Raw genomic sequence first — 56321 nt, 5'->3', positions numbered from 1 at the left:
GCGAGCCCGCCGCGGGCCTGCGCACGGCCGGCCGAGCGCTCGAGCTCAGCCGCGACGGTCTCGTCGGGCCCTACGGTCGCATGGGCGCGATGCCAGGCACGCCGGTCAGGATCGCTCGCCGGATCGGTGGCTTCGGCCAGCGCCTGGTGTGCCGCCCGTCGATCCACCGCGGACGCCGCCTGATAAACCGCGGATCGGACCAAAGGATGCCCGAACCGGATCACGGCTCCACACTCCACAAGTCCCGCGGACTCGGCCGGCGCGGACGCCTCGGGGTCGACACCCATCAGCGCGCCGGCCTGCGACAGAAGCGCCGCATCGCCGGTCGGTTCCGCCGCAGCCAGCAGCAGTACCGTCTGAGTTTCGGGCGGAAGTCGCCGGAACTGCTGGACAAAGCTGTTCTCGATCCGGGTCGTCAGTTGCCCAGCACCGGGGAGCCAGAAGCCACCCGCCAGCTCGGCCGGTCCGACGTCACGCGGCAGTTGCAGCAGAGCGAGCGGGTTGCCTCCCGTCTCGGCAATGATCCGATCCCGTACCTGCGGGTCGAGCGGACCGTGGACGGCCGAGGCCAGGAGTGCGCGTGCGTCGCGATCTGCCAGCCCTCGCAGCGTCAGGTCCGGCAATCCTGCCAACTCGTGCGCCTCCTCAGGTGCGCGCGAGCCGAACAGCATCGCGATCCGCTCGGCCACCAACCGGCGGGCCACGAACGACAGAACCTGAAGGGAAGACTGGTCCAGCCACTGAGCGTCGTCGGCCATGCACAGCAACGGCTGCTCATCTGCCTCCTCGGCCAGCAGGGTCAGCACTGCCAGACCCACCATGAATCGATCCGGGGCAGGTCCTTCCTGCAGGCCGAAGGCAATCCGCAGGGCGTCCCGCTGCGGCGACGGAATACTGTCGATCCGGCCGAGGATGGGGGCGCACACCTGATGCACACCGGCGAACGGAAGCTCCATCTCGGACTCGACGCCTGCGGCTCGGACAACTCGGAAGCCCGCTGCCTGACTCGCCGCGTACCCGAGCAGAGCCGTCTTACCGATCCCCGGCTCGCCGCGAAGGATCAGCACGGAGCTGCTTCCCGCCCGCGCACGATCCAGCACGCGGTCCACCGCGTCGCGCTCGTGTCGGCGCCCTCGCAACCGGTTCTCGGTGTTGTCGGTTGGCACACCCCTAGTGGATGACCAGCACACCTGAACGGCAAGTGCCTGGCGGATTGCACCGGCCGCGCACCCCCGGGGCAGGATCCCGGGGTTGATCCCCGTGGCTGTCCCGGGGCCGCCGGCTGCGTGAGAGCGTGAGACTTGACCGTGCCAGCACAGTCTCTGATGAGGAAGTCAGCGGTATGGAACTGACCAGGTCTATCGATCGGCGTTACTCCTTGCGGAGTGTCCCAGCGGTCGCCGTCACCACGGCGCAGCGCCCGTGCGCCACCGCTGAGCGTCTCGCGGAGCACGCGGCCCGGCTTGCTCGCAAGACCGAAGCGCTCGAGGATCATGCGGCCCTGCTTGCGCACGAGGTCAAGTCGTCGCTCCTCTGCGCCCTCCACAGCGACGACCTGCGCCAGGGTGTGATCCATGCGGTCGAGCTGGTCGACACCATTCTGGACGTGGTGCATGCCGACCTGGACGCGGTGAACGCCGAATCCGATACCGGCCATGGGTCCGCACTGACGGTGGACTGCGTACGGCAAGCGGTCGCCGACAGCAAGCTCCGCATGGAGGTCATCACCGGGCCGATCGAGGATCTGCCGATCCCAGCAGCCGTCCTCCGTCTCGTTCTCAGGAACCTCGTGGCCAACGCCGCGGCAGCCGGTGCACGCCGTATCCACGTCTGGTCCCGAACGCAGAGCGACCGCAGCATCCTCATCGTCGAGGACGACGGGGTAGGGCCGACCTCGAGCAGGGGCTACGCGGCCGGCACGCGGATCGGTCTCACCTTGTGCCGCCGGTTGGTCGCTCGATTCGACGGCGTCATCGAGCTCGAACCCCGATCCGTCGGAGGCGCCCGCGCCATGGTCATCGTCGGACGCCGCGGATGATCCGCATCCTGGTCGTCGATGATCACGGACTGATCCGTTCGTCGCTGCGGTCCCGACTCGACCGCGAGCCCGACCTGACGACTGTCGGCGAGGCGGGAACTGTCCCGCAGGCGATCCAAAGGGCACGCGCACTCCAACCCGATGTCATCCTGCTGGACCTGGTCCTGCCGCGGCGGAGCGGGACCGACGCCATTCCGGATCTCCTCAAGGAAGCTCCGTCGACAAGGATCCTCGTCGTCTCGTCGCTGGCGCAGCCGACGTCGGTACGGCGGGCGCTGGCTGCCGGCGCCCACGGCTACGTGCCCAAACGAGCGTCCGACACCCAGTTGATCGAGGCGATTCACCGCATCGCGGCCGGCGAGCGGTACGTCGATCCCGATCTCGGCGCCCAGTTGGTGGTCGCCGACGGCGTACCGGCACTCGAGCCGATCTCCGACCGCGAGCGCGACGTCCTCGACCTGCTCGCCCTCGGGTACACGAATCAGGAGATCGGCAGGAAGCTCTACATCTCGGTCCGCACGGTGGACACCCACCGAGCCCACATCATGCGCAAGCTCGACCTGGCGACCAGAGCCGAACTCGTTCTGTTCGCACTCGCAAACGGCCTGATCGGGGCGAGCTGAAGCGGGGTCGCTACTTGCCTTCCGCCTGGTCCGTTCACGCGGGTGAGTAGGAGTGGGGCTCAAATCTTGACAGAGTTAAGTAAAGGCTCCAATATCCTATCGGATCCGTGTTCCTGGGAAACGTGTGTCGAAGACCGCGAGCACCAGGGGTCTCGGCTGGCAGATCATCAGAGAGGTCACCGCTCATGACCAGATCCCTTCGAAAGAGGGCGATGCAAGGCATAGTCGCGCTTGTCGCCGTCGGCGCGCTGCTCCCGGCGGGCGCGGCTGCGACGCCATCCGCCGTACCTGGCGCGAGTGGACCGCCGCGGGGGCCGCACGAGGTCACCACGACGGCGAGCGCTCCCAGCGCGGCGAGCATCAGCAGCCCGGCGAGCGTCACCGCGGCGGCGAGCCCTTCGCTCGGCCCGGCGGGGGAGGCGGCGCAGAAGCCCTATCTGGGCTGGAGCAGTTACAGCATGCAGGTGTACGAATCGAAGCCTGGCGCCCCCAGCTGGATCACGGCGGACCAGATCATCGCGCAATCGGATGCGATGCATCGCAAGCTCCAGCCGTTCGGGTTCAAGAACATCAACATCGACGCCGGGTGGAACGACGGCGTAGACGAGTACGGCCGGCCCGTGCCGAGCAGGAAGCTGTATCCGGACGGTCTGCAGGCGGTGATCAAGCACATCCACGCGAACGGCCAGAAGGTCGGGCTCTACAGCATTCCGGGAATCTCGAAGGCGATGATGGACGCCAACTATCCCGTTTACGGCCACCCTGGCTGTACGACGGGTGACCTGGCCAAGCAGCCCTTGCAGCCTGGGGACTACTGGGGCTTCGGGTACCGCATCGACATGACGAAGCCGTGCGCCCAGGCGTACATCGACTCGATCGCCGATCAGTTCGCCGCCTGGGGCGTCGACTTCCTGAAGTTCGACAGCGTGACGCCGGGCTCCGGCAAGAACGATCTCTCCCTCGACGCACGCGACGAGGTCAAGGGATGGTCGCAGGCGCTCGCTCGTCACAAGATCTGGTTCGAGCTCTCCTGGGCTCTCGACATCAACTACGCGGACTACTGGAAGCAGTGGGCGAACGGATGGCGACTCGACTGGGACGTCGAGTGCTACTGCCCGGGTGAGGCGCTGACGGCCTGGCCGAACATCTCGCGGCTCTTCCCCAAGGTGGCGGACTGGTGGCGCCATGGTGGGCCGGGTGGCTGGAACGATCTCGACTCGCTGAATGTCGGCAACGGCACGATGGACGGCCTGACCAAGGACGAGCGTCGCACCGCGGCAACGCTGTGGGCAGTCTCCGCCGCTCCGTTCTACATCGGTAACGACATGACCAAGCTCGACTCGTACGGGCTGGAGCTGCTCACGAACCCCGAGGTGATCGCGGTCAACCAGGCCGGGCGTCCCGCGCAGCCGGTGTCGACCAAGACCAACCGGCAGGTGTGGTACTCGCTCAACGCCGACAGCTCGTACACCGTCGCGATGTTCAACCTCGGGACCACCGAGGCCGACATGACGGCGAACTTCGCGGACCTCGGTCTGGACGGCTCCGCGAAGGTGCGCGACCTGTGGGCGAAGAAGGACCTGGGACAGTTCGCGTCCAGCTACACCGCGGCGACCGTGCCCCCGCACGGTGTCCGTCTGTTCAAGGTCACGCCGCAGAAGAACTCGGCGATCCGCGTCAACGACGATGACCTGCGCGTCTCCTACGAGGGCGCCTGGAAGCGCAACGGCAACAACGAGGTTCCGGCGGTCTCGGAGCCGCTGACGGTCACAGTGGCGGACTCGGGGACTCCCGCGGCCGCCAACGCGACCACGTCCGGCGTACGGACGGTCGAGCTGAACAACGACGACCCGGGCATCGTCTACACGGGCTCATGGAGCCGGAGTACGGGCCGTGGGCTCGGTGACTATCAGGACGACGTGCAGTACACGGAGACCAACGGCGACGCCTTCTCGCACAGCTTCGTCGGCAACGGTGTCGACTACGTGACGGAGAAGGACCCCTCGCAGGGTGAGGTCGAGATCTACGTCGACGGGGCCTTGAAGGCGACCGTGGACACCCATGCCGACGGGCGCTCGGCGCAGCAGGTGGTGTACAGCATCTCGGACCTGCCGAACGGAAGCCACACGATCCGCGGTGTGAAGAAGTCGGGACAGTTCATGCTGGTCGACAAGCTGGTCGTGCGGCAGGAGAGCCTGCTCAACCCGGGTGCCGCGGCCTTCGACAAGTCCGCACAGGCCGATGTCAGCACCGAGATCGGGCGCGACCCCGGCGAGTTGGTCTCGATCGCGAACGCCGGCAAGGCCCTTGTCAAGGACACCGACTACACCGTCGAGGGCAAGGTCGTGACCATCAAGAAGCAGTACCTCGCGGCGCAGCCGGTCGGCAGCACGGTGCTGGACTTCAGCTTCCGTGGTGACTACCGCGACGACGTGCACTCCGCTACGGCGAACGGCGCAGCGATCACCTTCGCCTTCCGGGGTACCGGCGTCGACTGGATCACGGCGCTGGCTCCGGATCAGGGCGACGCCGACGTCTACCTCGACGGCAAGCTCGTACGCCGGGTGAACCTCTCCAACGAGGCGCGTGTCACGACGCGGCAGGTGTTCAGCCAAACCGGCCTGACGGATGGGCAGCACACTCTGCGCATCGTGAAGGTCTCAGGCGAGGTGCTGCGAAGCGACATCATCCGCTACACGATCGCGAATTAGCCCCTGACACCGCGTTGGGAGATCCGGGATCTGTCGAAGGTTCTGGATCTCCCAGCGCGGTGTCGCACTCCTGCTCTTGGTGGGCGGCGGTAGACCTCCTCGCCGGTCTTGCGGCTGAGGATGCCCGGAGGCCAGCAGCGGGAGGTACACCTCGGGTGACGTAAGGTCGGGCTTACTCATGGTCTGACCGACCGAAGGTGATCTGATGCCTGTGGGGGTGGGTGGAATCGTCATGACCGGTGGCGGCAACAGGAGAGAGGTCCGGATCCGGGCGATCGAGGTGGCCCGGTCATGACCGGCGCGGGTACTTCGCCCAGGCGTGCCGGACGGAGGCGTCGAAGGCCGTTCTCGGTCGAGGCGCGCTTGGCCGAGCATGTCGATCGGCTGGCCGATGAACATCCGCCGATCCCGGTGGACAGCGCCGACTACTCGATGGCGCGCCCGGAGTTGCTCGCCGAGAGGTTCGGCCCGGTGCTCACCTACATGTCGAGGGTCGAGCTGGAAGTCGAGCGGAACGTGCTCGAGCTCAACATTCTGCTGCCGGATCCGCCGGCCGTGGACCGGCACTTCTACGCCGACGTGTGGCTTCCGCAGGAGACGCACCACGGGCTACTGCTGGATCGGTTGCAGTCGCTGGCCGGTTTGCCGCCGGCGGATCCAGACCTCACCAAGGTGGACTTCAGTTATCGGCTACTCGGTTCGCTCGGGCGGTGGAGCGCCGTACAAGACGTGAGCCGGATGCTGTATTACCTCACCGGTGTGGCCACGGAGCAGTCGGCCATTCTCGCGTACAACAAGCTGCACCAGGGGTTGCTGGAGCTCGGTGAGCGAGCCGTCGCCGCGACCATCGTCGCGCCGATCCGTCGCCAGGAGCCGGGCCACTTCGCCTACTACAAGATCGCCGCCCAGGGCCTGTGGACCGAGCTGGCCTCGTGGCAGAAGTGGCTGGTCAGGACGCTGCGGCGCCATACCTTCGAACCGGTCGGGGCGTACACCAAGAAGCAATGGGCCGAGTTCGGTGCCGTGATGCACCATCTCGGCATCACGGCAGAGGGTGGGGGCGGGTTGACTCGCTACGCCCAGCAGATCGGGCGAGTCGAACTCGAACTGCTCTGGGCGCAGAAGCAGGGTTTGCGCGTACCTGCCTACGTCGTGAACTCCCTCAAGTCCGCCGCCCGGCTCGCCGCAGCCGAGCGCTCTGTGTCGCCTTCGAAATGAGTGTGGTCAGAAGCATTGAGGTGCCGAATGAGGGGCGCCGGTGAGCAAGGGCTGGTGGTGGATCGCGGTCGGCGCCGTTGTCGTGGCGGCGTGGGCTGCGCGCGGGGGAGACTCGCCGGAGACTGCAGTCCCGCCACCCCGGGCCACCGCGTCGGACACGCCCAGACCTCCGGCGCCGAAGCCGAGCGCCAAGATCACGCCGAGTCCCTCGGACTGGTCCACGAACTACGATCCGGCGTCCTTCGCCGTACAGGTGCGCAGGTCTGCCGGTCGGGCAGGGATCAAACCCCAGTTGCTGATGGCAATCCTGTACAACGAGTCCTACAAGCCGCACGACCCCGAGCTGGAACGCTCCTGGCAGCGCATCAAGCCCGACGCGGCGTTCGGCATCGCCAACATGCACCGCGCCGCCTTCAACGAAACCAAACGCGGCCGCCCTTTCGCGGGCAGGAGCTGGGAAGAGCTGCCCGACCACCCCGAGCTCGCCGTGGAAGCGGCCGCCTGGCATCTGCATGACCTGGCCGCGCGATTGCCCAGTCGTACGCGCGGGACGTTCAGCAAGGACGAGTTGCTTGCTCTGGGCTACAACACCGGGTCAGGCAACATGCGGGCCTTCGCCACGGGCGCGAAGCCTGGCGCTCAAGCGCAGTCCTACCTCGACCGCCTGCACCAGAACTGGGCCAAGGCCGCGAACGCCGTCCGGGTGCCGTAGCGCCTCCGCACCAACGACGCTATGCAAACACGTCGCATCACTGTCCGTGCAGTAGGACGATGGAGCGGGGGTTGACCGGGACGTGGTCGCCCGCGGCGATCTGGTCCGGCGGTGCGGCGCCATTGGGGTCGTAGGTGTCGATCTCGCGGGACCAGGTCCGGCCGGTCTCGGTCGCGGGTACGACGAAGTCCAGCGGCTCCCACCAGGCGTTGACCAGGAGCAGGAAGTCGTCATCGACCAGCAGTGTTCCGTCCGCGGCCCGATCGGGATTGTCGTCCCCGTCGAGGTAGAGGGCAACGCTCCGCGCACCCGGGTCGGTCCAGTCCGCCTGAGTCATCTCCGCGCCACCCGGGGTGTACCACCGCAGCTCGTCGGCCCTCACGCCGGTGAGGAACCGGCGCCGCCGGAACACCGGGTGGGCCCGGCGCAGCGCGATGAGCTTCTTGACGAAGACGATCAACTGCTCGTCCTGGGTGGACCAGTCGAACCAGCTGATCGCGTTGTCCTGGCAGTACGCGTTGTTGTTCCCCTGCTGGGTGCGGCCGAGCTCGTCGCCTCCCAGGAGCGTCGGTACTCCGAACGACAGCATCAGCGTGGTGAGCATGGCCCGGCTCTGCCTGGCTCGTAGGTCGAGGACAGTCTGATCGGTGCTGGGACCCTCGACTCCGCAGTTCCAGGAGCGGTTGTCGTTGGTGCCGTCGGTGTTCGCCTCGCCGTTGGCCTCGTTGTGCTTGGCGTCGTACGAGACGAGATCGGCCATCGTGAAGCCGTCGTGAACCGTGATCAGGTTGACCGAAGCGGTGGGACGCCGGCCGGCCGCGGAGTACAGGTCGGACGATCCGCTGAGGCGGGAGGCGAACTCGCCGATCAGGCCGTCGTGGCTGCGCCAGAAGTCGCGCATCACGTCGCGGTACCGGCCGTTCCACTCGCTCCAGAGCGGCGGGAACCGGCCGAGGTCGTAACTGTCGGCCTGGCCGACGTCCCACGGCTCGGCGATGAGCTTGGCGCGGGAGACCACCGGGTCCTGCGCGGTCAGGTCGAAGAACGCCGCCATCTTGTCGAAGCTGCCGTCCTCACGCGCCAGCGTCGGCGCCAGGTCGAAGCGGAAGCCGTCGACCCGCATCTCGGTCAGCCAGTAGCGCAAGGAGTCCATGATCAGCTGCAGGCTGATCGGACTGTCGGCGTTCAGAGAGTTGCCGGTGCCCGTCGTGTCCACGTACAACCGCCGGTCGCCGGGGTCCAGCCGGTAGTACGCCGGGTTGTGCAGTCCGCGATGGCACAGCGTCGGGCCGAGGTGGTTGCCTTCGGCGGTGTGGTTGAAGACCACATCGAGGATGACCTCGAGGCCGGCGCCGTGGAGGGTGTCGACCATCGCCTGGAACTCGGCGACCTGCTTGTCGGGCCGACCGGCCCGGACCGCGGCGGAGTAGCCGGCGTGCGGCGCGAAGTACCCGATGGTGTTGTAGCCCCAGTAGTTGGTCAGGCCGCGCTCGACCAGGAAACGCTCGGGCACGCTCTGGTGCACCGGGAGCAGCTCCACGGCGGTCACCCCGAGATCGACGAGATGGTCTACCGCGGCCTCGTGCGCCAGTCCGGCGTAGGTGCCGCGGATCTGCTCCGGTACGGCGGGGTGCGCAGCCGTGAAGCCTTTGACGTGGAGCTCGTAGATGATCGTGTCGGCGTAGGAGTAAGCCGGCCGGGGATGGTCGCTCCAGTCGAAGGAGCTGTCGACCACCAGGCTGCGCGGGACGTGGCCGGCCGAGTCCAGTGCGCTCGGGGCCTCGACATCGTCGACTGTGTAGCCGAGCAGCTCCGGCCCGAACCGTACCTCGCCGTCGATCGCCCTCGCGTAGGGATCGAGCAGCAGCTTCGCCGGATTGCACCGCAGACCTCGCTGCGCGTCGTACGGTCCGGTGGCGCGGTAGCCGTAGGCCTGGCCGGGCCGTACGCCGGGCAGGAACCCGTGCCAGATGTCGCCATCGCGCTCCAGCAGCGGGACCTGGGTCTCGGTGCCGGCGGAGTCGAAGAGGCACAAGAGCATGCCATCGGCGGCCGAGGCGACGGCGAAGTTCGTGCCGTCAGGCCCCGGGGTCGCGCCGAGCGGGGCGGCCGCACCGGGCAGGGCCGGCGCGAGCGAGACCTGCTCGGTCATGACTATTCGCCCATCACGCGGAGGACATCCCCGATGGACCGCACCGACCCGTGTCTGCGCCGGATCAGATCGGCCACGATCCCGGTCCAGCCGGTCTGGTGCGCGGCGCCCAGACCGGCCCCGTTGTCGCCATGGAAGTACTCGTTGAACATGAGGTTGTCCTTCCAGTTCGGGTCGTGCTGCAGCCGGTCGACCCCGCCGAAGCAGGGCCGCCGGCCGTCCGGGCCGACGAGGAAGATCGACACCAGCCGGGCGAAAAGATCGTCGGCGACGGCGTCGAGAGCGAGCAGCTCGCCCGATCCGGTGGGGTACTCGATCTTCAGGTCGTCGCCGAAGAAGCGGTGGTAGCGCTGCACGGCGGTGGTCGCGAGGAAGTTCAGCGGGAACCAGATGGGCCCGCGCCAGTTCGAGTTGCCGCCGAACATGTCCGTGGTCGACTCGGCCGGTTCGTAGTCCACCGTGGCGCGCATCCCCTCCACCTCGAGGGTGTAGGGGTGGTCGCGGTGGAAGGCGGAGATCGAGCGCAGTCCGTACGGCGACAAGAACTCATCGGGGTCGAACAGCTTGCTGAACATGCGCAGTACCTGGTCGACCCCGACGGCACCCATCAGCAGCCGCTGCCGGCCGGCATCGCCGCGCAGTACGCCGGCATCCGCCAGGCTCTCGCGGTCGCGCAGCCCCTGGCGATCGAGGAACTCTGCGAACTGCTTGCCCGGGGCAACGGCCCGCTCGAGCAGCTGATCGTCGATCACACCGACCGCCAGCATCGGGATGATGCCGACCATCGAGTGCACCTTCACCGGCACGACGCCGCCGCCAGGGGTAGTGATCCGGTCGTAGAACAGGCCGTCGGTCTCGTCCCACATCCCCTGCTGCGCCATCGCGGTGCGGATCGCGGCGAAGTGCTCGAGGAACTTGTGGACCAGGTCGCGCGCGGGCCGGTGTCCGGTCCGGTTCAGGATCGCCGCGATCGTCGTCATCGCCAGCGCGTACGCCGCCATCCAGCCGGTGGCGTCGGACTGTTCGAGCACCCCGCCGACCGGCAGGTGCGAGCGGTCGAGCGGGCCGATGTTGTCCAGGCCGAGGAACCCGCCCTCGAACAGGTTCGACCCGTCGGCGTCCTCCCGGTTGACCCACCAGGTGAAGTTGACCAGCAGCTTGTCGAAGATCCGGCTGAGGAAGTCGAGATCGCGTCCACCGTCGATGGCGAACACCTCGAGCGCCGCGAACGCCTGCACCGGCGGGTTCACGTCACCGAAGTCCCACTCGTACGCCGGCAGGGCGCCGTTCGGGTGCTGGAACCACTCGCGACACACCAGCAGCAGCTGATCCTTGGCGAACTCCGGATCGACGTGGGCGAGCGCGATGCAGTGGAAGGCGAGGTCCCAGGAGGCGAACCAGGGGTACTCCCACTTGTCCGGCATGGACATCACGTCGAAGGAGTTGAAGGTGCGCCACCGGCTGTTGCGCCCGGTGTGCCGCGAGGCCGGCGGCACCGGCTGTCCCGGGTCGCCGTCCAGCCAGCGGGCGACGTCGTAGTAGTAGAGCTGCTTGCTCCACAACATCCCGGCGAAGGCCTGCCGCATCACCATCGCCTCGTCGGGCGACGCGGCCGCCGGGGTGAGCTCGGCGTAGAACTCGTCCGCCTCCGCCCGCCGGGTCCTGAAGACCTGCTCGTACTCCGGTCCGAGCGCGGCGGCGGAGTCAGCGCCTGATCCTGCCGGACGCAGCCGAAGCCGAATCTCGGCGGTGGCACCCGGCGCGACCTCGACGCGGTACCAGGCCGCGCACTTGGTACCGCGCTGTGCGGGGTCGACGGTGGACGCGCCGGTCACGACGTGATCGTTGATCCCGTCTTTGGGGTACGGCGTTGACCCGGCAACGCCGTACAGGCCCTGGAGGTTGGTCTCGTTCTCACAGAACAGGAGTTCCGGCGCGGACCCGTCCGGACCCGGTGCGGCCAGTAGTTCCAGCTCGCCCAGGGATGGGTGCGAGACGCGCACGCTCGTCTCACCGGTCGCGGCGAGCTCGGGTCGTGGAGCACCCGGGCTCCACGACCAGGTGTTGCGGAACCAGGCCGACGGCAGGACGTGGAGCGTCTCCGGATCGGGACCGGCGTTCGTGACCTGGATCGTCATCAGCAGGTCGGTCGGGTTCGCCTTGGCGTAGTGCACCTCGACGATCCAGTACCGATCCTCGTCGAACGCGCCGGTGTCGAGGAGTTCGTACTCCGGATCGTGCTTGCCGCGTCTCCCGTTCTCGGCTCGCAGGTCTTCGTACGGGAACGCACCCTGCGGGTAGTGGTAGCGCCAGCGGTTCCAGGCATGGCTGGGCACGGCGTCGAGGTACCACCAGTAGTCCTTCACGTCCTCGCCGTGGTTCGCCTCCGCGCCGGTCAACCCGAACGGCCGCTCCTTGAGGATCGGGTCACGCCCGTTCCACAACGCCAGCCCGAGGCACAGCCGTTGCTCGATGTCGCTGAACCCGGCCAGTCCGTCCTCGCCCCACCTGTACGCCGTGGCGCGGGCGCGGTCGTGCGAGAGGTAGCCCCACGCCTCGCCGTCGGCGCTGTAGTCCTCCCGCACCGTGCCCCACTGACGCTCGCTGAGGTACGGACCCCAGAGATTCCAGTCGCTCCGCTGCGACCTGGGCTGGTCGCCAGCCATCCGCTCGCGCTCGACTCCGGACGTGTGAGGCTGTGTCGTCACGCGGTCCTCCCAGCGGTGGTGGTCGTGCACGGCAGCTCTCGCGGAGCCACAGCCCATTGTTCGAGGACTGGCCGAGTCCCGCGTCGTCTGCAGATGATGATTCAGAGCTGTCCGCGGGGGAGGGGCTGTCAGCTCAGGCCGGTCGCATCGGCGATCAGTTCGATCTGCTGGAGGTCGGGGTTGGCAGGGAACAGGATCAACTCGTCGCATCCGGCTGCGGTGAAGCCGGCTACGGCGTCGGCGACTCTCTGTTGTGTGGTGAGGGCGCCGGCCACGATCCGGTCGACGTACTCACCCACGAAGCTGTAGTAGTCGCCGAGATAGCGCCGTGCGTGCTCCTCAGCCTCGTCGCCGAGACTCACGTACCCGATGGCGACCAGGCGCGGCTCACCCTCACGTCCCGCGTCGCGCCAGGATGCCCGGGCCGTGTCCGCTGCCGCGGCGAATGCGTCCGGCCCCCCGGCGCCGAGGATCCAGCCTGCGCCGTACTCCGTCATTCGGCGGAAGGCGGCGGCAGACCCACCGCCGATGAGCAGCGGGGGACCACCGGGTCGCACCGGGGCCGGGCCGATCGGACCGGCGTACCCCCTCGGCTCACCGGCCCACACCGCACGCATCTCGGCCAGCTGGGCGTCGAACGCCTTTCCGCGCTCGGCGTACGGCGACGCCGTTGCCTCGAAGTCGTCCGGGCGCGATCCCACGGCGATGCCGACCGTCAGCCGGCCGTCGGAGATGCGATCCACGGTGGCCAGTTGCTTGCTCAGCAGCGCTCCGTTGCCCCGGTACGGGCCGATCATGATGCCCGTCGTCAGGCCGATCCGCTCGGTCACCGCCGCCGCGGCCGCGAGGGTCGGAATTGTCTCGAGATTGCCGTACACGAGGCGGTCGAGCGTCCCCAGGGTCGAGAACCCGGCCTGCTCGGCGGCCCGGGCCCAGTCCAGGATCAGCCGGCCGCGGATGCCGGGAATCGTGGACGGCAGACCGATACCGATGTCCATAGGAACCTCTCCTTGATCCAGTTGGTATTTCCAACTATCGGCGCCGGCCACCGGTTCTCGACAGGTCGATGGGCGTCTGTCACGGTGCTGTGAGGGCGTCGGTGAGTGGGTGGATCGCGGCTAATCCGGCGGCGGTTTCGGGGTCGAGTCGGTGTCGTTCGGCGATGCTCTCGGGGGAGTAGTAGGCAATCCGCGTTGTCCCCGCGTCGTCCCAGATGAGCAGCTTCAGGGGTAGGTCCAGTGCGGCCAGCGGAGCGGCTGCCATGACTGGCGTTCCGGCGGCCGGGTTGCCGAAGATCACCAGAACGGTGTCGCGCAGGTCGAGACCGGCCGTGCGCGCCGCGCCCGCCTGGTCGATCACGGCGAACACCGTGACCGCCTTGGCCTCGAGCAGCCGGCGGAATCGCGCAGTCACCTCCGCCACAGTTCCAGCAGCCACCTTGCTGACCACCCCGTCCGGCAACGGTCCGCTCCCAGAGCTGGCAGAATCAGCCATCATCGTGGTCCTCCTTTGACGTCATACCTACGGAACCCGGTCTCGGGAAGTGTATTTATGGGCACTCGTGTCGGCTCTTCTCACTGGCCGGGGGCCTGCGGTGGGCGTCACGGGTGCAGGAGGGTTCGATGGGATCTGTGGTGAGAACTGCGGTTGTGGTCGGCGGTGGCATCGTCGGTCTGTCCGTGGCGAGGGCTTTGCAGCGGCTCGACCCCGGTACGCCGGTCGTCGTACTGGAGAAGGAACGGTCGGTCGCGGCGCACCAGACCGGGCACAACTCGGGGGTTGTGCACTCCGGGCTGTACTACAAGCCCGGATCCCTGAAGGCGCGATTGGCTGTCGCCGGGGGAGCGGCGCTGAGGGAGTACTGCGAGGAGAAGGGCATCCCGGTGGAGGTCCCCGGGAAGCTGGTCGTCGCGACGACAGAGGCCGAGCTGCCTCAGCTCGACCGCCTGTTCGGCCTCGGCGGTGAGAACGGTGTCCCGGTCCGTCGGCTGTCCCTCGGCGAGGTCGCGGAGCGCGAACCGCACCTGCGCGTGAAAGGTGCCCTGGCGGTCGATTCCACCGGTCGGGTGGACTTCAAGCTGGTGGCCGACGCCCTGGCCGATGACGTCCGCGCGGCCGGCGGCGAGATCCGCACCGGGGTGACGGTGACCTCGATCGAGAACGCGGGCTCCGTCGTTCGGGTCCGTACGACGGACGACGTGATCGAGGCGGAGCGCGTCGCCGTCTGCGCGGGCTTGCACAGCGACCGGCTCGCGCGGGCCTCCGAGCTCGAGCCCGGGGTGCGCATCCTCCCGTTCCGCGGCGAGTTCAGCGAGATCGTCCCGGAGCGCGACTATCTGGTGAACGGTCTGGTCTATCCGGTACCCGACCCCGAGCTGCCGTTCCTTGGCGTCCACCTCACCCGTGGCATCGAGGGAACCGTCCACATCGGGCCGAACGCCGTACCGGCCCTGGCCCGGGAGGGCTATTCCTGGTCCAAGATCGTGCCTCGCGACCTATGGGAGTCCATGACCTACCGGGGCACCTGGCGGCTCGCCCGGCGCTACGCCAAGACAGGCGCCAAGGAGGTGATGCGCTCACTCACCGGCCGAGCGCTCGTACGGGAGGCCCAGCGGATGCTGCCTGAGCTGCGAGTCGCGGACGTACGGCGCTCTGGCGCCGGGGTGCGTGCGCAGGCCGTGACCCGCGACGGCAAGCTCGTCGACGACTTCCTGTTCCTCCGCGACGGCCGCACGCTGCACGTCCTCAACGCCCCATCCCCAGCCGCCACCGCCTGCCTCGTCATCGGCGAACGCATCGCCGAGGAGCTGTGCGCCGACCGGGCCTGAAGTCCTCGCGGTCAAGCGCAGATCCGGTGCGGTACACCGAGGTACGGTCGTCTACCGGTTCGTTCGCTGCAGACTCTGACCTGCGAATGGGATCGCCGGCCTGACGCCAGGCGTACACCTGTTGGTCACGCACTGCGCTGTCGCGGAGCCGGAACTCGCTGCGCTGACCGCGCCTGGCACCGAGACCTATCGATGGGCCGAGGAATACAGGCTCGGGGACCAGGACATCGTGACCGACCCCGAGATCCGCAAGGCGATCGAGGAACGAGACATCGAGCTGGTGTCGATGCGCAACGCGTTCACCGACTGACGTGGTAGAAGGGGAGCATGACTGCGAACAACCCTCAGCTGACCCGAACGCTCTCGAATGGTGCGGAGATCCCGCTGCTGGGCCTGGGGGTCTGGCAGGTGGAGGACGGCCCGGAAACCGAGCGGGCGGTCGCCTGGGCGCTCGAGAAGGGCTACCGGCTGATCGACACGGCGCAGGCGTACGGGAATGAATCGAGTGTGGGAAGGGCGATCCGGAGCAGCGGGATCCCCAGGGAGGAAATCTTCCTCACCACGAAGTTCTACCCGGGGAGCCGGGATCCACGGGTCGAGGCGGAGAAGAGCTTGGGGCGGCTCGGCACCGACTTCCTCGACCTCTACCTGATCCACTGGCCGAAGGGCGGGCCGACCTGGGCCTGGCCCGGGATGGAGGCGGCTAGCGAAGCCGGCCTGACCAAAGGCATCGGGATCTCGAACTTCGGAGCCTCGGAGATCCAAGAGCTCTTGAAGGTGAGCGAGATCCAGCCGGCGGTCAATCAGATCCAGTTCAGCCCGTTCGAGTATCGCCGGGCCCTGGTCGATGCGTGTGAGGATGCGGGCGTGGTCGCACAGGCGTACAGCCCGCTGGGAACCGGGCGGCACCTCGGGGATCCGGTCGTCGAGCGGATCGCGTCCGCCACCGGACGCACGCCGGCTCAGGTCCTGATCAGGTGGGCGATCCAGAAGGGACTCTCGGTCATCCCCAAGTCATCCCACCGCGAACGCATCGACGAGAACTTCAACGTCCTCGACTTCGACCTCGACGAAGAGTCCGTCTCCGCCCTGGACGCCCTCGACACCACCGGCCAGACCCCCGACGCGCTGTCGCGGAGCGGTAAGTGGTGGTGATGATTGCCGGGTCCGCCTTGCCGGGGATCCGCACGAGGAGTCAGCTTTGAAGGTGTTCTTGTCAACTGACATGGAGGGAACCGCCGGGGTCGTCGACTGGAGTCAATGCCGCGGTCCGGGTCAGGAGTACGAGTACTACCGAGGGCAGCTGCAGGCGGAGGTCAACGCCGCGATCGACGGCGCACTTGCGGCCGGCGCGACCGAGTTCCTGGTCAACGACTCACACTCGACGATGCAGAATCTCCGCCCGGACGAGCTCCACGGCCGCGCGAGCTACCTGTCCGGCCGGCACAAGCCGCTGTACATGATGGAAGGCCTCGACGATTCCTTCGACGCGGCCTTCTTCGTCTCGTACCACGGGTCGGCGAGTTCCACGTCGTCGGTGCTTCACCACACCTACAACCCCCGGGCCATCGCCGAGGTCCGCCTCAACGACGCGATCGCCGGCGAGGCCGGAGTCAACGCGCTGGTGGCGCTCGCCCACGGGGTTCCGGTGGTACTCATTTCGGGCGACCGGGTGACGATCGAGGAGGCGCAGCCGTTCTGCCCGGATGTCGAGGCGGTCGTCGTCAAGGAGTCGGTCTCGCACAATGCCGCCCTGTCCCTGCATCCGGACATGGCACGCGAGCTGATCCGGAAAGGTGCGCAACGCGCGCTGGCCCGGCTGACAGACTTCCAGCTGCCGAGCGTCACGCTGCCCGCTGAGCTGACCGTCCGTTTCCACAACCGCGCGCTGGCGGAACTGACGTGCGCCCTCCGGGGCGTCGAGCAACGAGGAGAGAAGGTCGTTGCCATCCGCAACGACGACCCACTCCAACTGTTCCGCACGTTCATCGCTGCCGTCATCCTGAGCAGAGGGGTCAGCGAGTAATCGAGATCGCCGGCGACGGTGCGGGATGGAGTTCGCGCTGACAACTCCCTCATGACCGGGCTCCGGTCCGGGATACACAGGTCAGCGGGTTTGCGCGGTTCGGGTTCCGCCGCCGACACTCGCCAGGTAAGGCTGTACTAGTTCGGTGAACAGCTCGCTAGGTGGCAGCCCGAGCTCACGGTCCAGCATCGCGCGGAACTTCTCGTAGTGGTTGACGGCTTCGACGATGTCGCCGTTGTCCAGGTGGGTTCGGACGATCGTGCGGTGCGCACTCTCGTGAAGTGGCTCGATGCTGGTCGCGGCGCGCGCGGCCTGGAGTGCCTCGTGACCGCGCCGTTCGAGCCGCCGGCGACTGGCGAGGGCGTCCAGAGCACTGAGCCGCAGGTACTGCAACCGCTCGCGCGCGGCGAGGACCCAGTCGTCGTACCAGCCGGGCAGTAGCTCCGAGGAGTGCAGGACGGCGGCTGCGGCGTCCTCGCCGCCTTCGTCCCTGCCGTCCGGGTCGTGGATCAGCAGTTCGGCACTCGCCCGGAATCGGTGAACGTCCACGGCGACCCCGCTCGCCAGTGCGAGGGATATGTCGCCGATCTCCAGCAACGGTGGTACGCCGGCGTGACGGTGGCGCAGTCTCCAGAGAATCGCGCGGAGGCGAGCGGCCGCCACCTCGTCGCGGCAGTCCGGCCAGAGCGTCGCGGCCGCTTGAGTCCGTGCGCAGCGCCCCTGCAGGGCCAGGAGGGCGATGAGGTGCTGCGGCCCGGACGGCAGCTCGATCGGTTCGGGAGTGGCGGTGTGGCCGCCGCCGACCGTCAGGAACCAGTCGCCGAGAAGGTGAAGTCGGAGGTCGCAACCCCCTAGTGCGCGCACTGCCCGGCCTCCCCCCAGTCGAGGTGGCGGCGTGCGTCAGGAACGAGCCTGCCCCCCCGGCTATGCTGCCCCCGCAGATCTGCTCTCCGCATATGTGACGGCAGGCACCGAACGCCACCGTCTATTGCACGATTGGTCACGAAGCGCCGGATGTCAACCTGTCAGGCCGATCCCTCGTGGCTTGATCGGTCGATGAAACGCTCGAGCCAGGCTCTGACCTCGCTGTAGACGGCCTCTGGCGAGGTCACCACCGTGGTGGTCTCCGCGTCGGCGGCGAGATCCGGCCGACGGGTGATCCGCGCTTTGAAGCCGGCCGCGTCCGGGGGGTCCCGCCAGACCCGGATCACCAGCGCGGCGCCAGTGCCGGGTGCGGACTCAGAATGCGCCTGATCGCTCATGATCCACTCTCCAATGAGCCGTCGGACCCGCTGCCTCGCGTGGTGCAGGTACAGACGGCTGGACCCACGATGAGTCAACGATCTACGATTGGCATCGGTTACGTCGACCAACGGCTTCCTGACAACGCTGAGACAACAGCGTGACAACGCGGTGAGCACGCGCCGAGGACTCCACTTGCTGTGAGCACTTAACAGGGCAAGGGGGTGACTCATGAACAAGAAGCTGACGAAGGTCGCGCTCGAGCTGGAAGAGGTCCAGGTCCTCCCGGAGCGAGAGGCGCTGGGTTCGTTCAACTTTGCGAGCATCGCCGCATCCAACACGGCAGTGGCGCTGAACGCGGCGTCCCACTTCTCCGTGGCGAACGCTGTGGCGCTGCAGGGTATCAACGTCCACCAGCACTAGCGGACCCGACACAGGCCGGTGCGTGGGCGGTGGCGCAGAGCGCCCCGTCCACGCACTCGAGGAGAGGATGGGATCTCGATGACGAATCTCGGCAGGATCTCTCGGACGGAAGTCGCGAACCAGTCGGTCGACCTGTTGCCCGCGAGAGAGGCGTTGGCGCTGGTGAACATTACCAATATCACCGCGATCAACCTGGCTATCGCGGTGAACGCGGCCACTATCGGCTCGACCGCGAGCGCAGTGGCGCTGCAGCATGTGGCTGCGTTCCAGCGCTAGCAGCATCCGCGCACGGGAAAGGCGGGGGGCTCGCGCCCCCCGCTCTGGCCGAAGGCCACCACGATGACGACGAACGAGTTGGTCGATCGCACGACTGCGGGACCGGTTCACGGCGGGCCCAGGCCGAGCCGCGCGGTCGGCCTGCGGCTGCTCGGACCCTACGAGGGCTCCGGGTTTCGGGAGGAGCGCTACCTGGTCGAGCGGGCCGACCGGCAGATGGTGCTGCTCACCAAGCTGCTCTACCTCATCGTGGACTACGCCGACGGGCGCACCTCCGCCGATCTGCTGGCCGACCGGGTGAGCCGGGCGTACGGTCAGCGTCTCGATCCCACCGACCTGGTCCAGCTCATCCACGAGAAGCTCGGGCCGTCCGGCCTGGTCGCGCTCTGGAACGGCGCACCTGTCGGACAGCGACGCGCCGATCCGCTGCTGGCGTTGAGTGTCCGGGGGGTGCTGCTGCCCACGGCCGCAGTACGAGTCGTCGCCCGGGTCTTCGCGCCGTTGTTCCACCGACCGGTCATCCTCGGCGTGCTGACGGCAGTAGTCGCCTTCGACGTGTGGATGGTCAGCAATCTGGCGGCTTCGGAGGTATTTGCCGCTCTCATCGAGCCGGCCGGCGTCCTTGCCGTCCTGGCTCTGTTGCTCGCTGCAACGATTTTCCACGAGTTCGGCCACGCCGCTGGATGCAGCTACGGAGGTGCCAAGCCGGGGCGGATCGGCGTGGGGATCTATTTGTGGATCCCGGCCTTCTACACCAACGTGACGAACGCGTACCGGCTGAACCGTGCAGGCCGGCTGCGGACCGACCTGGGCGGCGTGTACTTCAACGCGGTGTTCATCGTCGCGGCCGCCGCGACGTATCTGTGGACCGGGTGGGCTCCGCTGCTCGCGGTCGTCGCCCTCTCGCACCTTGAGATAGTCCAGCAATTGCTGCCGGTGGTCCGGTTCGACGGGTACTACATCCTCGGGGACCTTGCCGGTGTGCCGAATCTCTTCGGGCACGTCCGGCCGATCATGCGGAGTCTGCTTCCAGGCCATCGTGGCGACCGGGGCGTGGTGCAGCTACAGCTCCGGACCCGGGTGATCGTTACGTCATGGGTGTTGGTCACCGTGCCCGCGTTGATCATCGGCTTTGGACTTGCCGCGTGGAACGCCCCACGCTACCTGGCCGACTTCTGGGACCGGTCGGGCGAGCTGTTGGCCGGTGCGCGAGCGCTCTTTTCCGCAGGGCAGCCGGGCGCGGCGACGCTCGCCATCCTGTCCCTGCTGGCGATCACCCTGCCCGTCATCGGGCTCAGCCTGATACTCGGCAGATCGGTGCTCCACGTCAGCCGGTTGCTGCGGGCCCGGCACGCTGCAGGCGGGGCCGCACGGGCCACTCCCGTCCCGCCATCGGCAGAGGATCAGCATCGGACGGCGTCGGGAGAGGAACCCATGAGCTCTGTGGACAGCTCGAGTGATCACCAGACCAGGATCAACGGCGCCGAGTCGCAGCTCGTTGCGGCGGCCCCGCCCGGCGCAGCCGCCTTCACCGAGGAGACCATGCTCCGCCGGCGCGTACCGCCGCCCCAGCACGGTTGGCGTCACGGCCTGTACTTCGTGACGAACGGTCGCGTCAACGTCGGGCCCAGCGTCGCCGAACAACGCGAGCGGGAGCGGATCTCTCGGGTCCGAGCGCCGCTGCGTGGGCCGCGCCGAGTGGTTACGCTGAGCCGGAAGGGCGGCGCCGGGAAGACCACTACGACGCTGATGCTCGGCCACACCCTCGCTGTCCACCGCGGCGACCGGGTGGTTGCGCTGGACGCCAACCCTGACGCGGGCTCCCTCATCTACCGCGTCCGGCGAGAGTCACCGGCCACGGTTACCAGCCTGCTGGGCGAGCGCGAGCTCATCACCAAGTACGCCGATCTGCGGGCCTACACCTCGCAGGCGCCGAGTCGGCTCGAGGTGATCGCGTCCGACGACGATCCTCGCATCACCCAGGCTCTGGGCGACCTCGACTATCGCGCCGCGATCGGGCTCCTCACGCACCACTACAACCTGATCCTCGTCGACACCGGAACCGGCATCCTGGACAGCGCCGTCCAGGGCATCCTCCGGGAGGCTGACCAGGTCGTCGTCGTCATGCCGCCCGCGCTGGATGGCGCTCGGGTCGCCGCGGGAACTCTGGACTGGCTCGACCAGCACGGCCACGAGGACCTGGTCGACTCCGCCGTCGCGGTCATCAACACGACCAGAGGAAGGCCGCGCTGGCTCCAGCTCGACGAGATCGAGAAGCACTTCTCCGCCCGCTGCGCCGGCACGGTCCGCATCCCGTGGGACCCCGCGTTGGAGACCGGCGCGGCGACCGATCTCGATGACCTGCGCCCCGCTACCCGCGACGCCTATCTTGAATTGGCCGAATTGGTTGCCGACGGCTTCTCCGTGGACCGCTGGAGCGCCCAATGAGCTGTCATTCGTCCGTGTCACGTCCCACCCGAAGAGGAGCCAGAACACGATGACAATCCGCCAGCGACTCCAAGCGACAGTGCTGATTGCATCCCTGGTCGTGGGTGCGGCCGGCGGCTCCAGCATGCTCAGGTTCCGCAAGGGCCAGGACTTCGACCTGGTCGCGTCCGCCAATCCGGCGACTCCAGACAGTTCCGACGCGGATCGCACGGCCATGTACGAACGTGCAGGTGGGAAGCGGACCCAGGCCGATGCCGTGGCAAGCGCCTCAGCAACCTGCGACTCGTGCAGGGGTACGGCGACCGCAGTACAGGTCATCTACTTCGGCAAAGCGCGAAAGGGCACAGCCGACAACACGGCGACTGCATGGTCGAGCTGTCGCAACTGCGGCGCCATCAGCGTGTCCGTGCAAGTGGTGGTGGTACGGCCTGGGACCGATCTGACCGCCCGGAACCGCGCACTGGCGGTCAATGCGTCCTGTGCGGGCTGTTCCACCGCGGCTGTCGCGGTCCAGTTCGTTGTCGTCACGAAGAAGCACAAGGCGTTCTCACGCAACGGCCGCGCACAGCTCGAGGCGCTGGCGAACCAGTTGGAAGCGGAGCTGCGAGGGGCGTCTCACACCAAGGCGGCCCGCACAGCCGCGGCCAAGGAGAAGATCGGGCTGCTGGGCTTCGAAGCCCTTGTCAGGAACGAGCTCAAGCCGACGACCATGCGACCGAGCTTCGCCGTCGAGACCGGATGACGGGAGGCCACGCAGATGCCTGTCCACCGACTGACCACCATCGCGATAGCCGCTGTTGTTTCGCTCGCGCTTGTTGGCTGTGAACCCATCGAGACCACGTCACGAAGCACGAAGGGCAGTAGCAGTAAGAGCAGCAGCAGCAAGACCAGTGGCAACAGCGGAAAGAGCAGCACGAAATCGCGCGCCAGTGTCAAGATCACCGCGTCCGACAAGGTCTGCTGGGCCGGGAAGGTGGGTGGGCAGACCAAGAAGGGCTGCGGCAATGCCACCATCCAGGTCCGGGACTCCAAGGGCACCTATCGGATCCAACTGCGAAAGACCAAGGGGAGTGGCACCCTCAAGGTCGTACTGATCGTCAACGGCGACAGAGTCGACAGTGGCAGCATCACCTCCAGCTCGAGCGCCGTCTCCATCAGCTACGCCAACCGGTAGACACCCAGCGACCAGAACCGGCAGCGGCCAGGCGGCACACCATCCTCCGCCTAAATGAGGTGAACAGTTGTTTTCAGTGCCGAGGAGGGACACGTACCTAACCACACAGATGAGACTCGTTACTTGAAGCCTCGACTGGTTCGGCAACGTCAGCGGTGCTTTCCGGGCCGTTCGGAGCGACAATGGGGGTGGCGGCCCGAGGTCTCGGAATCCACCATCAGGGGACGATGACCGGATCTCCGCAAGCCTCAGCCGACCGAGGAGGTCGTGATGAGCATGCATCCGGAGTCGCGAGTACAGAGGAAGGTGCGCCGGTTCGGGTTCGGCCGGCATCCCTTGCGCCGGACCGTGGATCGAGTGGAGTCCGCGATCCTCCTGGTTGCGGGGCTGATCGCCGTACTGGTGATACCGGCCGCCATGGCTGTCGGTACTGCGGCGTCCGACGCGAGCAAGGACGCCGCGGCTCAGCGGCGCGCGGTTCTGACCGAGTCGCCGGCGCAAACCCTGTCGGACGCAGGGAGCTGGGCTGGGGCGATGCCAGGGCAGACGATGGCCCCGGTCCTGGTTGCTTGGACTGACACCGCCGGCAAGTCTCTGCAGGGATGGACCTACGCGATGTTGGGGACCAGGAGCGGCAGCGAGGTGACGATCTGGCTCGATCGTTCGGGTGCGATCGTCACGCCGCCGCGTCAACCGGCCGACAGTGAGGCGATCGGGACCTTGGCTGGGTTGGCAGCGGCGATGGCCGCTTGGCTGACGCTCATCGGCCTGACCCGACTGGCCGTTGCCGGGCTCGATCGGCGGCGCGCCCGGGACCTGGACCGCGAATGGGAACGGATCGCGCCCCGCTGGAGACACCACGAGAGTTGACCGGCTCGGCCGGCTGATTGCCGAAGTGGGCCGCCGGACGGCTCGCCTGCGTACGGCGAGCCGGGCTGTGGCGTCGCGGTTCATGATGGCGAAGGGGTTGCGCGCCCTGCCCGAGCCCGCGGCCGCGTGGTTCGCGAGAACTGTTTACGGTCGCCACTTCCTGCACGGGATCGTCTCGAACATGCGCGGCCCGACGAGCTCTCCCTGTGGGGCACTCAGTGGTGGATTGTGCCGGGGGTGACGAGGCCGGACTCGTAGGCGGCTATGACTGCTTGGGTGCGGTCGCGTAGGCGGAGTTTGGCGAGGAGGCGGCTGACGTGGGTCTTGACGGTTTCGTCGCTGACCGTCAGGCGAGCGGCGATCTCCGGGTTGGACAGACCCTCGGCGATCAGGGCGAGTACTTCGACTTCCCTGGGCGTGAGGTTGCTGAGGGCAATGGTCTTGGCGGGCGAGCGGGGCCGCTGCCGGGCGAACTCCGCGATCAGGCGGCGGGTGACGCTCGGTGCCAGCAGGCCGCCGCCGGCCGCGATCACGCGGACGGCGTCGAACAGGCGTTCCGCGGTCACGTCCTTGAGCAGGAAGCCGCTCGCGCCTGCGGCCAAGGCGTCGTACACGTGTTCGTCGAGGTCGAAGGTGGTGAGCATCAGGATCCGCGGGCCCTGGTCGGGACCGGCGTCCGCGAGGATCTGCCGGGTCGCCTCGATGCCGTCGAGGACCGGCATGCGTACGTCCATCAGGACAACGTCCGGGCGCTGCCCGGAGCGGCACAGTGCGACCGCGGCGGCGCCGTCGGCCGCGGTACCGTCGACGACGAAGTCGGGCTGGGTGTGCAGGAGCGCGCCGAACCCGGCCCGGACCACCTCTTGGTCGTCCACCACGACTATCCGGATCATGGTTCCTCCGCCGGGATCGGCAGCACGGCCTCGACCAGGCAGCCGCCACCTGGCGATCGGCCGACCACCACGGTGCCACCGACCATCCCGGCCCGCTCGCGCATACCCAGCAGGCCATGGCCACTGCCGTCGCCTGGGACGTCAGGCCCCGGTCCGTTGTCGCGAACCCGGACGAGCAAGGCCGCTGCCGTGTAGTCGAGTTCGACGTCTACAGCCGCACCGGGTGCATGCCGGCGGGCGTTGGTGAGCGCCTCCTGAACGATTCGGTACGCCGTGAGCTGTACGCCCGGGTCGAGCGGCATCACCGTGCCTCGCACGATAAGCCGCGCGCCGGCACCGCCGGACGCGCGTGCCTCGTCGACGAGCGCGTTGAGTTGCTCCAACCCGGGCTGCGGCGCGCGGACGGGACCGCTCTCCGGCAGGCCGACGTCCTCGCGTAGTACTCCCAGTAGCCGCCGCATCTCGGTCAGCGCAGTCCGGGCGGTGTCGCCGATCGCCAGCAACCGTCTGGCGCCGTCCGGCGGCAGGCCGGGGGTGGTCAGCCGGGCAGTCTCGGCCTGGACCGCGATCATGGAGATGTGGTGTGCGACCACGTCGTGCAGCTCGCGGGCGATCCGGGCCCGCTCACCTCGGGCTGCGTGTTCCAGCAAGGTGTCGGCCGTAGCCCGGCTGGCTGCGGCGTTCGCGACCGCCTCGCCGCGGTCCCGGACGGCTGCACCCAGGAGGACGGCGGCGGTCACCAAGACCAGCAACAGCGTGGTGCCCGCGTCTGGTCGGCCGAAGGCGAACAGCACGAATGGCAGCAAGAACGGCAGCGAGACCTTGCGTGAGCGGTTCCGCCCCAGCCAGTACAGCGCGAGCAACTCGGCCAGGACGCCCGCGACGAACAGCGGCTCCTCGCCGCCGAGCATGATCGTGTTGGCGAGCGTCACGGCCAGCGTCACGGCGACCGGCTGCGGCGCCAGCAAGGCCAGCGGCGCGGTCGCCACCAGGCCGAGGAGCAGCAACGTACCGAGGTCCATGCCTGTTTGGTCGCCACGGTTCCCGGCCTCGACGACGGCGAGCACGGCAAGGACCGCGGCAACGACGAGCATCGCGTCGCGGGTGCCGCCGATCCGGCGGGTGCCCAGCAGCACCCGGTCGGCCAGTTCGCGGGCCTGACTCACGTCAGCATTGTCCGCCTGGCACCACCCTGCCCGCATCACCCCGCGGCAGTACCTCTCGTGGGGGACGGAACACGGCCCCGCTAGGTGACGACACTCCGCTCGGACAGCCGTAGCGTCCCAGGACATGAACAGCGTCGAGGTGCAGGAATTGCGCAAGAAGTACGGCGCCACCGTCGCGGTGGACGGTCTGTCCTTCACAGTTCAGCCCGGCCAGGTGACCGGATTCGTCGGACCGAACGGTGCCGGCAAGTCGACGACGATGCGGGTGGTCCTCGGGCTGGACGCGCCGGACGGTGGCAGCGCGCTGGTCGGTGGGCGCCGCTACCGGGACCTCGGCGATCCGTTGCGCGAGGTCGGTGCGCTCCTCGACGCGGGAGCGGTCCATCCTGCCCGGAAGGCCCGGGACCACCTCCTGTGGATGGCGCAGTACAACGGCTTGCCCGCCCGGCGGGTGGACGAGGTTCTGGACCTGGTGGGACTCGCGGAGGTGGCGCGGCGCCGGGCAGGTGGGTTCTCGCTCGGGATGCGGCAGCGGCTCGGGATTGCCGGCGCGTTGCTCGGGGACCCTCCGGTCCTTTTGTTCGACGAGCCGGTGAACGGGCTCGACCCGGAGGGCATCGTGTGGATCCGTGGGCTGCTGCGGTCGCTGGCGGCCGAGGGCCGGGCGGTGCTGGTGTCCAGCCACCTGATGGGGGAGCTGGAGGGCAGTGCGGACCACCTCATCGTGATCGGGCGTGGCCGGTTGATCGCGGATACGACGGTGCGTGAGTTGCTGGCTGCCGCGTCGGCGGACCGGGTCGGGTTGCGTACGACGGAGCGCACGGCGGCGATGACCGTCCTCGCGAACGCCGGTGCCGTGGTGGCCGCGACCGACCACGACCGGGTGACCGTGACCGGGCTGACCCCCGAGCGCGTCATCAAGCTGCTGAACGAGAACGGACTGCCGTTCTCCGAGATCGCGGCCTACCGAGCCTCGCTGGAGGAGGCGTACATGGACCTGACCAGGGACGCGGTCGAGTTCGCCGCTCACACGAGGTCGCGGGAGGCGTGATGAGCAGTTTCCTGCAGGTCCTGCGCGGCGAGTGGACAAAGTTCAGGTCGGTCCGAAGCAGCGCGCTGTGCCTGTTCGCCGCGGTCGCCGTGACGGTGCTGCTCGAGCTGCTCGGATCGACCGCTGGATCCACGGACGCCAACAAGCAGCCGAGCTACTCGGACCAGGCGTACTTCGTGCACAAGCCGCTCAGCGGTGACGGCACAGTCGTCGCCCGCGTCGTCAGCCAGCTGGACAGCCAGGAGTGGGCGAAAGCCGGCCTGCTCGTCAAGGCCGGGCTTGCGCCCGGATCGCCGTACGCCGCGGTCATGCTGACTCCTGAGCATGGGGTCCGGATGCAGGCAACGTTCGACACCGACCTCGCCGGCGCGGCGACCGCAGCGCCACGGTGGCTCAAGCTGACCCGGACCGGCAACACGGTCACGGGATACGAGTCGGCGGACGGCCAGAGCTGGCAGCAGGTCGGGACTGTGACTGTGGCGCTGCCGCGAGACGCCGAGGTCGGCCTGTTCGTCGCGTCGCCGCCGAACTACCGGACCACGCGGACCGGTAGCGGTTCTGCGATCAGCCTCGAAGGGACAGTCGGTACGGCGGTCTTCGACAGCGTGACCGTCACCGGTGCGCGAACGACGCCGGACTGGGCCGGCCAGAGCATCACCAGTGGGCCGTCCAAGGTGAATCCGATGCTCAGCGCGGGCGACGGGCTCTCCCGGTCGGGCGGGACGTTCACCGTGAGCGGATCGGGTGACATCGCCGGGTACGGCATCGCCAGTTGGCGCTCGCCGGGTGACGACGACGTGGTGATGCTCAGCCTGTTCGGAGTACGGCTCGGGATGATCGCGATCATCGCTCTCGGCGTCCTGTTCATGACCGCCGAGTACCGGACCGGGCTGATCCGGACCACGCTGGCCGCCTCCCCCCGGCGTGGGCACGTGCTGGCCGGCAAGGCCGTCGTACTCGCTGGAGTGGTGTTCGTTGCCGGGTTGATCGCGAGTGTCGCCGCGTTCCTGCTCGCGCAGCCCGGGATGCATGACGGTGGCTACAACCCACCGGCGTACCCGCACATCTCGCTGACGGACGGCAGCGCGGTGCGCGCGGTGGCCGGCACGGCCATCTACCTGGCGCTCGTCGCGCTGTTCAGCCTCGGAATCGCGGTGGTCTGGCGGCGTACCGCTGGAGCAATCGTGTTCGTCATCGCGCTGGTGGTGTTGCCCCAGATTGTCGCGCCGGTGATCTCGCCCGGGGCCGACATCTGGGTCAGCCGGCTCACGCCGGTGGCCGGGCTGGCAGTTCAGCAGTCCATCGAGTCCGGCCAGGTCATCGGCCCGTGGGCCGGGCTGGGCGTGATGTTCGCGTACGCCGTCGCCGCACTCGGTCTCGCGTACTGGCAGCTCACCCGCCGGGACGCCTGATGCAGCGCGCCGGAAGAGCCCTGTGGGCCGAGTGGACGAAGCTGCGCACTGTACCGAGCACCGGCTGGACGCTGCTTTCGGCCGTGGTCATGACCGCTGCGGTCGGCGCCCTGGTCAGCTGGGACCTCACGCCGCCGAACTGCGAGCGCTCCGACCCGTCCTGCGACTTCGACCTGACCAAGCTCAGCCTGTCCGGGGTGTACATCGGTCAGGCTGCCGTGGTCGTGCTGGCGGTGCTCGCCGTGACCACGGAGTACGAAGCCGGCATGATCCGCACCACTCTGGCGGCCTGCCCGCGCCGTCTGACCGTCCTTGCGACAAAGGTCGCGGTGCTTGCTTCGGTCGTGCTGCTGGTCGCGGTCGTCAGCGTCCTCGGCTCGCTGGTGGTGGGCCGGGAACTCCTTGCGCGCGGCGGTTTTACGACAGCAGGAGGCTACCGGCCACTGTCTCTCGGCGACGACCCGACGCTGCGCGCCTATGGCGGTACCGTGCTGTACCTGGGCCTGGTGGCAATCATTGCTCTCGGCATCGGTTTTGTCGTCCGGCACACGGGTGGCGCGGTGACGCTCGTCCTCGGGCTTCTCTACCTGGCGCCTATCATCACGATCGCCGTCTCCGACCCGCGCTGGCGCGAATGGATCGAACAGGTGTCGCCGATGACCGCCGGGTTGTCCATCCAGGCGACCCTGCGACTCGACGCACTGCCGATCTCACCATGGCGCGGTCTGGGCGTCGTAGCGCTCTACGCCGCTGCCTCCACCGCCGCCGCCGCAGTCGCCCTACGTTTCCGCGACGCCTGACGGGCACCTGTTGCCTGGGGCGACTTTCTGTCGGCGGGGCGTCACCGGAACTTGGACCGGTGGTCCGGCGATGAAGGGTCCGTTCTGCGGGATCAGTTCGACGTACACCGCGAAGCGACCCGGGTTGACTGCCTGGAGCTCACAATCCAGATGCGTGTCCGAGCGAGGCTTGACGAGGCACTAGTCGGGCAAGCCGAACGTCGCGACCGTCGCGGGATCGGGAAAGCCCGTGATGGTCGCGATGCGGCTGCCCTCGATGGTGAAGGCCATCAGCCCATAGGGGGCAGAGGCGCCGGTGTCATCGGGCAGGTAGGCGGCGACGGCGTGGACACCGTTCGCTCGCGTGCGCTGGAGCCGGATGCGGTCGAGGTGCCCGTCGGCGGGCACGGAGGAAAAGAAGTCGATGATCGTGGCGCGGCCGCGGAACTCGGCCAGCTCCGGCGGCATCCGCAGGATCGCGTCCTCGCGGAGGAGAGCGGCCAAGGTCTGGAAGTCGCAACGGTGCCACGCATCCATGAAGCGATCCACGACCTCGCGGTCGCGTTCCTCGAGGGAAGGGCTCGCAGTCTGGGGCGGGACAGCGTCGCGCATCGTGGCGCGGGCGCGTTGCAGCGAGCTGTTGACCGCTGCCACGCTGGTATCGAGCAGGTCGGCGATCTCCGCGGCTTGCCAGCCGACGACATCGCGCAAGATGAGCGTGGCGCGCTGGGTGGCGGGCAGACACTGGAGAGCGGCGACGAAAGCCAGCGCGACCGATTCCCGACGTTCGGCGACAGCAGCCGGGTCGGCGTCGGTGACGGCAAGCTGGTCGAGCAGCCGGTCGGGGTACGGCGTCAGGTAGGGCACATCGGCCAGGCCCGCCGGTACGCGCGTCCGCGCCGTGCGCACGTTCAGGCAGGTGGTGGTGGCGATGCGATACAGCCAGTGCCGCAACGGCGCGCGCCCTTGGAACTGGTCGAGACTCCGCCAAGCCCGCAGCAGCGTCTCCTGGGTGGCTTCCTCTGCGTCGTGGTACGAACCGAGCATCCGGTAGCAGTGCAGGTGCAGCGCCCGGTGATGGTCGGCCAGCAGCGCGTCGAAGGCGCCGCGGTCACCGGCTCTCGCGGCGTCCAGCAGGGTCGCCTCGCCCCGGTCTGCGGGCACTGTCGGTCTCACGATCGCCATGGTAAGCCGCACTTCGGACAGTATTCGCCGGCACCGATGAGTTCGCCGGCTGTCCATTGTCATACGGGGTGCAGGGCCGATGGACGGCCCGCGTCGAGGAGGCTCCGATGGATGCCCGTGAGATCGTCAACACGTATTACGCCGCCTGGCAGGAGCGTGCCGGCGACATGTCCGACGTACCGCTGGCGGCCGGCTTCACCTTCACCGGGCCGGTCGCGAGCTTCTCCGACGCGGCGGGGTTCCGGGCTATGGCCGCCGAGGCCGGCGCCGCGCTGCGGAGCTTCCGGGTACGCCGGCAGTTCACCGACGGCAGCCTGGTCTGCTCGATCGTGGACTGGGAGCTCGATCCGCTGCCGGGCTTGCTGACCGCCGCGGAGATCCTGGAGGTCCAGGACGGTCAGATCGTCAGCGGTGAACTCATCTACGACGCGGAGGATCTGCGTCGCGCGATGGCCGCAGCCGACGAGTGACAGGGGAGACCCATGCCGAACCTGATCGACACCATCGACATCAAGGCCTCGCCGGAGGCTGTCTGGGCAGTCCTGGGGGATCTCGCCGCTACTACGGACTGGCTGCCTGGCACCGTCAATGCCCGAGTCGATTCCGGCACCCGGATCTGTGTGATGGCCGACGGCTCGGAGGTCCATGAGCAGATCGACAACTACTCCACGACTGCCCGCAGTTACGACTGGCAGCACCTGCGGGTAGCCCTGCCGGTGCGGGATTCCCATGGCAGGTTCAGCGTCCTCACCAACGATTCGGGAGGCGCGACCGTGGTCCTCGAGATGCAGTTCGTGCCAATCGACGAGTCGGTCGTCGGCGAGGTCACCACGATGATCCACGGCGCCTTCCACCAGTCCTTGGAGTCCCTCCGCCAGTTCGTCGAACATGGGATCCGCTGGAACGCCGCGCTGTCGCCTGATGGCCCACAGTCGGGATGAGGAGGGCGAGCTGGTCCCGCTCGAACGGCTGGGAGGCTTCCCTCGGTCAGTCAGCGGGGGAGTGCCTTGTCCACGATGTCGAGGCCTTGCCCGAGCAGGTGCTCGGGCATGACGAGCGGCGGCAGGAACCGCAGCACGTTGCCGAAAGTTCCCGCGGTGAGAACCACGAGCCCCTCGGCGTGACAGGCCTTGGCCGCGGCCTGCGTGGCGACCGGGTTCGGCTGCTTGGTGCCGCGGTGCACCAGTTCAATCGCGACCATCGCACCGCGCCCGCGCACATCGCCGATCACGGGATGGCGATCGGCCATCTCCCGTAGCCGGTTGAGCAGCAACTCACCGATCCGCCGGGCGCGGGCGCACAGGTCGAGCTCCTGCATGGTCGCGATCGCGCCGAGGGCAGCGGCGCAGGCGACCGGGTTGCCGCCGTACGTGCCTCCGAGACCTCCGACGTGCGGCGCGTCCATGATCTCCGCCCGCCCGGTGACAGCGGACAGCGGCAGCCCGCCGGCGATCCCCTTCGCGGTGGTCACCAGATCGGGCACCACGCCTTCGTCCTCGCAGGCGAACCAGTCACCGGTCCGGCAGAACCCGGTCTGGATCTCGTCGGCGACGAACACGATCCCGTTGTCCCGGCAATACGCCGCGAGGCGGGGCAGGAACCCGGGAGCCGGGACGACGAACCCGCCCTCGCCCTGGATCGGCTCGATCACCAGGCAGGCGGTGTTCTCCGCGCCGACCTGCGTGTCGATCACGGCGATCGCGCGCTCGGCCGCCTCCTCACCGCCGATCGGCACCGGCTCTCGGAACGGGTACGACGTGGGGGCGCGGTAGACCTCGGGCGCGAACGGGCCGAAGGAGTGCTTGTACGGCATGTTCTTCGCGGTCAGGGCCATCGTCAGGTTGGTGCGGCCGTGGTAGCCGTGGTCGAACGCCACCACGGCCTGCCGCTGCGTGTGGGCGCGGGCGATCTTGACCGCGTTCTCCACGGCCTCGGCGCCGGAGTTGAACAGCACAGACCGCTTCTCATGGTCGCCGGGAGTCCGCGCGTTCAGCTCCTCGCAGACGGCCAGGTAGGCCTCGTACGGCGTCACCATCATGCAGGTGTGGGTGAACCGCGTGACCTGCTCGGCGACGGCGGCGGCGACCTGCTCGGCGCTGTTGCCCACGCCGGTGACGGCGATCCCTGAGCCGAAGTCGATGAGCGAGTTGCCGTCCGCGTCGATGAGCACACCCCCACTGGCCTGCTCGACGAATACCGGAAGCAGGATGCTCAGCCCGCGCGCCACCGCGGCTTCGCGCCGCGCCAGCAGTTCCCGCGACCGGGGACCGGGGATCTCCGTGACGACACGGCGTTCCTGGGGCAGCACGGTCACGCCTCGATGTTGGTCATCACGTGCTTGATCCGGGTGTAGTCCTCCAGGCCGTACGTCGACAGGTCCTTGCCGTAGCCCGAGTGCTTGAAGCCGCCGTGCGGCATCTCCGCGACCAGCGGAATGTGGCAGTTGATCCAGACACAGCCGTAGTCCAGTCGTTTCGCCATCCGCATGGCCCGGCCGTGGTCACGGGTCCAGACCGAGGACGCAAGGCCGTACTGCACGCCGTTGGCCCACCGCACCGCTTCGTCGTCGTCGCTGAACTGCTGCACCGTGATGACCGGGCCGAAGATCTCCTCACGGCTGGCCTCGTCGTCCTGCCGCAGGCCCGACACGACCGTGGGTGCGTAGAAGAATCCACGCTCGCCTGCCTGCGCGCCACCGGTGTTCAGCTGGGCATGATCGGGCAGCCGCTGTACGAAACCGCTCACCCGGTCCAGCTGGATCCGGTTGTTCAGCGGGCCGTACAGCACGTCCTCGTCGTCGGGCATGCCTGTCTTGGTGTTCTTTGCCTGTTCGGTGAGCGCTGCGACGAAGTCGTCGTACAGTCGCGGCCCGGCTAGTACGCGCGTGGCCGCCGTACAGTCCTGTCCGGCGTTGAAGTAGCCCGCGACCGCGATCGCTTCCGCGGCCTTCGCCACGTCGGCGTCGTCGAACACCACCACCGGCGCTTTGCCGCCGAGCTCCAGGTGGACCTGTTTGAGGTCGCGCGCCGCGGTCTGTGCTACCTCCATGCCGGCTCGCACCGAGCCGGTGATGGAGACCAGCTGCGGCACCTCGTGCTCAACCAGCGCCCGCCCGGTGTCGCGGTCGCCGCACACCACGTTGAACACGCCGGGCGGAAGGAACTCCGCAGCCATCTCGGCCAGCATCGCTGTGGTCACAGGCGTGGTGTCACTCGGCTTGAGTACGACGGTGTTGCCCGCGGCCAGCGCCGGCGCGAACTTCCAGACCGCCATCATCATCGGGTAGTTCCACGGCGTCACCTGCGCGCAGACCCCGATCGGTTCCCGCCGGACGTACGACGTGTGTCCGGCCAGGTACTCGCCCGCGGCCTTGCCCTCGAGCACCCGCGCGGCGCCGGCGAAGAACCGGAGTTGGTCGACCATCGGGGCGATCTCCTCGGACATGGTCAGCCCGAGCGGCTTGCCGGTGTTCTCGGACTCGGCCGCGACCAGGTCGCCGGCGCGAGCCTCCATCTCGTCGGCGAGCTTGGAGAGCGCTCGCTGGCGCTCGCTCGGTGTCGTCTCCCGCCAGCTGTCGAAGGCTCTCGCGGCAGCGCGCAGCGCGGTGTCGACGTCGGCCGGTCCGGACAGCGGCGCCGTACCGAAGGTCTCCCCGGTCGTAGGGTCGACCAGGTCGGTCGTCCGGCCGTCGGCGGCGTCGCGGAACTCACCGTCGACGAAATTGCGGACCGTTCGCTTCGCGTTCATGAGGTCCCTCCGATGCCTCGCTCACACCGCCAGAGTTGGCGAAAAGTCGCGGAAAGTCCATGGGGCCGCTGAGTTCGAGGCAGAGACAAACTCGCGATCGGCTGCGTACAGTAAAAAGATTCGGAGATGGGGTCCGAGCCATGCAGTCTGCCGCCCGTTACTCACTGCCGCCCCGTGTGCTCGGTGTGAAGAGGGAGGAGCAGGCGATGGTGCGGTTCAGTTACGTCCAGTTGCCCGATTACCCGCTCGCGGACTGTATCGACATGATCAAGACCGCGGACGAGTTGGGCTTCTACGCCGCGTACAGCGTCGACGAGACGTGGCACAAGGACATGTGGCTGCTGTTCGCGGCAGCGGCCGACAAGACCAAGAACATCCGTCTCGGCCCCAACGTCACGCACGTGATCCTGCGCGAGCCGACGCACATCTGCCAGATGCTGGCCACGCTCGACGAACTGTCCGGCGGGCGGGCGGAGGCGGTGGTCAGCTTCGGCAACCTCGGCCTGCTCGAGCAGTACCACGTCGACTGGAAGTCGATGAAGCCGTTGTCGCGGGTGCGGGAGGCGATGGAGGTGATGCGCCGCTTCCTCGATGACGGCGCGATCACCTTCGACGGCGAATTCTTCAAGTACACCGGGTTGTTCACCTTCGCCCGCCCGGTCCAGGAGAAGATCCCGCTGAAGATGGGTGCGATGGGCGGACCGCGGTCGTTCGAGGTCGCGGGCGAGATCGCCGACGGCATGCACCACGCGCTCGGCTACTCCCGGGAGAATTACGAGTACGTCGCCGAGCACGTGAAACTGGGCCTGGACAAGTCCGGGCGCAGCCTGGACGACTTCGACCTGGGCGCGTGGGTGGTCTTCGCGGTCGCCGAGGATTCGGAGGCGGCCAAGCGAGCGGCGCGGATCATGGTCGGCTTCTACATCTCGTCGATGCCGGCCAACCAGCTCGCCCGGCACGGTCTCAACCGGGACGACCTGCAGCCGATCATCGACGCCCTCGGTGCGGGCGAGATCGACCGGGCCATCGAGCTGACGTCGCCGGAGCTCGCGGCGACCCTCTCCGTGGCCGGTACGCCGGAGGAGTGTGTCGCCAAGCTGAAGACCGACATCCTGCCCACCGGCGTCAACCACATCATTGCCGCTGTCACCGACCCGATGATGGTGAAAGCCTTTAGTGGCAAGGAGATCGAAGGCGTCCCGCACGTCCAGGGACAGCTGCGTCTGATCCACGACAAGGTGATGCCCGAACTCTGATGAGGACGCCATGACCACCGAAGCCGAGGACCAGCAGCGGGACTTCGTCAAGCAGTGGCGTGACCCGGCGTACGGCTGTTTCAGCTCGGGTCACAAGTTCTGCCGGAACGTGTGCCCGGTCATGCAGGTCACCCAGAACGAGAACCACTCGCCGACCGCGTTCCACGCCAACATCGTCGCGATGGAGCAGGGCGCGTTGACGGTCGCGGATGTTGCCGAGGACTACGTTCACTGCACGCAGTGCGGCGCCTGCGAGTTGCGCTGCCCGAACACGCTGATGGCCGGCGAGTTCTACCGGGCCCGGACGCGGACGGTGGACGTCGTCAAGGCGATGCGCGCACTGGCCGTCGACTCCGGCATCGAGCAGCCCAACTGGAAGCGCTGGGTCGAGGCGACCGTCGACCGCAAGAACGAGCCGGTTCTCGACGTACCGGTCGCGCAGGAGAACGTCGCCAACTGGGCCGATGGACTGGGACTCGGCGTCGGTGGCGAGACCGTGCTGTTCGTCGACTGCGAGGCGGCGTTCTACCGTACGGCGCTGCCTCGTGCGGTCGCCCAGATCCTGCAGATGGGTGGAGTCGAGTTCGGCCTGATGCGAGAACAGTGGTGTTGCGGCGGGCCCGCAGCCGAGATGGGGTACGTCGAGCGGTCGCGCGAGTTCGCCGTACACAATGTGGCCGACTGGCGCAGCGTCGGTGCCGGCCGGATCATCACGCTCGACCCACACGACTACATCACGTTCACCGAGGACTACCCCAGACTCTTCGGTGACGACTACGAGTTCGAGATCGTGCACATCACCGAACTCGTGGCCGAGTTGATTCGCGACGGGAAGCTGACGTTGACGGTGCCGATCGAGCGCGTGGCGACGTACCACGACCCCTGTCGGCTCAACAAGCGCAAGGGCATCCACAAGTCGCCGCGGGAGATCCTGCGGGCGATTCCCGGTCTGGATTTCCGCGACGTCGATCACGTGACGCAGTGGTCGTACTGCTCGGGTGCGGGTGGCGGGTTGAGCATCGAGCGACCGGAGATCACCGCCGCGATCAGCCAGCAGCGGCTCGACCGCGCGGCCGCGTTGGACGTCGACCTGTTGGTCAGCGCCTGCGTGTGGTCGGAACGTCCTCTCGCCGCTGCTGGGGAGGCCCTCGACATCGAAGTCCGCGACCTGATGGAGCTGGTGGCCGAGTCCGCCGGCCTCGAGGTGACGGCGGTGACGACATGACGACGATGGCGATCTCCGACGCGCTCTACGACGAACTGGTCGGCATCCTCGGCGAGGACGGCGTACTGACGGGCAAGCCGGCGCGGTGGAACCGGACCCGGACGCCGGCGCCGTTCCCGGTGCACCGGTGGAAGGAGTACGTCCCCGACGTGGTCGTGCTGCCTCGCACGACCGAGCAGGTCGCCGAGATCGTCCGTCTCGCCAACCGCACCGGTACGGCGGTGGTCCCGCGAGCGGCCGGGACCGGGCTGACTGATGGAGCCACCCCGCTGAGAGGCGGGATCCTGCTCGATGTGAAGCGGATGAACGAGATCCGCGAGATCGACCTGGTGGACCGCACGGTCACGGTGCAGCCGGGCATCAACATGCTCAAGCTCAACGAAGTACTGCAGCCGCACGGCGTGATGTTCCCGGACGACCCGGCGAGCTACCCGTGCTCGATGGTCGGCGGCCGGATCGGCACCAGCGGATGGTCGTTGATCGGGGCCCGCTACGGCCACACCCGCGACCTGGTCTGCTCGATGGAAGTGGTGCTCCCGACCGGCGACATCATCCGGGTCGGCGAGGGCGGTGGACGCAAGTTGCGCAAGGCATCCACCGGGTACACGATCAAGCCGCTGTTCTTCGGTCACGAGGGCACGCTCGGCGTGGTCACCGAGGCGACGCTCGAGCTGGTGCCGCGGCCGCAGGTGGAGTTCGCGGCGTTCTTCGGATATCGCGACTACGAAACCGCGTGGCAGAGTACCGGCGCGCTGGCCAAGTCGGGATTCGCGACGCTGGCTGGGGTCGTGCTGTTCGACGAGTGGAAGCTCGCGTACCTGCGCCGTGACGACGAGGCCTACATCGAGCAGCCCGACTGGCTCAAGAGCGTCGTCGCGGTGGCGATGTACGGCAACGAGGCCGAGGTCGTCCCGGCCGCGCGGGAGATCATGCGGATCGGGCGCGAGTCCGGCGGCAGCTACCTCGGCGATGAGATCAGCCAAGGCGACTGGGCCGCTCGCCACGATCGGTACGCGATCCCGCTGCACGGCCGGCTGCGCACCGGCGACGTCGTGCCCATGTCCTGGCACTGTGAGGACGCGGCGCTGAACTACAGCGTGCTGCCGCGGGTCCGCGAGGAGTGGCACGCGATCGCCGACCACTACATCCGGCGGTACGGCATCTTCGACGACTGGGGCATCTTCGCCTACACCAACGGGGCGTACAAGCCGTGGGGCGACTACCTCGTCGAGATCGACATCGGCATCTGGGAGCAGAAGCTCGACGACGAGATGTGGGAGGCCTGGCTGAACTGCAAGCGTGAGATCACCGAGGTGACACTGAAGCACGGCGGTTCGATCAGCGCCTGCCACGGGGCGAGCCGCGCGGGTGACGTCGAGTTCGTGCCCCAGGAGCTCGGCGGCGCCTTCGACGTGATGAAGAAGATCAAGCGCGCGCTCGATCCCAACAACGTGATGAATCCCGGCAAGTATCTGCTCGACCAGGCCTACGAGGACTGAGGGATCATGTTCGGCTTCCGGCTCTCCGCGCAGAAACCGCCCGACGCACGGCGGGTCACCGACGGCGTGGTGATGCGGTTCGACCATATTTACGAGGTCGATCCGGACAAGATGGCGGTCTTCGGACAACAGGACATCCCGGCATGGGATACCCACCGGATAGTCGACAGCAGGTGGGACCACCTGGCATGGATGCACCAGCACTTCGCCGACAAGGTCCTCGGCATGCCGGACCTCGGCCTCAACGAGGACGGCACGGTGCCCGAGGCGGAACATGCACCTTAACCACACGCATGAGCCTGAACGTCTGAAGGTCGATGGTTGACGGGACCCGCTTGTCCCAGAATCAGGCAGCGTCACGATTCAGTGGATTTGAGGTGGGGAACTCCGCTGGCTTGTCGAATCGGACGGATGTACGCGAAGCGTGGCTTCACGTCCCCGTCCTGCGGCTCTCGACTCGTCGTCATTAGCTCGATGTCGCTGAAGGTCGCCATGTAGATCCGGAAGCAGGGCGATGACGAGACGTTAGCCCGACTCCGTCCCCCGCTCATCACTGAAAGCGTCACCTGCAGTTTCTGCGAAATTTCTTCGACGGATGTTGCTGAAAAGGACGGCAACTTTCGATGGCGACGCCATCAAGAGAATTGATGCGGCCATCGATCGCCGACGGCCGCATCAAGCAATCGTTGGAAGCAGCCAAGAACTTGCGGCTCGCTGCCGAAAGGCGTAATCCCCTGACTGCCAGAATTCGCTTGACATTCGGGACGCTGCACTCACGCTGGGGAAGAGGGGGAATGGGGGAGTTGTGAGAATGATCGTCGCTGGCCGGTGGTCGGCAGTGCTTGTGACAAGCCTCGCGCTGACCTGTTGCGGAAAGAGTGATCCTGCACAAAGCGACGCTGTGGGCTCGTCGCCCGTCCGATCGGCTCCAACGAGTCGGTCGACGGACTCGGCTCCGACGAGTCCGTCGACTGCTTTGCCCTCAGCGGGCCCTGGCCATGCTTCTCAGGCACCGAATGGGACGCCGACCGAGTCGGGCACCGGCGTCTGGACGCCGGGCGTTCCGCAGACTCCGACGGCTACAACCAGGACGGTACCTACCTGGACCGGGAGGCCGAGCTCGCCGGCAGGTCCCGGCCCCACGCCGAGCAAGCCGACGCGGACACCTCGGGTCGCGAAGGTGACCTGGGTGCCTTTCGGCCCGGCGGCTGCTGATTCTCCGCCGCCGATGGAGTGGTTCGGGCGGACGCATCGTCGGTTCTCGCGACCGGTGCCGAGCGATTGCGGCGCTGCGAGTTCCTCACCGGCGTCGAGGGCGACACGTTGGGGCGGATGCTGTCGGTCTACCGAGGTGTCGGGGAGGCGTGCGTAGCTGCCCTGAGCGGAGATGCTGCACATTGGCGAAATGCTGCGGCGTATCTGGCTACGGCACAACAAGCTGTTGCCGGGCAACGACTCGGATGTTTGGAGACTGCAGCCGTGTCGCTGCTCCGCCGCCTCATCGAAGCCCATCGCGCTCAGCCGGAGGCCCGACTGGAGATCGTTCAGGCGGGCGGCACGGCGTGCCCTTGGGGAATCGACTCCGTTGAGCTGAGAGACCCGCTCGAAGGTACTCCTGAAATGGTCGCGGGTCCGCTCGAAGGCGGTACCGAGGTCAAGATCAATGGAGCCGGCCTGGTGGGCGTGTCGGAGGTGTACTTCGGCGATCTCAAGGCGACGAGGATGATCGACGGCAGCGGCTTTGCAGGGCAGTTCATGTACGTCTGTTCGCCACCCAGCACAAAGGCTGGAAAGGTCCGGCTGACGCTCAAGTCACCCGGAGGCGTGCGTATAAGTCCACCGAGCGCCGTCTTCGAGTATTCGTCCTCCGGACTGTCCAACTCGAACGGCGCGAATTGTCTCGCGTGAGTCCGGGAGGGTCGGTGAGAATGACCAGCAGGGGTGATGAAGGCACACGCGGTACGGCCGTGTCCGGCCGAGGCGATCGAAGGCGCAGGCGCGGTACGGCAGGGGGACGGCCGGCACGCAGGGAGCAGGGGCAACCCGACGAGGCGACCGGCTCACTCGCGGTCCTCCGATCTGCCCTCAGTCTGATCGGCGTCCTAGGACCACCTCTGACGGTTGCGACCGCGTTGCTCGTGTACTTCGGCTGGGCACGAAGTGACGTACAGGCGCAGGAGTTGGGGCTCGAGGAGAGCGTGCTCGGCATGTCCACTCGCGACTACGTCCTGAGAAGCATCGACACCCTGTTCGTGCCCCTGCTGATCGTGGGATGCATGGGCATCGGCTGGCTACTGGCTCATGAGCGGATCTCGGCTGCGATCGACCATGGTCGTCACCTCGACGGCTGGCGGAAGGGCTTTCGCCTGCTGCGGTTCGCATGGCTGGCAGTGCCGGCGGCGGGCTGCGTGGCCGGCCTTGTCTGGCCCGCCTGGATAGAGCTCATCGTCCCTCTGTGCCTCACTGTCGGCATTCTTGCCACGGCGTACGCATCGGTGATGTTGCGACGGATCACGCGGCTGTACGACGCGGGCGATGAAGGCCAGCTTCCGAGCTGGCATTGGGCCTTGATGAAGCTTTTGATCGGCTCGCTGGTCGCACTGAGTCTGTTCTGGGAGCTTTCCGAGTTCGCAGGTGTCGTCGGGCGTGGGCTGGCACATCAAATCGTGGCAGACCTGAACGAGCGGACGGGGGTCGTTGTGTACAGCAAGCAAGACATCCAGATCGGTGGTCCGGGGGTGAACAAGTACCGGATCAGCGAGCCGACCTCCGCCTGCGGGTTCCGGTACGACGGTCTCCGCCTCCTCCAGCGCACGGGAAACAAGTACTACCTCCTGCCGGTCGGCTGGCGCACGGTCGCAGACGGCGTGATCGCACTGCCGGACGACGGCAGCGTGCGCTTCGAATTCAGCAACTCCGGAACCGGACAGAACTCGGAAGGTGGGTAGCGGCCCGATCTAGAAGGGCGTCGCACAGATCGACGGCATCAACGACTTGGAGGGCAGGCGTGTCGGGGGATCGGTGATCAGGGGCGACCGCGACCTGCGCCTTGTCGTGCTGCATGAGGAGCAGCTTGTCCGGAGCGGCGTGCAATCCTGTTCGGGTTGCCGCCCCTGCGTCGGAAGCGGCGGAAGGACTGTCCCACGCCTCGCCTTTGGCCACGACACGCCCCTACCGACAGTGACCGCCTTGCCATAGGGTCTTGGGCCATGAGCTTGGTGGGGAAGTTCGACACGCCGGGGTCGCTCCGCGACGTCCCGGCCGGCTCGCCGTTGTACGACCGCTGGCACGCCACAATCGGCGCCCTCATCGCGCGGTCGACATCGCTCAGCGGATCTGGCGTCTACGTCGATCCCAGCGAACGCGACCTCGATGTCACCGCCACCCGGGCCTACACGTGGACCGGCTTCTCGCGGCCCCTGCTGATGAAGCACCGCGACGACCGCGACGCCGCGTTTGCCGAGGGCGAGAAGCGGTCCACCCAGATCGAGTACCTCGAGTGGCACGTGGACCGCGACCCCAGTGGCGTCATCGTGCGGGTCACGTTCACGACCGAGACGCCGGAGTACTGGAAGGCGCTCGCCGCGGTCGACCCCGACCGGGTCGTGGCGTTGTACCGGGAGTTGGTCGATCCCGCGGTCCGAGCCAAGGACCTGTTCAAGGCCAACGGCAGGTACGACCCGCTGAACCGCTGGAACACGACCGACGGCATCGTGCACTACGTCATGCCGATCAACTCCATGAGAGATCTGCTTGGCGTCTCACAGGAGGTCGAGCGCACCGGCGCCGCGCTCGACGGGTACGGCGCGCTGCCGTACGGCCGCGAGACGGGCGCCGACGCCCGGATCAACATCGATCTCTGGTCGATCAACCGGAAGGGGTACGCCGTCGCTACCGCAGACCCGCCCGGTCCGCTGATCATCGACTGGGACGATTCGGGGTGGACCGATCCCGCCGGCGAACCCGTGGGTGACCACTGGACGATCGTCCGCGGCGTACGGGGCGCGGCGCTGCGGGTGGTCTACGAGGTACCGCCGGCAGCCGGGTACCGAGTCGGAGACATCCGGATCGGCGGCCGTCCCATCGCGTTTGGCGGCCAGCTCGCCGAGCATGTGATCATGTCGGCCCACGGCGTCATCGATCGGGGCGCCTCGTGAACTCCGACGCGGCCATCGCACTGGCCGCGCTCGCGGAGACCGAGACGGCGCTGCTGTCGGGCGTCGAGCTTCCGGCAAGCAGCGGCGGTGCCCCACCACCGCCGCCGGTCGATGCAGCTCCGGACGGTGCCGCTGCGCGTCTCGGCCGGGCCCCGCAAGCGTTGGCCGACGAGCCGGTGTACGACGCCGAGGCCGCCGCCGACATCCAGGGCAACATCGTCCCCGGGTTCAACAAGGACCACCAGCACTTCCTGTTCCTGCGCTTCGGTGGCATGGACGGCGCCCGCGAGTGGGTGGGGTGGCTGGCGCCTCGGATCACCGCCATGGACGAGGTGCTGGACTTCCGGCGCGAGTTCCGCGCGCTGCGCCTGCGCCTCGGCGTGCGCGAACCCGGACTCAGCGCAATCTGGACCGCGGTCGCGTTCTCGTTCCCGGCCATCGGGGCGCTCGCCGGCGAGGCCGATGCGCGCGCCTTCGGCGAACAGAGCTTCCGGCAAGGCCTGGCTGAGCGGTCCACCTACCTCGGCGACCCGACCGACCCTGAGCACCGGGGGCATCGTGCCAACTGGGTCGTGGGCGGCCCGGACAACGAGGCCGACGCCTTGGTGATCGTCGCCGCCGATGACCCGAAGGACCTGGACGCCATGGTCGACGAGGTCCTCGACCACGCCAGTGCCCACGGCATCACGCTGCTTTTCGGGCAGCGCGGCGACACTCTCCCTGAGAACCTCCAAGGCCATGAGCACTTCGGGTTCAAGGACGGCATATCCCAGCCAGGCGTGCGCGGGCGGCGGGCGACCTCGCCGGACGACCACCTCACGCCCCGCTTCCTCGACGCCGAGGACCCCCACGCTGAGCTCTTCGCCAAGCCCGGCCAGCCGCTTGTCTGGCCCGGGCAGTTTCTGCTCGGGGAGCCCCGCCAGCACCATCAGGACCCGACGATCCCGGCCCCACCCGCCAGTGCGTTCCCCGACTGGGCTGGGCGCGGCTCGTACCTGGTGTGCCGACGCCTCCACCAGGACGTCGTCGGCTTCTGGGAGCTGGCAACGGCCGCCGCCGCAGCGATGGGGACTACCCCGGTCAGGCTCGCGTCGATGCTCGTCGGTCGCTGGCCGAGCGGGGCTCCGCTGATGCGCTCGCCCGATGCGGACGACGCCGCCCTCGCCGGCGACGAGTTCGCCAACAACCACTTCCTCTTCGACGACGAGACCCGCCCGTCCGCGCTGATCGATCTCCCCGGTTACCCCGGCGACACGCATCCGCCCGCGACCGAGGACCTGCTCGGCCAGGTGTGCCCATTCGCCGCCCACATCCGCAAGGTCAACTCCCGGGACAGTGGCACCGACTTCGGTGCACCCGCGGACACGTTCCTGCGGCTGATGCTGCGCCGCGGCATCCCTTACGGTGAACCGATCGCAGGCATCGCCGACCCGTCCCCCGAGCTGGAGACGGCGGAGCGCGGCCTGCTGTTCGCCGCGTACATGGCGTCGATCGAGGATCAGTTCGAGTTCGTCACCCGCCGCTGGGCCAACTCGCCCGTACAGCCCAACGTCGGCGGCGTCGACCCGATCATCGGCCAGCGCGACGTGCGGGGGGACCGCCGGCGCACGGTCGACCTCCCGGCCGCCGATGGCTCGACCACCACGATCGAGCTCCAGGAGGACCTCGTCACGCCCACCGGTGGCGGCTATTTCTTCGCCCCGCCCATCTCGGCGCTCCGCGGCGCCCTCGCCGGCGGCTGACCGAAGGCCAGGGTCCGTGAACACCCGCCTCCGCCGCGCGGCCAAGACCCGCAGCCTCTCAGACCCTCAGGGTCTGATTGCCCGAGCCGGTGTTGACCGCGGTGCTTGCCGCCATACCGGCCGTCCACCAGCCTGCTGGGCGGATACCTGACGAATGCGATGGACGTGACGTCCCGTTTCCTGGCCCGGGCCAAGGACGACGACGCAGTGCGCCGCGCCGCTCGTCGACCCACTGGGCTTCGACGATGTCAGAAGCGGGCGTCATGGACGACCCGATCGCCCGGACCTTTCCGCTGTGGATCAGGACCGAGGGCGGACAGGGTCTCCTCAAGATCGGTGTCGGGGCCTAGCCGCTGGATCTGGTAGAGGTCGATGTAGTCGGTCTGCAGGCGGCGCAGAGAGTTCTCGATCGCGGTCGTGATCCAGCGCCGCGAGGTGCCTCGCTGATGCGGATCATCACCCATCGGAAGACCGAACGCGCATGAGCCAGGCGTGGCGCTCACGAAGTGGCTTCTGCGGTATGCCGAGTTCCTCGCGACCAAACGAGGACTTGCCACGGCCCTCCACTCGGGCGATCCAGCATTCGACGGACTGCCCGACTACTTCTCAGCGCCTCGAACCGGCCCTCGAGTCACTGCTCGAAGACGCCACGGCAAGTGGCGAAACCCGTGGCGACATCAGTGCCAAGGACCTCCTGCACGCCGTCGCGCACCTGTGCCAACCCACACCGGGCGAGGGCCCCGAGTACAGCCAAGGCATGGTCGCCCTCCTCAGCGACGGCCTGCGCACCAGCCCCGAACTCCAGGAGTCGTAACCAGACGATCTGGTTCGGCGGCCGACTCCTCCGGCTGCCGATCGTGCAGCGGCAGCCGAACACATTCGGCTGGCTGGCCAAGGGTGGAATCCCTGCCGAGATCATGGACTCCTACCTACGGCCGATCTATCACAGCCGGGCGATCCGGCAGGACGCCAAGCGGTTCATCGCGGGTGTGCACAACAGATACACCCTGGCCGCGGCGAAGGAACTGACCGAATTCTGCAAGCCGGTGCTCCTGGTACGCGCGGCGGACGATCGGATCTTCCCTGCCGAACTCTTCGAACGACTCTCGGCAACGCTGCCCGACGCCCGACTGGTCACGGTTGCCGATTCGTACTCGTTCGTGCCGGAGGATCAGCCCGCCGAACTGGCGCAGCTGATCGTGGACTTCGCCGCATGAGGTGATTGGCGCGTCGCAGCGCCAGAAACCCCTCAGTCGGTCGTCAACCAAGCAGGTCACCAGACCGGATTGCGAAGGATCGCGCAATGGCACGAACTCGTACGTACTCCTGGGCCGACGCGCAGGAGCTGGCCAAGGCAAGCCGCGGAATGTCAGGACTGGAGTTCAACCACTATCTGATGGAGGGTGGTGAGGCGACGCGGATTCCGATGTCCAGCACCATCGGTTTCACCATCACCGAGTCGAACCTGGTCGTGTGGTGATCGTGGGCGCGAGGTTGGCGAGCATCTGTACAACCCCATTGGCGTCGTCCACGGCGGCGTCGCCGCGACATTGCTGGACAGCGTGGCGGCCAGCGCGGTGCACTCGGTACTGCCCGCCGGCACCGGCTACACGTCCCTGGATCTGTCGGCCAAGTTCCTCCGGCCGATCCTCGCGGATACCGGCCCGCTTCGCGCCATCGGCACCGTCATCAACCGTGGCCGGCGGACGGCCCTGGCCAACGCCGAGCTGCGCGACTCGACAGACCGTCTACTCGCTCACGCGACCAGCTCCTGCATGCTGTTCCCCACCGACGCGTGAAGCGATTGTTCCTCCGGCTGATCCCTCGCGAAGGCGATAAACTCGCCGGTCAAGCGAACCCGGTCAACTGAGACAGCATGAGGGGAACCAGCGGATGCGGCATCACGATGAGACGCTCGCGGCGTTCATGAGGAATCCTTGTGAGGATTGGCTAGCGGTCGTGCTGGACGGCTCGGTGGCGCGCGGCCGGGAGCGACCGGACTCCGACGTCGATGTGACCGTCGTCGTGACAGAGGAGGCGTTCGAGCAAGCCCGCGCAGGGGATCGGGTGAGCTACGTCGACCGCGAGGTCGCGACGTACGAGCGAGGCTATGTCGACGTCAAGGTTGTCACTCTGGCACTGCTGGCGGCAGGCGCAGTGCGCGGCGACGAGCCGATGCGGGCCGCCTTCACTGAGGCCCGGGTCGCCTGGTCGCGCGACGATGCCATCCGCTCAGAGCTCGAGCACCTGCTGAAGGGCGTCGTCGAACTCGATGAGGAGGAGTGGGAACGGCGGATGGCGTCCGCGATCGCGGTCGTGCGGCTGCAGGCCGGTTATTTCGCAAAGCAGGCATTCGCCTCGGGGGAGGAGTACCTACTTCGCTACGCGACACTCCACACCGTCTCGGCGGCGGGCCGTGCGCTGCTGGCCTTCAATCGCACCTTGTTCCAAGGCCACAAGTACCTGTTCCCTGCCCTCGCCGGGTTGGAGAACACACCGGACGGGTTTCTCGATCAGGCACGCGTTGTCTTGGCGGATCCAACGCCGGAGAGACTCGACGTGCTTGTCAAGACGGTGGAGGACTTCCACGACTGGCCGCTGACTCGTGAAGCGACTCTCTCCCGCTACGTCTCCGACAACGAGCTGGCCTGGCTCGACCGCTCACTCCCAACCGAATACCACTGAACGCCGCCAGGTCGAGCGCCGCCGTGCCTAGGTGTGTGGCCGGCGGCAACAGTTGCTGATGGCAACGTAGGTGTCGGCGTCGTCTATTGCGCTCCGAGCCACAACCCAGTCACCGACCGTTCGGCGTGCTTGGACTGATAACTGGTTCGGTGTCGGCAGGGCGACCGCTAGCCCACGATGCGTCTTGAGTTCGGCGTTCGGCGGTTCGGTGGGTCAGGTGGCGGGATCGAGGTAGCTACTTAGACGGGGGAGCGTGTGGGTCTTCTTCAGGGTGGTGGTCAGGATGGCGAGTTGCTCGCAGCCGGCGGTGAGGGCGTCTTGCAGGGTGGGCCAGCGGTCGACGCACCAGTAGGGGTCGTCGGGCTGGCGGTCGTGGTCGTCGTCGATGTCGGCGCACCAGCCGCCGGCGTACGCGCGGTGGATGTGCAATCTGAGCTTCATGGTCGTTCGTTTCCCGGGAAAGTGTGAGTGGAGTCAGTAGGGCAGTCGTCGGCCCGAAGGGGTCCGGAGGTCGATGACTTTGGTGTTCCTTGGTCTGCGGGTTCGCAGCGGCCGTTGGCGAAGTTGGATTTGTCGCATTGGACTCACCTCCTGTGGTGTTGCCTGGCAACGACGCTGGCGAGTGGCTGATGCCGCAGCCATCTGGTCGTAGCAGGGGCTATTTCCGGCTTTCGCAGGTAGTTCGGGCTTGTGCACGAGGCGGATGGGTGCGTCGTTCCGCGGATCGCTTCGGTGGGCGAGGGCTGACCGGTCAGATCTACCGGACCTGAGCGCGCAGTTCGTCGGCTACCAGTGCCACCTGCAGCGACATCCGGGACGGTAGGCCAGAGGATCCGGCGACTGTCGGCTGCCTCACTTTCCGTAACCCACCATGACCAGCAGCAACTATCGCGTGATGTGGTCGGGTCGAGGTAGCCGACCGATGGCAAAAGTTGCAGTCTGCGCTGTCCGCCGGTTCGAGGGATGCTCGCGCTGTGTCGCGGTCCCCGACCGGCCGGCAGCCACGACACGTCGTACCGTCGTGGGATCTGCGCATCCTGTGGGCGACAGAGCTGCGCTGGCGGCGGTGCCAGGTGAAGGAGGCCTGAGCCGCGACCAGCTCGAGTTCTCGGCTACCACGCTGACCGACGGAACGATGCCGCTGGCTGCCGGTGCCTCCGTATCGTCCGTAGTAGTCGATTCGACCTGGCATCGATGCTCTGGTTGCGGTACGACGGGACGCCGGTCTGGGGTGGTTGCCGGTGGCAACCTGACGGCTCGCTCACCGGGATGCACGACAGGCGGCACAATGAGTGCCGCCAGCCTGGAGTGAAGCAAGTGTGTTTCAGCGTCCGAGGAGGGATACGGACCTTAACCACGCGTTTGGAGCTCAACGCCTGAGCGGTAGCGGACCGAGGGGATCAATTGGCGTGCCACCGTCAGCGATGCAGCCGAGGCACCCGTCGGCAACAGGCAAGGGTTCAACGCGTGTAGCGGGCGACGAGGGTGTTCATGGCCTCGTCGATGCTGTGGTCGACGCGGCGTCGGGCAGGATCCTCGTCGTACCAGGCGATGATTTCGCGGGCGCCTGTTTCGAAGGGGATGGTGGCGACGAAGTCCGGGACCACTTGGCGGAGTTTGCTGTTGTCGAAGACCGCCGAATGGGCCTTGTCGCCCAGGAGGCCGTCCCCCCAGCCCTGATGCACGGCGGCGATGGCGTCCGACGGGACGTGGACGATCTGTGCTGACGTCCCGGCTGCCGTGGCCAGCGCGTGCGCGATCTGATCCCAGGTCAGGACGTCGTCGGAGGTGATCTGGAAGGCGTCGCCGAGCGTGCGGGGGTGGCCGAGCAGCGGAACCAGTCCGCGGGCGAAGTCGCGGTGGTGCGTCAGAGTCCACAGCGAGGTTCCGTCACCGTGCACCACGACAGGTTGGCCGCGGCGCATCCGTTCGACGATCGTCCAGCCGCCGTCGAACGGGACGAGGGTGCGATCGTAGGTGTGCGAGGGCCGCACGATCGTGATCGGATAACCCTCGTCGCGGTACAGCGCGGTCAGGAGGTCCTCGCAGGCGATCTTGTTGCGCGAGTACTGCCAGTACGGGTTTCGCAGCGGGGTCGACTCGGTGATCGGCAGCCGGGCCGGCGGCGTCTGGTACGCCGACGCGGAGCTGATGAAGACGTACTGGCCGACGTGTCCGCGCAGCGCGTCGGTGCGAGCGCGCACCTGATCGGGCGTGAACGCGACCCAGTCGACCACGACATCGAAGTCCTGGCCGGCAACAGCGGCCAAGGATGCCGGGTCGTCGACATCGGCGGTGATCTGCTTCGCCTCCGGCGGGATGGAACGAATCGAGGTCTGACCGCGGTTGGCGACCGTGAGGTCGAGCCCTGCCTGGACTGCTCGCCAGGAGCAGGCCGAGCTGATGATTCCGGTTCCGCCGAGAAAAAGAACGCGCAGCCCACTCATTCGAACAACTCCTTGAGATCGCCGGTAGCTTACCCAGAGAGGATAACTGTAAGATCAGTGATGCTCTGAGGTTGGTGAACGGTAGACAACAGAGATCGACTGGCTTACAGATGGAAGATCTTGGAGGTGTTTTGTGACCAGCCTTGAGGGGCGCGTTGTTCTGATCACCGGCGCCGGTGGTGGTATCGGCTCGGCGACTGCTCGCACGGTGGTGGCCCAGGGCGGGCATGCGCTGATTCACGACCTCACGGGATCCGCGCTCGATGCTCTCGCCAAGGAACTCGGTGACAGCGCCACGGTGCTGGTCGCCGACCTCACCGACCTGGCGGCGGTCAAGAAGCTGTGGGACGAAGCTTGGGCCGTCAAGGGGCAGGTGGACGTCGTGGTCAACAATGCCGGCGCCTATCCGCCTGCTCCACTGGACGCCCCGCTCGAGGAGTGGCTCAAGGTCTGGGATTTCTCGCTCGACCTGCATCTCAAGGCGCCCGCGGTCTTGTGCCGCGAGGCGGTTGCGGCGTACGCCGGACTGGAGCGGGGCGGCATCATCATCAACCTGGCGTCGCGCGCTGCGTTTCGCGGCGAGGATCCGGAGTACTGGCATTACGCGGCAGCCAAGGCGGGCGTGGTTGCGATGACGCGCACGATCGCACGCCAGTACGGGCGTCACGGTGTGACTGCCTTCGCTGTCGCTCCTGGGTATGTGGACACCGACTTGAACGAGCACTTCCGTGACACCGTCGGCGTCGAAGTCGCCGCGGAGCAGACCGGCCTGGGGGAGGTCGCACAGCCGCAGGACGTTGCCAACATCATCGCGTTCCTGGCGACTGGTCTGGCGAAGCACGCGACGGGCACCACCATCGACGTGAACGGAGCGTCATATGTCCGTTGACACCGGCCTCGCGCGGATGAGTGCGGACCTGTTCGTCAATGGATCGTGGACCACGGGCAGGGCCGGGCGACTCGACAACGTTGACCCAGGCAACGGTCGGACCATCGGCGCCGTGTCGCTGGCGGGCGCCGACCAGGTCGCTGAGGCGATCACGGCGGCCGAGGTCGCGTTCGCAGCCTGGTCGGCCAGGCCGGCCGTTGGTCGAGGCGACATCCTCCGGTGTGCGGCACGCCTGCTCGCGGATCGAACCGAGGAGGCCGCGGCGACGATCCTGCTGGAGACCGGTAAGACGGAGGCCGACGCCCGCGGCGAGATCGACCGGGCCGTGGAGACGCTGCGCTGGAACGGTGAGCAGGCCGGCCGAGTTCAGGCCACGATGTTCCCGGGCGTCGTGGCCGGTTCGCGGCGTACGTCGATCCCGACCTCGCTCGGCCCGGTCGCGGTGATCACGGCCTGGAACTTCCCGGCGGTCCTGGCCACGCGCAAGCTAGGCGCTGCTCTCGCGGCCGGCTGCACGGTGGTGTTCAAAGCGTCGGAGTTCGCTCCGGCCACGGCGCGACTTGTCGTCGAAGTGCTGGTTGACGCAGGCCTTCCGGCCGGCGTGCTGAATCTGGTCTTCGGTGATCCACAGGCGGTGTCGGAACAGTTGACCTCGTCCTCGTCGATCAAGGCTCTGTCGTTCACCGGGTCGACGGCCGTCGGGAAGGCGTTGGCCGCGCAGGCGGCACCGAATCTGATCCGCACCGTGATGGAGTTGGGCGGGCATGCTCCCGTGCTGGTGATGGATGACGCCGACGTGGATCACGTGATCGCCACCACGGCGGCCGCCAAATTCGGTTCCGCAGGTCAGTCGTGTGTCGCGCCCTCGAGGTACTTCGTTCACGAGTCTCTCTACCAGGAGTTCGTCGACAAGCTCACGGCCAAGGCGGAGACCTATATCCTCGGCCATGGCACCGAGGAGGGAGTGACGCTCGGCGCGGTCGCACATCAGGGACGCCTGGACGCCTTGGTCCGCCTCGCCCGCGATGCCGCCGATCATGGGGCCGTCATCACGACCGGGGGCAAACAAGCGGCCCGTGACGGCTTCTACCTCGAGCCGACAGTCGTCGCTGGACTCCCGCTGGACTCCAAGGCCATGATCCTCTCGGAGGAGCCGTTCGGTCCCATCGCGACCGTCTCCTCGTTCAGCACGTTGGACGAGGCGATCGATGCAGCCAATGCGGCGCCCTATTCGTTCGCGGCGTATCTGTTCACGAACAGCATGAACATGCGCGACGAGGTCGTCCGGCGGCTGAACGCCTCCAACATCGGCATCAATCAGTTGGCTCCGTCGCTGCCCGACGTACCCCTGGGCGGCCTGGGCAACTCCGGCTACGGCTACGAAGGCGGAATCGAAGGCATCCTCGCCTTCACCCAACTCCGTCTCGTTTCCGAAACCGCCGGCCGGCCTTCGACGGCAAGCGCCATCAGCAGGGGAGAGTCCCATGATCGCCGATAATCACTCCTCCTTGGCTCACGTCCGCGACGTGGCCGCGACGACGCGCGAACCCTACGTGCTCGACGCGACCGACCTGGCCCTGCTGAAGATCCTGGTGGCAGACTGCCGCACGTCGCAGCGCCAGATCGCCACCATGCTCGGAGTGTCCGCCCCCACCGTCGGTGAGCGGATGGCACGGCTGGAGCGCAATGGCGTCATCACCGGGTACAGCGCCCAGATCGACTGGTCGGTCATCGGCTACGGCCAGGTCGTGTTCCTCTCCATCGAAGCAGGCCCGGGATACGACGTCGCCGCGATCATGGCCGCACTCTGGGAACTGGCGGAGGTCGAAGACGTCACTCTGGTCACCGGCGAGCTCGATCTCCTGATCCGGATGCGGGTCCGGGACTACGGCGAGCTGAGGACGATCCTGATGGACCAGGTTTGGCGGATCCCGGGCATTCAGAGGACGGCAACCCTGCTGTCCGTGGCCGACATGCCGGCGAAGGACTTCGGTGCCGCCCTGCTCGACAAGATCCGGCTCTCGGGCCGTCCATGAACTGTCTGCTCAGTGATCCGCCGTGCTGTGCCGGCGGAGCTGTTCGAGGATGACCGGGTCCAGCTTTCCCGGAACCAGGCGTTCCTCGAAGTTCTCCGTGCCCGCCCAGGTCCCGAGGGCCTCGGCGAGCCGGGAACCCTTGCTCGTGTGGTAGCCGAGCCGGTCCAGCAGCGAGGCCACCTCATCGGCCAGGGCGCCTTCCAGCGGGAGCAGGGTCGCGGGGTCGGGCTTGCCGAAGTACAGCTCGTGCAGAGCGAGCAGCCGACCGAGCTCCTCGACCGGACGGCGGTGGTCGTCGACGCGGAGGTCGACGGCGAGATCCAGGACCCCGCCGTACGCCGCGCCGGCGCGCCAGACCCTCAGGGCCGCGCTCTGGCGACCGCGGCGGTCGCCACCGGCCCGGTCTCCGGCAGTCAAAGCCTCCAGCAACCTGCGCCCGAACGGCTCATCCGACCGCTCTCGCCACGCGGCGGCCATGGCCTCGACAACCTGCGGTCCAGCGAGGACGTTGCCTTGGACCGCGAACCCATCGCCCGCCGTGCCGCCCGCCCAGTCCAAACACTCCGGGCCGGTGAACGTGGCTCCGCGGCCCTGCGCGTCGACCACGCCGCACTGTCTGCTGTCCCGCTCGTCGTCGGCGCCGGTGAGCCGCTCAACCACTTCGCCGGCCGGGAGCCCGTTCGCGAGCAGCTCGATTCCGTCTGGGCCGTAGGAGAGGTTGGCCGCGGCCTGGGTCGCCACAGCCCCCGCACCGGCGCGCCCCCACGGAACCACGGCACCGACCGCCAGGAACTTCGACGCGACCGCAATTCCCCAGGATTGCGAGTCCACGTCGTACGCCACGATCGAAAACGTCATCGTCCGCTCCCTTCACCCGCCCCGTAGGTCTCGTCGCTCCGCACCCACAACCGCCGAGCAGTCTAGGCGTGGCGAGACCGAGGTCGGCGCTGAGCCGCGGCGCCGACCATCCCCGTCCGGGCGCCTGGCCCGGTCAGGCGTGCGCGCATCGCGGCGCGACGTGGTACGGCTGGCTGGCCAGGTCGAGCCATTAGGACCGCGCTGAAGAACGGGTGCACTCGATCTCGACGCGGGTTCCGGCGGCAACAACGTCGTGAACAACGCTACGGCGAGCTCAAGCTGTTCACGATCTACGCTCCGGCCCAGCACCCGCACGGAGCAGTGCACAGGACGAAGGTGGACGCGGAGCGCGACTGACCCGGCCGTGCCTCAGAGACGCGGCCGGATCATCGGTCGGATCAATAGATGGTCACGCCGTAGACGCTCGCCGCTTCGGTCACGGGCTGGAAGAACGTCGTACCTCCGCTGGTGCAGTTGCCGCTGCCACCGGAGGTCAGGCCGAGCGCCTTCGTGCCGTCGTACAGCGGGCCGCCAGAATCGCCCGGCTCCGCGCACACGGTCGTCTGGATCAGTCCGCCGACCCTGCCGCCGCCGGAGTACCGGACGGTGACGTTGAGTGCGGTGACCTTGCCGCTATGGGTTCCGGTGGTCGAGCCCTTGCGAGTGACAGTCTCCCCGACGAACGCGTTGGCAGCGGTGAAGCCACCCGGGTGGCTCAGCGACGCGTTGTCGTACCGGACCAGTGCGTAGTCGTTGCCTGGGAAGCTGTAGTCGATTGTCGGGCCGATCAGCGTGGAGTGGTTGGAGTTGGTGTACCAGGTCTTCGCCACCTTCCCGCAGTGGCCGGCGGTGAGGAAGTAGTAGGTGCCGCCCTTCACCACGTTGAAGCCGAGCGAGCAGCGGTACTGGCCGCCGTAGATCGCGTCACCCGCCGAGAGCAGCGGCGTGAAGACGCCGCTCGTGCGATTGACCTGTACCGCGTCGTGTTTCAGCGCGGCGACTTCCACCGCGGACACAGAGCTGTCTGCGGTGACGACCACCTTGCCGGAGGCCGTGTCGGTGTACCACGCGATGCCGCTCACCCCTGACCGTTCCACTGCGGCGTTTGCGGCGGACAATTGCACGGCCGGCGAAGGTACGGCGGCTCCCGCGGCTGGTACGGCGTACAGGGACGCCGTGATCGCGCTGACCGCGGCTAGGAGTTGGGCGGTCCGGCGCAGGCGGCCCCGGACTGACGTGCGTTCGATCCGCATTAGTTCCTCCCAAGGAGTGAACGGGACCTGTGGGCGGGGTCCCTCGAACTGTCGGGCCGGTGGCGGTATGTAGCCGTGACACCACTGACTGACACTCAGGAGTATTTGCCCGTCCGGAGTTACGGGCAACCTCTCGTCAGTCGTCGAAGTCGATCTTCGTCAGTTGATTCGCCCTGGCCCAGCAGCATGAGCCCACCAGCCGAGGGCCGCGGTCGTGCGGGTCAGTCAGATGTAGGTCTGCCCGTTGATCGCGGCCTGCGCTGCCCTGGGCATCAGCGGTTGAGTAGGTCGGCGGCTAGGAGTTGTTGCCAGATCTCGGACTGGTCGACGACGGTGACGCCGAGCTTCTCGGCCTTGGTGAGTTTGGCGGCGCCGACGTCGGCTCCGGTGATGAGCAGGTCGGTGCTCGCCGAGACCGACGAGGCGATGGTCGCGCCCGCCTTCTCGCAGAGTCGCTGGAAGGCCGGGCGCGCGACCTTCTCGCCGGAGCGTGGGTCGCTGATCGCGCCGGTGACCACCACTGTCTTGCCCGCCAGCGGTGCACCGGCTGCGACGACCGGTGGGAGGTCTTCCTCGCGCACGTCCAGCGAGACGCCGGCCGCGCGGAGCCGTTCAAGCTCGGGCCGTAACCGGGTGAGATGCTCGATCAGCGAGGCGGCGACCTTCGGCCCGATGTCTTCCACGGCGACGAGACCGTCGACGCCTGCGTCGGCGACCTCTTCCAATGAGCCGAATCCCGCTCGGCACACCCTGGTCGCGGTGCCTTCGGAGGCCATCGGGATCGCGAGCCCGATCAGTGCCCGGCGGAGGCCGACCTGACGGCTCGCGTCGATCGAGTCGATCATGCGGGCAGCCGAGACCTCGCCGATGCGGTCGAACTCCAGCAGCCATTCCTTGGTCAGCCGGTAGAAGTCCGACGGGTGTTCCAGGATCCCGGCCTCGGCCAGCCGTTCGATCCAGACCCCGCCGATCGCGTCGATATCGGCGGCCGCCCGGGATGCCCAGTGGATCAGCCGCCGTACGGTCTGGGCGGGGCAGGCGACGTTGGTGCAGAACAGTTCGCGGCTGTTGCCCTGCTCGGTCAGGGCCTGCTCGCACGACGGGCACACCGTCGGCGGCACGATGTCCCGCTCCGCGCCCGTGCGCTTGGAGGCGTCGAGCACGCCGGCGACGAAGGGGATCACGTCGCCGGCGCGGCGTACCAGGACTGTGTCGCCGATCTTGATGTCGCGGGCGCGGATCACTTCCTGGTTGGCCAGCGTCGCGCGGGTGACCGTCGTACCGCCTACGAAGACGGGCTCCAGCCAGGCGACCGGCGCGATCTTGCCGGTCTTGCCGACGTCCCAGACCACGTCGGCCAGCACGGTGGTCTTCTCCTCGGCGGCGAACTTGAACGCCAGTGCGCCGCGCGGCGAGCTGGACCGGGTGCCGGCGGCGGCGAAGGCGTCGCGGTCGGCCAGTCGCAGTACGGCGCCGTCCAGGTCGTAGTCCAGCTCGTTGCGCTGCTGCTCGATCGTGGTGATGACCGCCTGCGCCGCGGCCGCGTCGTCGCAGTGCCGCATGTCGGCGACGGTGAACCCCATCGTCAGCAGCGCGCGCTCAAGATCGGCGTCGGTGTTGTCGGGATCGCTGAGCAGGTCGAAGGCAAGGAACTGCAGGCGCCGCTCGGCGACGGTGGCCGGGTCCTTGGCGCGCAGGGTGCCGGCGGCGGCGTTCCTCGGGTTGATCAGGGGCTTGTCCGAGTGGGCGGCGTTATAGGCGGCGAAGGTGGACCGCAACATGACCGCCTCACCGCGGACCTCGATGCGGCCCGGTACGTCGAGCCGGTCCGGGACTCCGTCAGTGAGTGCCCGCACCAGCGGAGTCACATCATCGCCGGTCGTGCCGTCGCCGCGGGTGATCGCTCGTGCCAGTCGCCCGTTCTCATAGACCAGGGCCAGTGACAGGCCGTCCAATTTCGGCATGACCACGACCGACTGGCCGGGAAAGCGGCTGAAGAAGGCCTCCACCTGCTCGGGGCGGGTCGCCTTCTCCAGTGACAGCATCGGCCGCGAGTGCCGGATCGGCGCGTGCAGCACCGCGGGCGCACCCACCTGCTCCAGCGGATTCGAGTCGGGCGCCAGCTCAGGATTGGCGTCGATCAGCGTCCGCAGCTCGTCCTCGATCGCGTCGTACTCCGCGTCGGCCACCACCGGCGAACCCCGGTAGTAGGCATCGCGCAATACCACGATCTGATCAGCAAGTTCCTGAATACGCTCCCCAACGTCCACGGCCCAGAACACTACCCGCGCCTCCCGACAAAACCGGCCTGGTTGGGCATTCGTCCTCACGAATGTGACCGTGAATTGTTGTCGTCGGCAACATGCTTGTCTGCGTACCCGACCGCTACCCGAACATGAAGAGGTGACACGAGTTGTCGCAGCACCCGCGCTGGTCGGCGTACGGTGGCTGCATGATTGCGCGCATGTGGCGGGGATGGGTGCCTACCGAGAAGGCAGCCGAGTACGTCGAGATCGTGGAGCGCACAGGCATGGCGGGCTATCGGCGTACTCCGGGAAACGAGGGCGCTCAGCTGCTCACCCGCGATCTCGG

The 56321-nt window shown here is 67.7% G+C and carries 56 protein-coding genes (2 of these 56 running past the window's edge); 37 read left to right on the top strand and 19 right to left on the bottom strand.

Annotated elements, in window-relative coordinates:
• A protein-coding gene (locus EV644_RS13075) for a helix-turn-helix transcriptional regulator (protein WP_132188510.1) crosses the window boundary here: on the bottom strand, positions 1 to 1166 show its beginning. The gene continues 1582 nt to the left of window position 1, outside the view; 1166 of the gene's 2748 nt are visible here — the first part of the coding sequence; it begins with the start codon at positions 1164 to 1166; its stop codon lies beyond the left edge, outside the window.
• 176 nt (positions 1167 to 1342) lie between these two features.
• Between EV644_RS13075 and EV644_RS13070 the strand changes: the two genes are divergently transcribed.
• From EV644_RS13070 to EV644_RS13050, 5 genes are all read left to right on the top strand, one after another.
• Positions 1343 to 2038 carry an ATP-binding protein gene (locus tag EV644_RS13070; RefSeq protein WP_132188509.1) on the top strand — a complete coding sequence of 232 codons (696 nt, stop codon included), beginning with the start codon at positions 1343 to 1345 and terminating at the stop codon, positions 2036 to 2038.
• The gene (locus EV644_RS13065; protein WP_132188508.1) at positions 2035 to 2661 is read left to right on the top strand and encodes a response regulator; all 627 of its coding nucleotides are present in this window, start codon (positions 2035 to 2037) and stop codon (positions 2659 to 2661) included. Before EV644_RS13070 ends, EV644_RS13065 begins: the two co-directional genes overlap by 4 nt.
• Positions 2662 to 2873: 212 nt before the next feature.
• Positions 2874 to 5372 carry a X2-like carbohydrate binding domain-containing protein gene (locus EV644_RS13060; protein WP_242001019.1) on the top strand — a complete coding sequence of 833 codons (2499 nt, stop codon included), beginning with the start codon at positions 2874 to 2876 and terminating at the stop codon, positions 5370 to 5372.
• Between the two features lie 291 nt (positions 5373 to 5663).
• Positions 5664 to 6590 carry a GTP-binding protein LepA gene (locus tag EV644_RS13055; RefSeq protein WP_241998124.1) on the top strand — a complete coding sequence of 309 codons (927 nt, stop codon included), beginning with the start codon at positions 5664 to 5666 and terminating at the stop codon, positions 6588 to 6590.
• A gap of 40 nt (positions 6591 to 6630) precedes the next feature.
• Positions 6631 to 7302 (top strand): transglycosylase SLT domain-containing protein, encoded by a 672-nt coding sequence (locus tag EV644_RS13050; RefSeq protein WP_199239791.1) that lies wholly within the window; start codon positions 6631 to 6633, stop codon positions 7300 to 7302.
• 37 nt (positions 7303 to 7339) lie between these two features.
• Here EV644_RS13050 and glgX read toward each other — a convergent pair whose 3' ends face one another.
• From glgX to EV644_RS13030, 4 genes are all read right to left on the bottom strand, one after another.
• Positions 7340 to 9454, bottom strand: a complete 2115-nt coding sequence (gene glgX / locus EV644_RS13045; protein WP_132188506.1) for a glycogen debranching protein GlgX — start codon at positions 9452 to 9454, stop codon at positions 7340 to 7342.
• Positions 9455 to 9456: 2 nt separating this feature from the next.
• Positions 9457 to 12162, bottom strand: a complete 2706-nt coding sequence (locus EV644_RS13040; protein WP_199239790.1) for an MGH1-like glycoside hydrolase domain-containing protein — start codon at positions 12160 to 12162, stop codon at positions 9457 to 9459.
• Positions 12163 to 12290: 128 nt separating this feature from the next.
• A complete protein-coding gene (locus EV644_RS13035; protein ID WP_132188505.1) occupies positions 12291 to 13160 on the bottom strand; it encodes an LLM class flavin-dependent oxidoreductase in 870 nt (289 codons plus the stop codon).
• Positions 13161 to 13239: 79 nt separating this feature from the next.
• Entirely contained in the window at positions 13240 to 13659 is a 420-nt protein-coding gene (locus tag EV644_RS13030) for a DUF302 domain-containing protein (protein ID WP_132188504.1), read from the bottom strand.
• Positions 13660 to 13784: 125 nt separating this feature from the next.
• Here EV644_RS13030 and lhgD point away from each other — a divergent pair, with 125 nt between their 5' ends.
• The 4 genes from lhgD to EV644_RS13010 all read left to right on the top strand — a co-directional run bounded on the left by lhgD (position 13785) and on the right by EV644_RS13010 (position 17016).
• On the top strand, positions 13785 to 14990 hold the full coding sequence (gene lhgD / locus EV644_RS13025) for an L-2-hydroxyglutarate dehydrogenase (RefSeq protein WP_132188503.1): 1206 nt from the start codon (positions 13785 to 13787) through the stop codon (positions 14988 to 14990).
• Positions 14991 to 15111: 121 nt separating this feature from the next.
• Positions 15112 to 15300, top strand: coding sequence for a hypothetical protein (locus EV644_RS13020; RefSeq protein WP_132188502.1), 189 nt, complete (start codon positions 15112 to 15114; stop codon positions 15298 to 15300).
• Positions 15301 to 15317: 17 nt separating this feature from the next.
• Complete coding sequence (locus EV644_RS13015; RefSeq protein WP_132188501.1) at positions 15318 to 16145, top strand: aldo/keto reductase; 828 nt, start codon at positions 15318 to 15320, stop codon at positions 16143 to 16145.
• A gap of 52 nt (positions 16146 to 16197) precedes the next feature.
• A complete protein-coding gene (locus EV644_RS13010) occupies positions 16198 to 17016 on the top strand; it encodes a M55 family metallopeptidase (protein WP_199239789.1) in 819 nt (272 codons plus the stop codon).
• 81 nt (positions 17017 to 17097) lie between these two features.
• On the opposite strand, the gene EV644_RS13005 is transcribed toward EV644_RS13010, so the two are convergent.
• Both EV644_RS13005 and EV644_RS13000 read right to left on the bottom strand, forming a co-directional pair.
• The gene (locus tag EV644_RS13005) at positions 17098 to 17880 is read right to left on the bottom strand and encodes an AfsR/SARP family transcriptional regulator (protein ID WP_158292812.1); all 783 of its coding nucleotides are present in this window, start codon (positions 17878 to 17880) and stop codon (positions 17098 to 17100) included.
• Positions 17881 to 18041: 161 nt separating this feature from the next.
• Positions 18042 to 18278: a hypothetical protein gene (locus EV644_RS13000; protein WP_132188498.1), complete on the bottom strand. Its 237-nt coding sequence runs from the start codon at positions 18276 to 18278 to the stop codon at positions 18042 to 18044.
• Between the two features lie 211 nt (positions 18279 to 18489).
• On the opposite strand from EV644_RS13000, the gene EV644_RS12995 reads away from it, so the two are divergent.
• The 6 genes from EV644_RS12995 to EV644_RS12970 all read left to right on the top strand — a co-directional run bounded on the left by EV644_RS12995 (position 18490) and on the right by EV644_RS12970 (position 23449).
• Positions 18490 to 18681 carry a hypothetical protein gene (locus EV644_RS12995; protein WP_132188497.1) on the top strand — a complete coding sequence of 64 codons (192 nt, stop codon included), beginning with the start codon at positions 18490 to 18492 and terminating at the stop codon, positions 18679 to 18681.
• 78 nt (positions 18682 to 18759) lie between these two features.
• Complete coding sequence (locus tag EV644_RS12990; RefSeq protein ID WP_132188496.1) at positions 18760 to 18957, top strand: hypothetical protein; 198 nt, start codon at positions 18760 to 18762, stop codon at positions 18955 to 18957.
• 63 nt (positions 18958 to 19020) lie between these two features.
• The gene (locus tag EV644_RS12985) at positions 19021 to 21405 is read left to right on the top strand and encodes a MinD/ParA family ATP-binding protein (protein WP_132188495.1); all 2385 of its coding nucleotides are present in this window, start codon (positions 19021 to 19023) and stop codon (positions 21403 to 21405) included.
• 49 nt (positions 21406 to 21454) lie between these two features.
• Entirely contained in the window at positions 21455 to 22147 is a 693-nt protein-coding gene (locus EV644_RS12980; RefSeq protein ID WP_132188494.1) for a hypothetical protein, read from the top strand.
• Between the two features lie 15 nt (positions 22148 to 22162).
• Positions 22163 to 22579, top strand: a complete 417-nt coding sequence (locus EV644_RS12975) for a hypothetical protein (RefSeq protein WP_132188493.1) — start codon at positions 22163 to 22165, stop codon at positions 22577 to 22579.
• 270 nt (positions 22580 to 22849) lie between these two features.
• Positions 22850 to 23449, top strand: coding sequence for an Rv1733c family protein (locus tag EV644_RS12970; RefSeq protein ID WP_132188492.1), 600 nt, complete (start codon positions 22850 to 22852; stop codon positions 23447 to 23449).
• Between the two features lie 215 nt (positions 23450 to 23664).
• Here the strand turns inward: EV644_RS12970 and EV644_RS12965 are convergent, their stop codons facing one another.
• Positions 23665 to 24342, bottom strand: a complete 678-nt coding sequence (locus tag EV644_RS12965; protein ID WP_132188491.1) for a response regulator — start codon at positions 24340 to 24342, stop codon at positions 23665 to 23667.
• On the bottom strand, positions 24339 to 25508 hold the full coding sequence (locus tag EV644_RS12960) for a sensor histidine kinase (protein WP_199239788.1): 1170 nt from the start codon (positions 25506 to 25508) through the stop codon (positions 24339 to 24341). The genes EV644_RS12965 and EV644_RS12960 overlap by 4 nt, the downstream gene beginning before the upstream one ends.
• 124 nt (positions 25509 to 25632) lie before the next feature.
• Between EV644_RS12960 and EV644_RS12955 the strand changes: the two genes are divergently transcribed.
• From EV644_RS12955 to EV644_RS12945, 3 genes are read left to right on the top strand one after another with little or no spacing between them, the layout of a single operon-like run.
• The gene (locus tag EV644_RS12955) at positions 25633 to 26559 is read left to right on the top strand and encodes an ABC transporter ATP-binding protein (RefSeq protein ID WP_132188490.1); all 927 of its coding nucleotides are present in this window, start codon (positions 25633 to 25635) and stop codon (positions 26557 to 26559) included.
• Positions 26559 to 27971: an ABC transporter permease subunit gene (locus EV644_RS12950; protein WP_132188489.1), complete on the top strand. Its 1413-nt coding sequence runs from the start codon at positions 26559 to 26561 to the stop codon at positions 27969 to 27971. Before EV644_RS12955 ends, EV644_RS12950 begins: the two co-directional genes overlap by 1 nt.
• The gene (locus EV644_RS12945) at positions 27971 to 28771 is read left to right on the top strand and encodes an ABC transporter permease (protein ID WP_132188488.1); all 801 of its coding nucleotides are present in this window, start codon (positions 27971 to 27973) and stop codon (positions 28769 to 28771) included. Before EV644_RS12950 ends, EV644_RS12945 begins: the two co-directional genes overlap by 1 nt.
• Before the next feature lie 180 nt (positions 28772 to 28951).
• On the opposite strand, the gene EV644_RS12940 is transcribed toward EV644_RS12945, so the two are convergent.
• Positions 28952 to 29926, bottom strand: coding sequence for an RNA polymerase subunit sigma-70 (locus EV644_RS12940; protein WP_158292811.1), 975 nt, complete (start codon positions 29924 to 29926; stop codon positions 28952 to 28954).
• 116 nt (positions 29927 to 30042) lie between these two features.
• Here EV644_RS12940 and EV644_RS12935 point away from each other — a divergent pair, with 116 nt between their 5' ends.
• Positions 30043 to 30405: a nuclear transport factor 2 family protein gene (locus tag EV644_RS12935; protein ID WP_132188486.1), complete on the top strand. Its 363-nt coding sequence runs from the start codon at positions 30043 to 30045 to the stop codon at positions 30403 to 30405.
• A gap of 12 nt (positions 30406 to 30417) precedes the next feature.
• On the top strand, positions 30418 to 30876 hold the full coding sequence (locus EV644_RS12930) for an SRPBCC family protein (RefSeq protein WP_132188485.1): 459 nt from the start codon (positions 30418 to 30420) through the stop codon (positions 30874 to 30876).
• Positions 30877 to 30926: 50 nt separating this feature from the next.
• Here EV644_RS12930 and gabT read toward each other — a convergent pair whose 3' ends face one another.
• Both gabT and EV644_RS12920 read right to left on the bottom strand, forming a co-directional pair.
• Positions 30927 to 32249 carry a 4-aminobutyrate--2-oxoglutarate transaminase gene (gene gabT, locus EV644_RS12925; RefSeq protein ID WP_132188484.1) on the bottom strand — a complete coding sequence of 441 codons (1323 nt, stop codon included), beginning with the start codon at positions 32247 to 32249 and terminating at the stop codon, positions 30927 to 30929.
• Positions 32246 to 33682 carry a gamma-aminobutyraldehyde dehydrogenase gene (locus tag EV644_RS12920; protein WP_132188483.1) on the bottom strand — a complete coding sequence of 479 codons (1437 nt, stop codon included), beginning with the start codon at positions 33680 to 33682 and terminating at the stop codon, positions 32246 to 32248. The genes gabT and EV644_RS12920 overlap by 4 nt, the downstream gene beginning before the upstream one ends.
• A 206-nt stretch (positions 33683 to 33888) precedes the next feature.
• Here EV644_RS12920 and EV644_RS12915 point away from each other — a divergent pair, with 206 nt between their 5' ends.
• The 4 genes from EV644_RS12915 to EV644_RS12900 are packed head-to-tail and all read left to right on the top strand — an operon-like array spanning position 33889 to position 37947.
• Positions 33889 to 34938, top strand: a complete 1050-nt coding sequence (locus EV644_RS12915) for an LLM class flavin-dependent oxidoreductase (protein ID WP_199239787.1) — start codon at positions 33889 to 33891, stop codon at positions 34936 to 34938.
• A gap of 10 nt (positions 34939 to 34948) precedes the next feature.
• On the top strand, positions 34949 to 36163 hold the full coding sequence (locus tag EV644_RS12910) for a (Fe-S)-binding protein (protein ID WP_132188482.1): 1215 nt from the start codon (positions 34949 to 34951) through the stop codon (positions 36161 to 36163).
• The gene (locus EV644_RS12905) at positions 36160 to 37662 is read left to right on the top strand and encodes an FAD-binding oxidoreductase (RefSeq protein ID WP_199239786.1); all 1503 of its coding nucleotides are present in this window, start codon (positions 36160 to 36162) and stop codon (positions 37660 to 37662) included. Before EV644_RS12910 ends, EV644_RS12905 begins: the two co-directional genes overlap by 4 nt.
• Before the next feature lie 6 nt (positions 37663 to 37668).
• Complete coding sequence (locus EV644_RS12900; protein ID WP_132188481.1) at positions 37669 to 37947, top strand: hypothetical protein; 279 nt, start codon at positions 37669 to 37671, stop codon at positions 37945 to 37947.
• A 720-nt stretch (positions 37948 to 38667) separates the two neighbouring features.
• On the opposite strand, the gene EV644_RS12895 is transcribed toward EV644_RS12900, so the two are convergent.
• Positions 38668 to 39060, bottom strand: coding sequence for a hypothetical protein (locus tag EV644_RS12895; RefSeq protein ID WP_132188480.1), 393 nt, complete (start codon positions 39058 to 39060; stop codon positions 38668 to 38670).
• A gap of 81 nt (positions 39061 to 39141) precedes the next feature.
• Here EV644_RS12895 and EV644_RS12890 point away from each other — a divergent pair, with 81 nt between their 5' ends.
• The 4 genes from EV644_RS12890 (at position 39142) to EV644_RS12875 (ending at position 43561) form a co-directional block, all read left to right on the top strand.
• On the top strand, positions 39142 to 39570 hold the full coding sequence (locus EV644_RS12890; RefSeq protein WP_132188479.1) for an IPT/TIG domain-containing protein: 429 nt from the start codon (positions 39142 to 39144) through the stop codon (positions 39568 to 39570).
• Positions 39571 to 39794: 224 nt separating this feature from the next.
• Positions 39795 to 40610: a hypothetical protein gene (locus tag EV644_RS12885; RefSeq protein WP_132188478.1), complete on the top strand. Its 816-nt coding sequence runs from the start codon at positions 39795 to 39797 to the stop codon at positions 40608 to 40610.
• Positions 40611 to 40871: 261 nt separating this feature from the next.
• Positions 40872 to 41819 carry a DUF8225 domain-containing protein gene (locus tag EV644_RS12880; protein WP_132188477.1) on the top strand — a complete coding sequence of 316 codons (948 nt, stop codon included), beginning with the start codon at positions 40872 to 40874 and terminating at the stop codon, positions 41817 to 41819.
• On the top strand, positions 41816 to 43561 hold the full coding sequence (locus EV644_RS12875; RefSeq protein WP_132188476.1) for a Dyp-type peroxidase: 1746 nt from the start codon (positions 41816 to 41818) through the stop codon (positions 43559 to 43561). Before EV644_RS12880 ends, EV644_RS12875 begins: the two co-directional genes overlap by 4 nt.
• A gap of 248 nt (positions 43562 to 43809) precedes the next feature.
• Here the strand turns inward: EV644_RS12875 and EV644_RS46240 are convergent, their stop codons facing one another.
• A complete protein-coding gene (locus tag EV644_RS46240) occupies positions 43810 to 44064 on the bottom strand; it encodes an aldo/keto reductase (RefSeq protein WP_370451425.1) in 255 nt (84 codons plus the stop codon).
• 47 nt (positions 44065 to 44111) lie between these two features.
• Between EV644_RS46240 and EV644_RS12865 the strand changes: the two genes are divergently transcribed.
• The 5 genes from EV644_RS12865 to EV644_RS12850 all read left to right on the top strand — a co-directional run bounded on the left by EV644_RS12865 (position 44112) and on the right by EV644_RS12850 (position 46246).
• Positions 44112 to 44375, top strand: coding sequence for an SbtR family transcriptional regulator (locus tag EV644_RS12865; RefSeq protein ID WP_132188475.1), 264 nt, complete (start codon positions 44112 to 44114; stop codon positions 44373 to 44375).
• Positions 44376 to 44418: 43 nt separating this feature from the next.
• Positions 44419 to 44778 (top strand): alpha/beta fold hydrolase, encoded by a 360-nt coding sequence (locus tag EV644_RS12860; protein ID WP_132188474.1) that lies wholly within the window; start codon positions 44419 to 44421, stop codon positions 44776 to 44778.
• A gap of 86 nt (positions 44779 to 44864) precedes the next feature.
• Complete coding sequence (locus EV644_RS45290) at positions 44865 to 45041, top strand: hypothetical protein (RefSeq protein WP_199239785.1); 177 nt, start codon at positions 44865 to 44867, stop codon at positions 45039 to 45041.
• Positions 44965 to 45360 (top strand): PaaI family thioesterase, encoded by a 396-nt coding sequence (locus EV644_RS12855; protein WP_369410494.1) that lies wholly within the window; start codon positions 44965 to 44967, stop codon positions 45358 to 45360. The genes EV644_RS45290 and EV644_RS12855 overlap by 77 nt, the downstream gene beginning before the upstream one ends.
• 94 nt (positions 45361 to 45454) lie before the next feature.
• A complete protein-coding gene (locus tag EV644_RS12850) occupies positions 45455 to 46246 on the top strand; it encodes a nucleotidyltransferase domain-containing protein (protein WP_132188473.1) in 792 nt (263 codons plus the stop codon).
• 213 nt (positions 46247 to 46459) lie between these two features.
• Here the strand turns inward: EV644_RS12850 and EV644_RS12845 are convergent, their stop codons facing one another.
• On the bottom strand, positions 46460 to 46687 hold the full coding sequence (locus EV644_RS12845) for a hypothetical protein (protein ID WP_132188472.1): 228 nt from the start codon (positions 46685 to 46687) through the stop codon (positions 46460 to 46462).
• Between the two features lie 1019 nt (positions 46688 to 47706).
• Positions 47707 to 48693: an NAD-dependent epimerase/dehydratase family protein gene (locus tag EV644_RS12835; RefSeq protein WP_132188470.1), complete on the bottom strand. Its 987-nt coding sequence runs from the start codon at positions 48691 to 48693 to the stop codon at positions 47707 to 47709.
• Positions 48694 to 48826: 133 nt separating this feature from the next.
• Here EV644_RS12835 and EV644_RS12830 point away from each other — a divergent pair, with 133 nt between their 5' ends.
• The 3 genes from EV644_RS12830 to EV644_RS12820 are packed head-to-tail and all read left to right on the top strand — an operon-like array spanning position 48827 to position 51618.
• Positions 48827 to 49582, top strand: coding sequence for an SDR family NAD(P)-dependent oxidoreductase (locus EV644_RS12830; protein WP_132188469.1), 756 nt, complete (start codon positions 48827 to 48829; stop codon positions 49580 to 49582).
• The gene (locus tag EV644_RS12825; protein WP_199239783.1) at positions 49572 to 51080 is read left to right on the top strand and encodes an aldehyde dehydrogenase family protein; all 1509 of its coding nucleotides are present in this window, start codon (positions 49572 to 49574) and stop codon (positions 51078 to 51080) included. Before EV644_RS12830 ends, EV644_RS12825 begins: the two co-directional genes overlap by 11 nt.
• The gene (locus tag EV644_RS12820; protein ID WP_132188468.1) at positions 51067 to 51618 is read left to right on the top strand and encodes an Lrp/AsnC family transcriptional regulator; all 552 of its coding nucleotides are present in this window, start codon (positions 51067 to 51069) and stop codon (positions 51616 to 51618) included. The genes EV644_RS12825 and EV644_RS12820 overlap by 14 nt, the downstream gene beginning before the upstream one ends.
• A 9-nt stretch (positions 51619 to 51627) precedes the next feature.
• Here the strand turns inward: EV644_RS12820 and EV644_RS12815 are convergent, their stop codons facing one another.
• The 3 genes from EV644_RS12815 to ligA all read right to left on the bottom strand — a co-directional run bounded on the left by EV644_RS12815 (position 51628) and on the right by ligA (position 55999).
• Positions 51628 to 52476: a DUF1028 domain-containing protein gene (locus EV644_RS12815; RefSeq protein ID WP_132188467.1), complete on the bottom strand. Its 849-nt coding sequence runs from the start codon at positions 52474 to 52476 to the stop codon at positions 51628 to 51630.
• A 398-nt stretch (positions 52477 to 52874) separates the two neighbouring features.
• Positions 52875 to 53729, bottom strand: a complete 855-nt coding sequence (locus EV644_RS12805; RefSeq protein WP_132188466.1) for a S1 family peptidase — start codon at positions 53727 to 53729, stop codon at positions 52875 to 52877.
• A 272-nt stretch (positions 53730 to 54001) separates the two neighbouring features.
• Positions 54002 to 55999, bottom strand: coding sequence for an NAD-dependent DNA ligase LigA (gene ligA, locus EV644_RS12800; RefSeq protein ID WP_132188465.1), 1998 nt, complete (start codon positions 55997 to 55999; stop codon positions 54002 to 54004).
• Positions 56000 to 56181: 182 nt separating this feature from the next.
• Here ligA and EV644_RS12795 point away from each other — a divergent pair, with 182 nt between their 5' ends.
• Positions 56182 to 56321, top strand: partial view of an antibiotic biosynthesis monooxygenase family protein gene (locus tag EV644_RS12795; protein WP_132188464.1) — the start only. Its footprint extends 175 nt past the window's final position; the window shows 140 of its 315 coding nt (coding positions 1-140); the start codon lies at positions 56182 to 56184; the stop codon falls past the right edge of the window.

It is taken from the genome of Kribbella orskensis (assembly GCF_004342085.1).
GTDB lineage: Bacteria > Actinomycetota > Actinomycetes > Propionibacteriales > Kribbellaceae > Kribbella > Kribbella orskensis.
Note: the sequence above shows the minus strand (reverse complement) of the source record. Positions and strands in the feature narration are given on the sequence as shown.

Excerpts from the sequence above, each read along its gene's own strand:
- EV644_RS13070 (WP_132188509.1), top strand. The coding sequence starts at position 1,343 with ATGGAACTGACCAGGTCTATCGATCGGCGTTACTCCTTGCGGAGTGTC.
- EV644_RS13065 (WP_132188508.1), top strand. The coding sequence starts at position 2,035 with ATGATCCGCATCCTGGTCGTCGATGATCACGGACTGATCCGTTCGTCG.
- EV644_RS13060 (WP_242001019.1), top strand. The coding sequence starts at position 2,874 with ATGCAAGGCATAGTCGCGCTTGTCGCCGTCGGCGCGCTGCTCCCGGCG.
- EV644_RS13055 (WP_241998124.1), top strand. The coding sequence starts at position 5,664 with ATGACCGGCGCGGGTACTTCGCCCAGGCGTGCCGGACGGAGGCGTCGA.
- glgX (WP_132188506.1), bottom strand. The coding sequence starts at position 9,454 with ATGACCGAGCAGGTCTCGCTCGCGCCGGCCCTGCCCGGTGCGGCCGCC.
- EV644_RS13035 (WP_132188505.1), bottom strand. The coding sequence starts at position 13,160 with ATGGACATCGGTATCGGTCTGCCGTCCACGATTCCCGGCATCCGCGGC.
- EV644_RS13030 (WP_132188504.1), bottom strand. The coding sequence starts at position 13,659 with ATGATGGCTGATTCTGCCAGCTCTGGGAGCGGACCGTTGCCGGACGGG.
- lhgD (WP_132188503.1), top strand. The coding sequence starts at position 13,785 with ATGGGATCTGTGGTGAGAACTGCGGTTGTGGTCGGCGGTGGCATCGTC.
- EV644_RS13015 (WP_132188501.1), top strand. The coding sequence starts at position 15,318 with ATGACTGCGAACAACCCTCAGCTGACCCGAACGCTCTCGAATGGTGCG.
- EV644_RS13000 (WP_132188498.1), bottom strand. The coding sequence starts at position 18,278 with ATGAGCGATCAGGCGCATTCTGAGTCCGCACCCGGCACTGGCGCCGCG.
- EV644_RS12995 (WP_132188497.1), top strand. The coding sequence starts at position 18,490 with ATGAACAAGAAGCTGACGAAGGTCGCGCTCGAGCTGGAAGAGGTCCAG.
- EV644_RS12990 (WP_132188496.1), top strand. The coding sequence starts at position 18,760 with ATGACGAATCTCGGCAGGATCTCTCGGACGGAAGTCGCGAACCAGTCG.
- EV644_RS12985 (WP_132188495.1), top strand. The coding sequence starts at position 19,021 with ATGACGACGAACGAGTTGGTCGATCGCACGACTGCGGGACCGGTTCAC.
- EV644_RS12980 (WP_132188494.1), top strand. The coding sequence starts at position 21,455 with ATGACAATCCGCCAGCGACTCCAAGCGACAGTGCTGATTGCATCCCTG.
- EV644_RS12975 (WP_132188493.1), top strand. The coding sequence starts at position 22,163 with ATGCCTGTCCACCGACTGACCACCATCGCGATAGCCGCTGTTGTTTCG.
- EV644_RS12970 (WP_132188492.1), top strand. The coding sequence starts at position 22,850 with ATGAGCATGCATCCGGAGTCGCGAGTACAGAGGAAGGTGCGCCGGTTC.
- EV644_RS12965 (WP_132188491.1), bottom strand. The coding sequence starts at position 24,342 with ATGATCCGGATAGTCGTGGTGGACGACCAAGAGGTGGTCCGGGCCGGG.
- EV644_RS12955 (WP_132188490.1), top strand. The coding sequence starts at position 25,633 with ATGAACAGCGTCGAGGTGCAGGAATTGCGCAAGAAGTACGGCGCCACC.
- EV644_RS12950 (WP_132188489.1), top strand. The coding sequence starts at position 26,559 with ATGAGCAGTTTCCTGCAGGTCCTGCGCGGCGAGTGGACAAAGTTCAGG.
- EV644_RS12945 (WP_132188488.1), top strand. The coding sequence starts at position 27,971 with ATGCAGCGCGCCGGAAGAGCCCTGTGGGCCGAGTGGACGAAGCTGCGC.
- EV644_RS12935 (WP_132188486.1), top strand. The coding sequence starts at position 30,043 with ATGGATGCCCGTGAGATCGTCAACACGTATTACGCCGCCTGGCAGGAG.
- EV644_RS12930 (WP_132188485.1), top strand. The coding sequence starts at position 30,418 with ATGCCGAACCTGATCGACACCATCGACATCAAGGCCTCGCCGGAGGCT.
- EV644_RS12920 (WP_132188483.1), bottom strand. The coding sequence starts at position 33,682 with ATGAACGCGAAGCGAACGGTCCGCAATTTCGTCGACGGTGAGTTCCGC.
- EV644_RS12915 (WP_199239787.1), top strand. The coding sequence starts at position 33,889 with ATGGTGCGGTTCAGTTACGTCCAGTTGCCCGATTACCCGCTCGCGGAC.
- EV644_RS12910 (WP_132188482.1), top strand. The coding sequence starts at position 34,949 with ATGACCACCGAAGCCGAGGACCAGCAGCGGGACTTCGTCAAGCAGTGG.
- EV644_RS12905 (WP_199239786.1), top strand. The coding sequence starts at position 36,160 with ATGACGACGATGGCGATCTCCGACGCGCTCTACGACGAACTGGTCGGC.
- EV644_RS12900 (WP_132188481.1), top strand. The coding sequence starts at position 37,669 with ATGTTCGGCTTCCGGCTCTCCGCGCAGAAACCGCCCGACGCACGGCGG.
- EV644_RS12895 (WP_132188480.1), bottom strand. The coding sequence starts at position 39,060 with ATGTGCAGCATCTCCGCTCAGGGCAGCTACGCACGCCTCCCCGACACC.
- EV644_RS12880 (WP_132188477.1), top strand. The coding sequence starts at position 40,872 with ATGAGCTTGGTGGGGAAGTTCGACACGCCGGGGTCGCTCCGCGACGTC.
- EV644_RS45290 (WP_199239785.1), top strand. The coding sequence starts at position 44,865 with ATGGCACGAACTCGTACGTACTCCTGGGCCGACGCGCAGGAGCTGGCC.
- EV644_RS12850 (WP_132188473.1), top strand. The coding sequence starts at position 45,455 with ATGCGGCATCACGATGAGACGCTCGCGGCGTTCATGAGGAATCCTTGT.
- EV644_RS12845 (WP_132188472.1), bottom strand. The coding sequence starts at position 46,687 with ATGAAGCTCAGATTGCACATCCACCGCGCGTACGCCGGCGGCTGGTGC.
- EV644_RS12835 (WP_132188470.1), bottom strand. The coding sequence starts at position 48,693 with ATGAGTGGGCTGCGCGTTCTTTTTCTCGGCGGAACCGGAATCATCAGC.
- EV644_RS12825 (WP_199239783.1), top strand. The coding sequence starts at position 49,572 with ATGTCCGTTGACACCGGCCTCGCGCGGATGAGTGCGGACCTGTTCGTC.
- EV644_RS12820 (WP_132188468.1), top strand. The coding sequence starts at position 51,067 with ATGATCGCCGATAATCACTCCTCCTTGGCTCACGTCCGCGACGTGGCC.
- EV644_RS12815 (WP_132188467.1), bottom strand. The coding sequence starts at position 52,476 with ATGACGTTTTCGATCGTGGCGTACGACGTGGACTCGCAATCCTGGGGA.
- EV644_RS12805 (WP_132188466.1), bottom strand. The coding sequence starts at position 53,729 with ATGCGGATCGAACGCACGTCAGTCCGGGGCCGCCTGCGCCGGACCGCC.